This is a genomic window from Luteibacter sp. P4_D7_3 (genome assembly GCF_056401735.1).
The window spans coordinates 1-42,020 of sequence record NZ_JBFUIT010000010.1 but is presented as its reverse complement, the minus strand read 5'-3'; the positions used below and the strand labels follow the sequence as shown (position 1 = coordinate 42,020).

Genomic DNA, 42,020 nt, shown 5'->3' with positions numbered 1-42,020 from the left:
CGCCACGATGGAGCCAGGGCGCGAGCACGTGCGACATATTTCCTCACTTTGTTGGACCTTGCCGCCCATCGGATTGCTTTGCACGCGTAAGCGCGGCCTTCGTAACGCACTCATCATGATCGGCCTGGTGTTTCCGGTGCTGGTGATCGACCGTAACCGGATATTCGCAGCACTGTTTTCTTTCGCCCTGGTCATCCTGTTCCGTCGCGACGTACGCCGTCCGTTGCCATGGAAGTCGGTCGGCATCATCGGCATTCTCGGGGCGACCGTGTTCTCGGTGCTGGGTGCGGTGCGTTCGGGCTCGCTGGACAATGTGAAACTGCCCTTCAGTGCGCTGTACCGCGCTTCGCCGCAGGGCGTCAAGTGGCTGGCGCTTTACGTCAGCGCCGGCCCTTACAACTTTGCATCGATGGTGACCAAGGGCTATACGGACGCGGCCATCCTGATCGGGCAGCTCATTCCGCTCAGCGGACCCACCACAGTGGCAGCGGCGTCTATTCCTTTCGATGCGTCCAACATCAACGTGGGTACGGAGTTCCTGCCGTTTCTCCTGGCCTACGGACCCTGGGGCGCCGTCGCTTCGATGCTGCTGCTCTACGCCCTGCTGCTGTGGAGCGTGCGCCGGTTACGCGCCTCGGTGTCGCTGTTCTCGCTGCTGATCTTCCTGCGCATCGCCTATGTCTGCCTGATGTCGCCTTTCGCACCGCAGGCCTTCATCTGGACCAATGCCGCCTTCGTCATCCTCTGCCTGCTCATGCAGCTGTTCGCTGCCTTGCTGCCGACGCGGCGTGACAGCGGCACCCTCCCACTTCCCCACGAGCCCTACGCATGGAACAAGACGAGATCTATCTGATCGACCTATGGCACATCTTCCTTCGGGAGTGGCGCTGGTTCGTCGCCGTGCTCGTTATCGTGCTCGGGCTCACCTTTGCCTGGGTACACACGGCACGCAGCCAATGGGAGGCCACCGTCTGGATACAGGTGGGCCAGATCGGTTCCGCACCGCCCGGCCAGGAGATGAAGGTCGAGTCGTTCCAGCGCGTGATCTCGCGGTTGCAGACCGCTGCCTTCCGGGACGCCGTGGTTGCCAGCCTCGGTCTTCCGTTGGGGTCGCCCGAGGTGAACCTGTATGACAGGAGTTTGAAGGTCGATCCCGATGGCTATGCCAACCTCTTGAAGGTCAGCGTCCGCGCGTATTCGGCGCAGCAGGCGAGCGACCTTGCCAAGGCAACACTCGGCCAGTTGCAGGCCATCCACGCGCGCATCCGCGCCTTGCCGCTGAAGCTGGCCAACGATCGCCTCGATGAGCTCGACAGCAACCTGCATATCGCACTCGCCGACCGCGACCGCCTGGCGAGCGCTACCGCGTCCGCCGATCATGCCGCGGCAGCGCTCGCCGGGGTCCTGCTGGCAAGCAAAAACGAAGATATCCGCGCGCTGCAGCAGGCGCGCAGCGAGCTCGTCGTGCGCCTGGCGCCGAACTACACCTTCGACACCTCCACGCCATGGCCCATCTATGTGCCCGCAGGCCGTGCCTTCCCCAACAGCGTCCTCGGCATCGGTATAGGTGTCGTGTTTGGCCTGTTCCTGGCCGGCGTGGCCGCCATCGGCCGAAATGCGCTACGGCGTCGTTCAACCAAAGCACGTGCTCCCGGCACTCACTGACCCGACACACCGGAAGATGAACGACTATGAGTGCCCAATCGACACCTGAACCGATCGACGACGCGCGTCTGCTCGACACGCAACGGGCGTTCGACAGTGTCGCCGCCGACTACGACGGTCCGCGCGGCAACAATGCACTCATCCAGCGCATGCGCCAGACACTCTGGGATACCGTCGTGGGCGAACTGGGACGAGGCTCGCACCTGCTCGACATCGGCTGCGGCACGGGTATCGATGCGTCCGAATTCGCGAGGCGTGGCTACGAGGTGATGGCGACAGACTGGTCGCCATCGATGGTCGCACGCACATCGGCCCGTGCAGGCGACCCCTCATTGGGCGGCCGTCTCACCGCCAGGCACCTCGGTGTCCAGGAGCTCGGCCGTCTCGATGGCACGTTCGACGGCAGCTTCGACGGCATCTATTCCAACTTCGGACCGCTCAACTGCGCACCCGATCTGCACGACGTGGCCGCGCAGTGCGCGCGCCTCCTGCGTCCGGGCGGTGTCATGGTCTTCTCGGTGATGGGTCGCATCTGTCCCTGGGAAGCGGCGCACTACGCCCTGCGCGGCCGTTTCCGCAGGGCGGCGGTGCGTGGAGCGCGTGGCGCGACGGCGGTGGGAATGAACCGCCATACCATCTGGACGAAGTATTACCTGCCGCGCGAGTTCTACCGTCCTTTTGCCGACCATTTCCGGCTTGCCGGATACAGCGCGCTCAGCCTGTTCATGCCGCCGCCGTACATGGTCGAGCGCTACGAGCGCCGCCCGGCGTGGTATGAACGTCTTGGCCGGATCGATGATCGCTTCGGCAAGCTGCCGCTGCTGCGCGACATGGGCGATCACTTCCTGATCGTGATGCACCGGCACTAACCCCATGACCGCGTCACTGATTTCCACGCGAACGGTCCTCGAGGGTGGCCTGACCACGCTGCCGCGCGGCGTGTCGCGAGCGCCGCTGCATCTGCGCGATGGTCGTGTGGTCGCGTCGTCTGCCGACGATGTGTTTCGTGTCGACGTACGTGGGCACCGGATATTCCCTGGGCTGATTAACTCGCACGAACATCTGCAGGTCAATGCCGTACCGGCCCTGCGCGGCGCCGGGCCCTTTCCGAACAGCTACGCGTGGATCGCAGCCTTCCAGAGCCACTTTCAGAACGACGATGTCATCGCCGCGCTGCAGGTACCGAAGTCCGTCCGGTTCCGCCACGGCGCACTGAAGAACCTGCTCGCCGGCACCACCTTTGTCGTTCACCACGACCCCTGGCATCCCGTGCTCGACGCGGACGACTTCCCCGTCTCGCTGCTTCGCGACCATGGATGGAGCTATACGCTGGATGGTCCGGACTTCGGTCCGTCTGTGCGTGAAAGCTACGTTGCCACGCCTGCCGGGCGACCGTGGATGATTCATCTGGCCGAAGGTACGGATAGCGTTGCCGCCTCCGAACTCGCGCGCCTGGACGCGCTCGGTTGTCTCGGTGGCAATACCGTGCTTGTCCACGGCGTGGGCTTGGATGATGCTGACATAGAACGGGTTATTGCCCGCGACGCTGCCGTGGTCTGGTGCCCTGGCAGCAACAGGGCGCTTCTCGGCGGTACGCTCGATCCGCGTCGACTGTACGGGGCCGGCCGCCTTGCGCTGGGTACTGACTCGCGTTTGAGCGGGCGGCGCGACCTGCTCGACGAGCTGAGTGACGCCGCGGCGCGCGGTGACCTCTCGCACACGGCCCTGCTTTCCCTTGTCACGACCGACGCGGCTCGCATCTTCCGGCTAGGACTGCGAGGCAGTCTCGAGATCGGTGCGCCAGCGGACCTGGTCGTCGTACGTGATCGCGAAGGCCTTGCTGCGGACAGCCTGATCGGCCTGGCGCGCAGCGACATTCGCGCGGTCGTCCGCGACGGCGTGCCGCGCATCGCCGATCCGGATTTCGCCGCCTGGTTCGCCGCCGCCGGCGTCGAGGTCTTACCTGTGTATCTGGACGGTCGTCCGAAGCTGATCGCACGCGCCTTGTTCGATCCGGCCGTGGTCGTTCTCGAGGCCGGACTCGACGCGCACCTTTCCGATGACAAACGCGAGCCAGACCTCGCTGTGGAGGCCCGGTGTCACTGACTTCACCCCTGCCCGTACTGGATCCGCTCGAGGCGTATGCATTGTGGTCGTCGAGTTATCCGGCGCACGCGCACAATCCGGTCATGATGGCCGAGGAGCGCGCCATGCTGGCTTTGATGCCCGATAGACTGCGTGGCCGTCACGTGCTCGACGCCGGGTGCGGAAGCGGCCGGTATCTGATTCACGCGCTCCGCCGTGGCGCATCCAGGGCCATCGGCGTGGACCTTTCCCCTGCCATGCTCCAACGAGCGCGTGAGGCGCTGGGCAACGCTCTCGACGATGCAAACGTCGACCTGCGCGAAGGCGACCTCACCGCCCTGCCGGTGCCTGGCTCGACGGCCGACCTCACGGTATGCGGCCTGACCATCGGACACCTGGAGCAACTCGCGCCCGCGCTGGCCGAACTGCGCCGCGCCACGCGTCCCGGCGGACGCATCCTGTGCAGTGACGTGCATCCCATCGGCCATGCGCTGGGCTGGCAACGTGATTTCCGCGCAGGCGGCCAGCGTTACGCCGTGCGTCATACACGGCACCTGTACAGCCACTGGCACACGGCCTGCTCGACGCTCGGCCTGGCGATCGAGCGCGTGGTGGAGCCGATGCTCGATCCCGCCGACATCCCTGCCGGTGCGCACTTCGATCCGATGGCCCTCGAAGTCCCGGTGGCCCTTGTCTTCCAGTTGAGGCGTATTGCATGAACCTTCTCGACACATCGACGCCCGRCGCGGACGGGTCGCCACGGACCTTGCTGATCAACCCGACGATCACATCGCGCTCTAGTGCACGATTTCCCCTTTCACTCCTGAATCTTGCCGCAGCGCTGGACCGAAGCGGGCACAGCCGGATCGTGGACGGTAACGTCGACCGGGACCTGGTTAGCGCTACGCTGGCCGCGATCGCCAGCGACCGCTTCGACGCCGTTGGCGTCAGTGTGATGGGCGGGCCGCAGATCGCGCCGGCCATCGCGGTTTCCCGCGCGATTCGCGAGCACCATCCCCGGTTACCGATCATCTGGGGCGGCTACTTCCCGACACTCAATACGGAAACGGCGCTTTCCGCGCCCTATGTCGACTATGCCATTCGCGGGCAGGCCGAAGAGAGCCTGCCGGAACTGGTCGCAGCGCTGGCGCGTCCCGGTCCGCCTGCCATAGCGCACATAGGCAACCTCTCGTGGAAGCGCGAGGGAGCGCCCGTGCACAACCCCAGCCGGCGTTTCTCGATGGTCGACAACGGTATGGTGCTGCCGTACGAAAAGCTGGGCGACCCGCGTCGCTACCTCGCACGTACCTTCCTTGGTGAACGTACCGTATCGCACCAGGCCGCCATCGGTTGTCGCTTCCGCTGCACGTTCTGCGGAGTCAACGCGATGTTTGGCGGCATGACCGCCTTGCCGACGGCCAAGCGGCTCGAGCGCGAACTTAGCTACCTCAAGTACGAGCTCGGCGCGGACTCCATTCTCTTCTTCGACAACAACTTCTTCGATCGCGAAGTGGAGATGATTCCGTTGCTCGAGGTGATGGCGAAGCTGGAAATGCCGTGGTGGTGCTTTGCGCGCACCGACGCGCTGCTGAACCTCTCGGAGAGCACCTGGGAGCTGGTGCGCAAGAGTCGCCTGCGCATGGCCTACCTGGGCGCCGAGTCGCCGAACGGCGCCATGCTCAAGGAGATCCGCAAGGGAACGCGGCCCGACCAGACGCTGGAAGTTATCGATCTGTGCCGTCGCAACGGCGTGATTCCCGAGCTGTCGTTCATGGTGGCGCCACCGCAGAACACCGTGGAGGAGACGGAGCAGACATTCGAGTTCATCCGCGAGGTGAAGCGGATCAATCCTGCGTCGGAGATCGTGATTTACATCTACACGCCGCTGCCGGAAAGCAGCAAGCACGAGAAGGACCGAGGCAAGCGCGCATCCACGCCACTGCTGGACCTGGATGGCAAGCCACTGGTCTTTCCGTCGTCGCCTGAAGAGTGGACGGAGAAACGCTGGGTCGACTATGCCTGCCACGCCGACGCCCCCTGGCTGACGGATGACCTGCGTCGACGCATCAAGGATTTCGTGACCGTGCTGCGCTCCCGCTATCCCACCGTGCAGGACCTGCATTCGCCGTCATGGGCCAAGCGGGGGCTGAGCACGATGGCCTCATGGCGCTACCACCGTCGCCAGTACGACAGGCCTTGGGAGCTGAACCTCGCGAACCGGCTGGTGCGTCTGCGCATTCCGCAGGTTTCAGGTGCCTAAGCGAGCAACATCCGTGCACGTTACCCAGATCAATTTTCTCCGTGCCCCCGCGGGCTGCTCGCCAGACGAGTTGTTCGAACGATGGCCATCGCTGGTCGACATCCCGGAAGCGGCCGCCGCTTCGGGAACGCGTGTTTCAGTGATCCAGGTCGCCGCGCGCCAGTGCCTGGTTACCCGGCATGGCATTGACTACCACTTCGTCGACCCGGGCGGCACGCGCTCATCGGCGGCGCGCGGACGTTTCTTTGCGGATCTGGTGGCCGATATCGGTAGCGATGTCGTTCACGTGCACAGTCTCGGTTTCGCCGCGGACGCTTTTGCGGTGGCCCGGCGCCTGCCGCGCGTGCCCATCCTGATCCAGGATCACGCGGACCGCCCGCCACGTTGGTGGCGACGGGCGCAGTGGCGCGCATGGTACGCGGCGGCTTCCGGTATCGCTTTCACCTCACCGGGGCTTGCGGGTCCGTTTACGCGCGCCGGGCTATTCGCACAACGGACACGGCTGTTCGCCATTCCGGAATCGAGCAGCCGGTTCCATCCGGGCGATCGTACGGCCGCGCGAGCCGAGACGGGCATGGCGGGCGATCCCTGCGTGATATCGGTGGGGCACCTCAGTCATGGCAAGGATCCGCTGGCCGTGCTGGATGGCGTCGCGCGCGCTTCGCAGCGGCTTCCCGGTATACAGCTCTACCTTGCCTTCGGACGTGCTCCGCTGCTGGACGAGGTGCGCCACCGAATCGATAGCGACCCGCGCCTGCACGGCCGCGTACACCTGCTAGGTCCTCAGCCGCACGCACGGATCGAGATGCTGATGCGTAGTGCAGACCTCTTCGTCTCGGGAAGCCTGGGCGAAAGTTGTGGTTTCGCTTTGCTCGAGGCATTGGCCTGTGGAGTGACCCCGGTGGTCACGGATATCCCGTCGTTTCGCTCGCTGACGGGTAATGTGGTCGGCGAGCTGTGGCCGTGCGGAGACAGCGGGCGCCTGGCCGACGCATTGGTTCGTGCAGCGGGTATTCGTCCCTCGCGCGCGGACGTGCGCGCCTTTTTCGACGCTACGCTTTCGTTCGCCGCCGTCGGTCGCCAATGGGCGGAGGCCTATGCAAGGCTGCTCGCCGATCGCCGGGAGGGCCGGTCATGAAGATCGCCATCGTTGTTCCCGGGGGCATGGATCGCACGGGAGAATATCGAGTCATTCCCGTCTTCCTGGCCCTGGTGGTGCGGCTCGCTCGCCGTCACGACGTGCATGTGTTCGTCCTGCATCAGGAGCCGCTGCCGGCTACCTGGTCCTTGATGGGTGCCACTGTGCATAACATTGGCGATGGGTGGCCCCGCCTGCGGGCCATAGCGGCTATTCGTGCGGAGCATCGCCGTTCGCCGTTCGCCCTGGTCCACGCCATTTTTTCCGGATCGTGCAGTCTTATCGCGGTGACGGCGGCAAAGCTGTTGCGCATCGCGAGCCTCGTGCACATCGCTGGCGGTGAACTCGTCGCGCTTCATGCCATCGGCTATGGCGGCCGTCGCCGATGGAAGGGGCGTCTTCGCGAGGCCGTCATGCTTCGGGCCACCGATGCCGTGACCGCTGCAAGCGCTCCGATCGTCGATGCTCTGGCGGCACTGGGTGTCCCGGCGCGACGCATTCCGCTAGGCGTCGACACAGCCGCGTGGCCGCCGCTCGCTCCCCGCCTTCGCGTCGCTCCTAAAGCCCGACTGATTCACGTCGCCAGCCTCAATCTGGTCAAAGACCAGGCGACGTTGCTCCGCGCACTGGCGGCAGTGCGTGACGCCGGCGTCGACTTCGAGATCCAGATCGTCGGCGTCGACACGCTTGAAGGAAAGATGGCCGTCCTGGTTCATCAGTTGGGCCTCGAGGATCGCGTGCGCTTCCTGGGCTTCCGCACGCAGCGCGAACTGCGTCCCCTCGTCGCGGCGTCCGATCTTCTGGTCATGTCTTCGATTCATGAGGCCGGGCCGCTCGTGCTTCTCGAGGCAGCGGTGACCGGTGTGCCCACGGTCGGTACGGCCGTGGGCCACATCGCGGAGTGGTCGCCACTAGCGACGCTCGCCGTCCAGGTTGGCGATTGGGTGGGTCTTGCCGCAGCCATCCAGCGCGTCCTGGGCGACGAGGCATTGCGTTGCAGGCTGGCCGCAGCCGCGCAGCGGATGGCACTCGCCGAGGACGCCGACTACACCGCGCGAACCTTTGACTGCCTATATCACGAGCTGCTGGCGCGGCGCGGCGACGCCGCCTAGGCGGAGGGGCCCTAGGCGAGAGGTGCCGCGGGCTCGAGCGCCGCTCGTACGACGTACAGCGTATCCATGCGCGGCACCGGGCGCGTCAGCCACGTGAGAATGCGCCGACGATGACCTTGGGTGACCCAGCTCTGGCCCTGTAGCCACAGCTGTGTGCGCACCATGTCAGCGCGTTCCTGGACGCTTTCGGCCGACGGACGCAGGCGGTTGCGGAGGCATCGCGCCACCTCGCCGACGTTGCGCGACCACTCGACGCCGGGCAGCGCGCGCAGCCACAGGTCCGAGCAGGACACATCGGTCAGCGTCCACCGCCGCGACATGGCACGGAGCAGAGGGGGGCATTCGCGCTGCAGACGAGCGAGGATCGGCGGCGGTACCGCGTGGGCGTAGTAGCGTGCGACAAGGTTGAGCGGTGGCAGGGCCCACCAGGCAGATCCGACTTGCGCGTCGGCCCATAGGGCCTGCCAGTCGCTTTCCACCATGCGCGTCGAAAGGAGGGAGATATCGTTCAGGTGCATCAGTCGGAGGCTGCGGCCGCATATGTTGCCGGCAGCGTGCAGCAACAGGTGGCTCATCAACGCGCCGTTCGACGGATACGCGTTGAGGCCGGGCCGTGGATGGCTGGGGTAGATACGCGAGGTGATGTCGACCGTGGAGACGGGGAGCCGTTCCTGGATGCGCGTATGCAGTTCGATAGTGACCGGCGTGTCGCGATGCTCGCCAAGCCCTGAAACAGCATGGCTGTCGATAGGCTTGAACACGCGGTGCTTCCATTGCACGAACGATTCCTCGTAGCCCAGTTCGCAGAGAAGGGCCGTCACGGAGCCGACATCATCTTCGCGGACGAGCAGGTCGATATCGGCCATGGGACGATCGCCCGGCGCATAAATCCCGAGCGCGTGTAGCGCGGAACCCTTGAGCGGAACGATCGCGACGCCTACATCGCGCGCACCCTGGTCGATGCGATCGAGCAGCGTGGCAATACGTCGATACCTTTTTTCTACGTGGTCCCGCTGGGTGGCGAGAAAGAGTCGCCACGCGGGCTTCTGCCAGGTCGACAGGCGACTGAGCAGGGGCGAGACCCCATGGGCCACGGCCACGGCCGAAGCCAGTCGCCATTCGAGATCGGTCCACGCCGGTAGCTGGGTGCCCGGACGGGCCAGCGCGAGTTCCGCGGCGAGCGATTCGGTCGTGCGACGAAGGCCGCTGCGTACGAGCTTCAGCGAGGGCATCATGACGGTACCTACAGTAGGGGCAGGGCGATGGTCTGCATCGCCATGAACGGCGAGGGCGTCGGCTGTTCGCTACGATGTTCGGATTCGTTCGCAAACAGTTGGTTCCAGCGGCTTTCGAGCAAGGCATGCGCCTCGCTTCGCTCGACAGGCGAGAGGGTGTCGCGCGCCTGACGCAGGTTGACCTGCTGGTGGAGCAGGTCGCGCATGCTTCGGTAGAAGTCGGAATCGTAGGCCCCGCGGAACATCATGGCGAGGTCGTTGCTGTCGCGCCAATGGGTCTTCCGGCCGAGTTGCGCCTTCACTTCTTCATAGAACTTCGTACCTGGCAGCGGATAGGACACGCTGACACCGATATCGTCCGGAGCAGCCTCGGCGACCAGATCGCGGGTGGCGAGCAGATCGGTCAGCTGCTCGCCGAGGTATCCCAGCTGGATGAAGAACCCCACGCGCACGCCGTGCTCGCCGAAGCGTTGGCGCGCTGCGATCAGCTCGGCAACCGTGGTGCCTTTGTTCATTCGATCGAGCACGCGTTGACTCCCGCTTTCTGCACCGATCCAGGCTTCGGCGCAACCGGCGTCGGCCAGCGCGGCGACCATGCGCTCGCTGCCCAGGTCGGCGCGGGTCTGAATGGTGAAGGGCACGGAGCCGTCGCTCTCGTGGAGGTGCTCGGCGAAGGCGGTCACCCAATCGACATGGAAGCCGAAGATGTCGTCGGCCATCCAGATGTGATCTGGCCGGAACGTGTGCTTGAGGTATGTCATCTCCGCGGCGACGTCTTCCGCGTTGCGCTGCTTGTAGTGATTGCCCCATATGGGCTTGGCGCACCAGTTGCAGCGGAACGGGCAACCGCGTGACGCGGCCATGTTAAGGCTGAAGTAGCCGTGCCGTTCCTGCCACAACGACCGGTAGCGTTCGATGTCGACCAGGTCCCACGCGGGGCGCCCGACCACGCGCGGGTCCGGCGGGACGGCGCCCAGGCGGACCAGCTCGGTCTTTCCATCGACGAGCGTGGCCACGCCGGAAAGGCCGGCGGTCCAGCTGATGGGATCGATGTCCGGCGTGCGTTGCAGCCGGTCGACCAGGGCCGCCAGCGCGGCGATGCCTTCGCCAACCAGGACCGCATCGGCTCCTGCGGCGAGAAAGGCCTCTGGCTGGTCCGACGCGTCGGAGCCGGCGACGATGACCCGCGCGCCGTAGGCACGGGCCTCGGCGATCATCTGGCACGCCGCGTCGCGCATCCGACTGAGGCACATCTTGGTCAGGTAATTGAAGTTATCTTCATAGATGACGACGAGATCGGGACGCGCGGCATGCAAGGCGCCGGCGTACTCTTCGACGCCGCCGGCGAGCATGGCATCGAATAACGCCAGTTCGTGGCCCATCTCGCGAAGCAGGGCCGCCACCTGGATCGTGGCGAGGGGTGGATAGGGTTTGCCGCGTTCCCACTGCTTCGGATCGTATCGAAGGAAGTAGGAGTGGCCGACCTGAATCTTGAGCATGTCGGGGGAACCTCGATCATCGCATTGGTCCGTGAGTGCCCCCGGGCACCCAGACGGTTGCCTTGATGGCAGCATCACCGCGTCACCGTTTCCTTACGCAACCTTTCCGCCGGTGCCGTGCACCCATGGGCATCACCTGCCGGGATGCCGCATGGCCCAGAACACCCTTACGGGCATTGGCGACATTGGCGCCGATCCCTTCTTCGAGCGCTCGCCTTATCCCTTCGCCATGGTCAAGACCATCCTCGGGGCGCAGTTCAGCTTCGACAGCACCCATCCGGCGCTGCTCGAGCTGGTGGAGGCGGCGTACGGTGGTCTGGCGGGCCCCCGGTCCGGAACGCTACTGCCGGCATTCCGTGTCGAGCTGCGCCTGTTGCCGCGACATCGCGCGGCGGTGTGCGACGAGCCGCCGCGCGTACTCACGCAATCGGGGGCGGGCGTGATCTGCGGCATCATGGATGCATCCAACTACGTGATCGTCGACCACACGCGCCATCAGGCTCTGGTGGTGGTGTCGGAAGACATGCTCGACCGGCCGTATCACGTGCGTTACGAACTCATCGAATTCGCCGTCTTCGTGCTCGCCGCACGCGGCATGGACCTCGTTCCGCTGCACGGCGCCTGCCTGGGTCTCGATGGCCGCGGCGTTCTCCTTCTCGGCGCCAGTGGGGCCGGGAAGTCAACACTCGCCCTTCATGGGTTGCTCGAGGGAATGGACTTCGTCGCCGAGGATGCGATCTTCGTCGACCCGCGCAACATGGAAGCGCGCGGCGTCGGTAATTTCCTGCACGTGCGCGAGGATGCCTTGCGCTTCATCGACGAGGGTCCGATGCGCCGATGGATCGAGGGTTCGCCGACCATACGGCGGCGCAGCGGCGTGGAGAAATTCGAAGCCGACCTTCGTCATGGTGCTGGCAACGTCGCAACGGCACCGCTGGCATTGATGGGCGCGGTGTTCATATCCGCTGAGGTGGTCGACGCCGCCGCCGACATGCTCCTGCCGCTGGAGCACCATGAGATTGCACCCCTGCTGCTGGCTGACCAGTCCTATGCGTCCACCCAGGCCGGATGGCACCGCTTTGTCCACCAGCTGGCAGACATGGAGGTGCACGTGCTCCGGCGTAGCCGTCACCCGAGCGCTTCGGTCGATGCCTTGCGGCGGTTGCTGACCTCAAACCACGTCGCGAGCGCATGACGATGAAGGACGCGATGGCGGCCGCGGGCTTGCCTGCTCTCCTGCGATCACTCGTCGCGAACCTGCCAACGCCGGACCGCTGGAAAGTCTGCATTTACGTGGCTCTCTCGCTGGGTGCGGCGCTCGCCGGTGCGCTTGCCGCCGTGTTGCTGGTGCCATTGGTGCAGCCGGACGCACGGCTGCCGTTCGCGGGCCGCTGGTTCCACGCGTCCATGAGCGTGGGCTGGCGGACGGTGGCCTTCACCGGTGTCACGCTCGCGTTCGCCGTGTTGCGCTGGCGGGCGTCCTGCCTCGGCGCGCGTCTTGCCGGCCGCTACGGCATGCGCCTGCGCCGCCAGGTGCATGCGCGCCTGATCGCTGCCGACATCCGCCCTCTCGCCGCTGCCAGTTCAGCGGAAATCGCCAATGTCCTTACCTACAATGTCGAGATCGTCGTGACGGGTTTCAGCGCCTTGCAGCAGTTGCTCGTCGCCGGGATCACCGCCACGGTCAGCCTCTCGCTGGCTTTCTGGGTGTCGCCCCCGCTGCTGCTGGTCGCGCCGCCGCTGGCTGTCCTTGCGCTGCTTGCATCGCGTTTTTACACGCGCGAACAGATCGAGGTGGGCCGCCGCTACGTGACGGACCTGACGCGGCTGTTCTGGTACAGCGAGGATTTTCCCCGTCGGCTTCGCCACGTCCGTTCGTTCGGCCGCGAGGACGTCGAGCGCGACGGCTACGGCGAGGTATCCGAAGACCTGTCGCGAGGCTACGCGCGTCAACTGGAACTGGTCGCCTCGGGCCGGCTGATCCTCGAGGTACTGGCGGTCGGCGGTATCGCCGTACTGTTCGTCCTCGCGCAGCGCTGGCAGGGCATCGACCAGGGCGCGTTGATCGCGGTATGCCTTCTGCTCGGCCGGCTGTTGCCCTACCTGGTGTCGACACGGCAGAGCATCCAGCAGATGCGCTCGGCCGCGCCCGCCTTTGAACTGTGGCAGCGCTACATGCATCTGCCGACGTCCGATGCGCCAACTTCGGCGAGCGCATGGCCGAAAATCCCGGATGCCGGGGTCCATTTCCGGCGCGTGCATGTCACGCCACCGGTACGCGGCGTCGAGCTCGGTGAGCTGGTCATGCGGCCCGGCGAGCTCGTGCTCATCCAGGGCGATTCCGGCATCGGCAAGAGCAGCCTCGTCGATGTTCTCGCCGGCATGACGCGACCCGTGGTCTTCGACGCGCGTATCGACGGGCAGGCCATGGATTACGACACCTGGCGCGCTTACGTCCGTCACGGTGCCTACGTCAGCCAGAGCGTGCGTCCGTGGCAGGCTACCATCCGTGACTGCCTGCGCTGGGCAGCACCCTCGGCGACCGATGGGCAATTGTGCGAGGCGCTGCGCGATGTCGGCCTCGACAAGCGCCTGGATACCGCCTTGCACGATGCGTCCAGTCGGCTGTCCGGCGGTGAGCTGCAACGCCTGCTGCTGGCCCAGGTGATCCTGCACGAGCCCGCAGTCGCCGTGCTCGATGAGGCCACCGGGGCGCTGGACGCCGCCTCGGAACTAGCAGTGCTCTCGGCGATGAAGCGTCGCCTGCCACGAAGCCTGCTGATCGTCGTGTCCCATCGGGAAGGCGTTTCCGTCCTGGCCGACCGTTGCGTGACCGTCGGCCCCACCTTTCGGTCTATTGTTCCTTCACGCGCCGGAGCCTAACGTCGGCGTCGTCCACCGGGGGGAAGGCCATGCGCGTCACCACGAAATCCATCGCGATGCTGGCCGGGCTCGTCTTCGCCCTCGCCTGCGGTCACTTACAGGGGCCCGGGCAACCGTCATTCGACGGTGTCGCCGCTTCGCATCGCGGCGACTTCTGGAGTACGGACCCCTGCGGTCCGCATCGTCCCATGGTCGCCATCTGCCGCATGCTGCGCCCCGTTCGCGGCTGAACCGCCAACTGAGCTAGGCTAGCCGCGGGACACAGGGGATTCCTATGCGCTGCCTGCTCGCCGTTGCGACCGTACTGATCCTGGGCGCCGCACCGGCCCGGGCCGGACGGGTGGTTATCGAGGTCGTGGATACGAACGGGCATCCCGTGGCGGATGCGGTGGTGAGCCTTGCACCCATGCCTGGCACCACGTCACGCACGATCCCAGCGGCCACCCGCTACGTCGACCAGAAGGACGAAACCTTCCTCCCCTACGTCACCGCGCTGCACGCCGGTGACAGTGTGATCTTCCGCAACAGTGACAACACGCGGCACCACGTCTACTCGTTTTCGGACATGGTCAAGTTCGAATACATGCTCGGCCCCGGTGAAAGTTCGCCCGCGCTGCTGATGAAGAACCCCGGCAACGCCGCGGTCGGCTGCAACATCCACGACCAGATGCTCACTTACCTCTATGTGACGAAGGATCCCGAGATGGCGACGACCGACGCACAGGGCAGGGCGAGCATCGATGGGGTCAATGACGGGCAGTACCGCGCCCATGCCTGGCATCCGCAACTGCGCCCCGGGGTGACCTTGCCGATCCAGGGCGTCACCGTGAGCGAGGCCGCTCCGGCCACCGTCCGTTTCAACCTCGCCCTGCTGCCCGATCCGCGCGGCGCGATGGATCGCGAACACATCGGATACTGAGCGGACCATGCGGGTCCTCGGCTTCCGCACCCGGCTGGCGATGTTCTTCGTCGCCACGCTGATCCTGGTCCAGGGCCTCACCGCCGTACTGGCCTACGATGTCGCGCGACGACAGCTGGTCAAGGAAGGTGGCCGCCAGCTGAGCGCGAATGCCGGCGCCTTCGTGGCGCAGATGAACGATCTGTCGGCCAGCGTCGCCAACGGCGTGCAGATCATGTCGCTAGACTACGGCCTGCGCTCGGCCATCGGCGCGCGGGACAAGGAAACCATTCTTTCCGTCCTGCGAAACCACGGCCGTCGTGTCGGCGCATCGCGCACGCAGCTGCTCGATCTCGATGGCAAAGTCCAGGCCGATACGATGGCCGGCGCCGATGACGGCCAGCCGTTCGCGTTCCCCGATCTGCTGGGCCGGGCCTTTAACGAGCGCACGGCCGCCGTTGCCGTTATCGACGGCAAGGCCTTCTGGGTGGTCGTTGTTCCGATTTACGCGCCCCAACCGGTCGGCCTGGTGGTCGCCAGCATTCCGGTCGACGACGCCTTGATCGCGCATATGCAACAGCTTTCCGCCTTGCCTCGCGACATCGAGCTCGCCACGCCGAGCGGTTCCGGCCATTACGCGGTGATCGCGCGTGGTAGCAGCCAGTCCGAGCTCACGGTGAGTTTCTCCGCCAGCGACCGGTCGCTGCCTACTCAACCCACCGCATTAACCATCGGCGGTCGCGACTACCTCGTGCTCGCGCAGTTACTTCGCCAGCCGAAAGGCAGTGGCGCAGTCTATGCGGTACTCGGCTACTCGCTCGACGACGCGTTGCGTCCCTATAAGGCCGTCTGGAATGCGTGGCTGCTCCTGCTCGCGCTCGGCCTTGCCGCCGGTTTGCTCGTTTCCTGGCTGGTGGCCCGAGGTGTTTCGCGCCCGGTCGAGGCCCTGGCTGCCGCGGCGCGGCGCATCGCCGGTGGCGACTACCGGGATGCGCCCGAGGTGCGTCGCCGCGACGAGATCGGCGAACTAGCAACCGCCTTCCGCACCATGGGCGACGCGGTACGCGAACGCGAACTGCGCATTCGCCACCAGGCCATGCACGACGGTGTCACCGGGCTACCGAACCGGGCGGCGGCCGAGGAGGCGATCGATCAGGACCTCGCCACCGCAGCGGGCCAGCAGGGTGCACTGTTGATCGTCGGCGTCACACGGCTGCCGGACATCATCAAGACGGTCGGCCACGCGCTGGCCGATCGCCTCATGCGCGATGCCGGTGCGCGCGTGGGCCAGGCCACGGGTACGCATTACGTCGCACGTGCCACGGATACGCAGTTCGCGGTGTGGCTTCGCGGCGCCGACCGCGCTGAAGCGATCTCGGTGGCGTTCCGGGTGATGGATGCCCTCGGCCAGCCCTATCAGGAGGCCGAGGTCAACATGGATATGGGGCCTGCGGTAGGTATCGCGCTGGCGCCCAGTCATGGGGAGCGTGCGGCTGCCCTGTTGCGTCGGGCCGAGGTCGCGGAATTCTCCGCGGTGGGATCGGCACGAGGCGTGGACGTGTACGACCCGAAAGCCGATCCGCATCGCCCGGAGCGGCTCTCGCTCATGAGCGAACTGCGCGCGGCCATCGACAGCGATGCGCTGGAGCTTTACTACCAGCCGAAGCGCCGTCTGGCCGATGGCCGCATTGACGGTGCGGAGGCGCTGGTGCGCTGGCCGCGGCCAGGGCGTGGCATGGTTCCGCCCGAGCAGTTCGTCGGCATAGCCGAGGAAACCGGCAATATCGGCCGGCTGACCCGATGGGTGCTGGCGCGCGGTATCGCCCAGGCCGCGGAGCTGGCCCGCGCAGGGCAAGCCATGCGCATTTCGATCAACCTCTCGGCACGCGACATCGGCGACATCGAGCTGCCTGACCGCGTGGCCCATCTTCTGAGCGTCCACCGCCTGCCCGCCACCTCGCTCACCCTCGAGGTGACCGAAAGCGCGGTGATCGGCGAGCCGGAGGCCTCACTTCAAGTCCTTCGTCGCCTGGCCGATATGGGTATCGACATGGCGATCGATGATTTCGGCGTCGGCCAGACCTCATTCGCCTACCTTCGCCGCCTGCCCGTCAGGGAACTGAAGATCGACAAGATGTTCGTCCAACACCTCGCCACCGATGAAACCGACCGCGTGATCGTCCGATCGCTGGTCGAGCTCGGCCATCGCCTGGGCTACCGGGTGACCGCCGAAGGCGTCGAGGACGAAGCCACCGTCGCCTTCCTCGGCAGCATAGGTTGCGATCATGCCCAGGGGTTCCACGTCGACCGGCCGATGACGTTCGCGGCCCTGGTCGCGCGCCACGGTGCGCAAGGCGTGGGATCCGCGTGAGTCGGTTCCGCCACGCCGTTGCCGCCATCGCTGTCTGCCTCGCGACGCCCTTCGCCAGCGCGCAGGACGTGAAGGTGCATGCGTATGCGGACCTGCGCCTGACCGACGCCGCCAACGATCCGAGCTTCGTCAACGGCGGACCGGGACGCCTGCGTTATGGCAGCGGTGACACGCAGGCACGCTTCGGCGCGGCGGCCCTCGTTGTCACCGCGCAGTTCACCCCGGCCCTGTTCGCCCTGGCCGACATGCAGCTCCAGCAGACCGACCATGCGAGTCCCCAGCTGACGGAGGCCTTCCTGCGCTATCGCCCCGTGTCGCTTTCGGCGTGGCGGGCGTCGATCAAGGGCGGGCTGTACTTCATCCCCATTTCGCTCGAGAACGAGGGCATCGGCTGGACCAGTCCATGGACGATCACTCCCTCGGCGATCAACAGCTGGGTCGGCGAGGAACTGCGTGGTCTCGGTGTCGAAGGCCGCGAAGCATGGCGCGGCGAAAGCGGCACGCTCGCCTTTGGTGGCGGCCTGTTCCGGCACAACGACGTCGCCGGAAATATCCTCGTGATGCGCGGCTGGTCCCTGAGCGACCTTGTATACGGTGTGGGCGGCCGTTTGCGCGAGCCCTCTGACGACGGCACCCGCGAGCAGTACGCACCGTTCCAGAGCATCGGTGGTCGCACCGGCTGGTATGCAGACACTGGCTGGAAGAGCACGAACGGTCTCTACGTGCGCGTGCTGCGCTACGACAACGGGGCCGATCCCCGCGCCTACCGGCTCTACGCGGACGGCGACAAGCTTTTCGCCTGGCGCACGCGCTTCTGGTCGGCGGGCGCCAGTTACGTCACGGGGCCGGTGACCTGGATTGCGCAGGGCTTGGATGGAGACACCGAGGTTCAGCCGCACCAACGGACCCTGCTGACCCATTTCCAGTCGGCCTTCCTGCTGGCAGGCTGGAATCGCGGTGCCTGGCGTCCGACCCTTCGCGTGGAGCGCTTTCGTACGTGGCCGTCCGGCGAGCGCGGACGCGCCCTCACCGCCGCCTTGAACTGGCGGCCGAGCGACTGGCTTCGTCTCACCGGCGAATGGCTGCATGTCGACGCCACGCGCGATGACCGCGCAGACGCGGGATTCTCACCTCACGAACGAGGCAACCAGTTGCAGTTGCTCGCCCGGGTGCTTTATTGACATGAACGAGGGCGACGGCTTGRACCAGGACGTCTGGGAGCGAAAATACCATCTCGCCCTTGAGCGGATGGAGCGCGACGAGCACGACTTCCGGCGGCTTGAAGAGGGGTTGCGGAGGCTTGTGCTGCGTCTCACTGCGCTAGCGCGTGGGCAAAGCGCGCAAGCCGACCGCCTCCTCGACCAGCTCGGTGACGGCCTGGGTGTCGCCTCCGATCCGGACGCTCTCGATACCCTGCTCGATGCCCTGGCCGAGGCAGTGACCGCACTGGAGCCGCGGCCGGCTCCGACGCCGCACCACATGACCGAGGCGCTTGAGCCCGTCTTGCTCGCCGCCGCCGTCGATACGGTGCAGGAGGCGATGGAGGCCTTGCGACAAGTGCTGTTCCACGTCGTGCTCATGCCCGCACTCGCGGGGCGTGTCGACGCACTGCACGCTTCGCTGGGGCAGGCCCGCGACACGGCGGCTATCTCGGCGGCGGCCCGCGGCATCGCCGATCTGGTCAACCTGCAGCGTAACGCGCTGCGCCAGGACATCGCCCAGCTGCAGGAACTTCTGGCCGATGTCAGCGGAAGGCTCGGTGACATGACTCGTTATCTCGTGGCCGAGACCGAGAACACAGACGTGGGCGATGAACAGGGTCGGGACCTGGACGCGACGGTGCGCGAGGAAATGCGGTTGCTCGTCGAACAGACGCAGGGTGCCACCGATCTCGAAGCCTTGCAGGCGCAGGTCAACGCGCGCCTTTCCATGATCGACGAACATTTTCGTGTCTTCCGCGCGCGCGAGGACGAGCGCCTGGCGACGTATCGCGATCGTGCGGAACGCATGAAGGATCGCGTCGAAGAACTCGAAATCCAGGCGACGTCGCTGCAGGACTCACTGCGCCGCGAGCATGAGCTGGCGCTCACGGATCCACTGACCGGCCTGCCCAATCGTCTGTCGTACGAGCGGCGCATGGCCGAGATCGAGCGGGATGTCCGCGATAACGGTGGCGTCGCTTGCGTGGGCGCGTTCGACATCGATCACTTCAAGGTGATCAACGACAGCTTCGGGCATGCGGCGGGCGATGCCGTATTGCGTATCGTCGCCCAGACCCTCACTCGCGAACTGCCGGAGCCGGCCTTCGTCGCCCGATACGGTGGCGAGGAGTTCGTCGTGGTGTTCGCCGGCGTCCCGGCCGAGGAAGCTATCGCTGCCGCCACGGCGCTGTGCGAAACGGTTGCTGCACTTGCCTTCCACGCCAGCCAGAAGCCCGTGACCGTCACCATGTCCGGCGGCATCACACGCTTCCTCGTCGATGACACCGCCGCTACCGTTTTCGATCGCGCCGACCGCGCCCTCTATGCCGCCAAACGCGCAGGACGCAATCGCTGCCTGCTGCTCTGAGCGGGGCTGGCTCGCCTTCGGCATTGCGTTATGCGCTCGCGTCGCGTGGCCCCGAGGGTGATACCCGCCGGCTCTTGCGACGCAGCGCAACCGCGAGCCCAAAGGCGAGCCCGCCAGGAAGAAACCCCGTGACCCACCAAACAAAAGGTTCTTCGCGGAATGCCGGGGACGCCGAAGACGGTGAGTCGCAGAGCCTTCGGCGTGTAGACGTGGCGGCGCAGAGCCTTCGGTGCCCACCCTCGCTGCTCAGACACGTCCTCCGCGTTTCGTACCGGAAAGGCCGCTGCGCGGACCATGTTCTTATTGGCCTACGGCCGCTCCACTTGTGCGGAACTCGCCTCGAGGGTGGGCACCGAAGACTCTCCCGGAACCTGAGGTTCGTGTGGGTCGAGCCGACAAAGCAGCGCCGCTTCGGATGCTGGCTCGTCGGCATCGCCAAACGGTCGACCCCAGCGCGCTGAGATCGTCCGCGAGTCAGCGCAGCGGCGAGGAAAACGCTCGCCGCGCCGGAAATGACGTATCTGCACGACCGCCGTAACGGTCCGCTTGGGCGGCCACWCCCACTCCAACGGCTCTCCTTCCACYCAACCGTATCGTCGTGAGAGACCTTGGTGTCCACCCTCGAGGCGAGTTCCGCACAAGTGGAGCGGCCGTAGGCCAGWTAGRTACAYGGGCCGCGTSAGCGGCCTTCCTTTTCGAACGCGGAGGACGTGTCTGAGCMGCGAGGGTGGGCACCAAGGTCTCCCCGCGARMCGCCCAAGTGTAGAGAGYGATGGCGGAGCCGAGCCACCCGCGAAGCCGAAGGCGAGCCATGCGCGAGGTGCGAGGTGCGAGGTGCGAAAGAACGCCCCGACCTAAACCCGCGCGCCCGGGCCCCGGTAATCCGCGAAGAACCAAACAAGAGCCCGGCACGAAGCCGGGCTCTTGTGCGCTGATTCCGGAGCGGATCAGTCGCGACGAGCGAGCAGCATGCCCACTAGGATGCCGACGCCAAAGCCGCTCAGGATCGCGCCAAGGGGGCGGTGGGCGATCACGTCGCGGGCGGTGTCGACGGCCTCGCCAGCCTTGGCCTGGACGCGCCCGGCCGTCTCACGGATGGCGCCTTCGGCTTCGAGGCCGTGGTCGCCGCCCAGGGCGCCTGCTGCGCGCTGCACACGGCCGCCGATGGTATTCGCCGCGCCACGGATCTGGTCTTCGTTCATGGTCCCGCTCCTCCGTTGATTGAAGAGGTGAAGGTGCCGACCGGGAAGTGCACGGCGCGGCAAGACGCCGTCAATCCGATGCTTTCACCGGTTCCATGCGGCAACGCGTCATAATGGTGCACCTCGCGTCGAAGAAGGGGGCTCCACGCCCATGGAAGCCACGACAGACCACCGGCCCGATGCTGGCGCAGCGGCCCATCCCGAGGCCGTGATCGAGCGCGCCGACGTGCGCTTCACCGTGCTGACGCCTCGGCTCATCCGCCTGGAATGGAGTGCCGTCAGCACCTTCCGCGACAGTCGCACCCAGATCGTGGTGCACCGGGCGTTGGACGTGCCCCGATTCCGGATTGCCGAAGACGACCAGGCGATCGAGATCGACACCGGCGCGCTGCAGGTGCGCTACCTGAAGGGCGGCGGGCGCTTCACCTCGGGCAACCTTTCGATTCTGGTTCGTCGGGCCGAAGGCGACCTGACCTGGAAGCCGGGCGATCTCCAGAAAGACAATCTTGGCGGCACTTACCGCACCCTTGACCGGTACGACGGGGACACCTGGCAGGACGGCAGCAAGCTGCCGATCGAAGAGGGGCTGATCGCGCGGGACGGCTGGCATGTTGTCGACGACACCGCCGGTTTCGGCATCGATGACGAAGGCTGGGTGCTCGAGCGCCCGGCCGGCGAGCGTCAGGATCTGTATTTCTTCGGTTACGGCCACGACTACCGTGCCGCGCTGGGCGACTTCGCCGCCATCGCCGGTCCCCAGCCGATTCCGCCGCGGTTCGTCTTCGGGTACTGGTGGTCGCGATACTGGAACTACACCGACGAGGAACTGCGTACGCTCGGCGCACGTTTCGAGAAGGAGCGTATCCCGCTCGACGTGCTGGTGCTCGACATGGACTGGCACACCACGCCGGGCCTGTCGCTGCGGCCGGGACACGAGCACAAGGATGTCTTCGGCGAACAGTCCGGCTGGACCGGCTACACCTTCAATCGCAGCCTGTTTCCCGATCCGAAGGCCTTCATGCGCTGGGCACACGGGCAGCATCTTCGGGTGACCCTGAACCTGCATCCCGCATCGGGTGTCCTGCCGCATGAAGAGCAGTATGAAGCCATGGCGAAGGCGCTCTCGTGGGATACCTCGACACAGGCGGCGATTCCTTTCGAAGGCACGTCGCAGCCGTATATGCGCGCCTTGTTCGACACGGTGCTGCACCCGCTCGAAAAGGTCGGCGTCGATTTCTGGTGGCTCGACTGGCAGCAGTGGCCGGAGTCGAAGGCGCACCCTGGCCTGTCGAACACCTGGTGGCTCAACCACACCTTCTTCACCGAGATGCAGCGGGACGGCGATCGGCGCGGGCTGATTTACCACCGATGGGGCGGCCTCGGTAACCACCGTTATCCGATCGGCTTCTCCGGTGACAGCGTGATTTCCTGGGGCTCGCTGGCGTTCCAGCCGCACTTCACCGCCATGGCGTCGAATGTCCTCTATGGCTACTGGAGCCACGACATCGGCGGGCATACCTTCCACAAACATATCCCGCGGCCGGAGCGACACCTCGCGCCGGAGCTCTACGCCCGGTGGATGCAACTGGGCGTGTTCAGTCCGGTGCTGCGCACCCACTCGGCGAAAGAAGCCAGCCTGCACAAGGAGCCGTGGCACTTCGGGCCGCCTTACGGCGACGCGATCTTCGCCGCGATCCGTCTGCGCTACCAGCTTGCGCCCTACATTTATGGGGCCGCACGCCACGCCTACGACACCGGTTTGTCGATCGTGCGCCCGATGTACTACCACTGGCCCGAGCACGAAGAGGCGTACAACCATCCGGCGCAATACATGTTCGGTAACGACATTCTTGTCGCTCCGGTCACGACGCCCGTCGGCGAGGACGGCGCCGCACCGTTTCCCGTGTGGCTTCCGCCCGGCCTCTGGTACAGCCGTGATGGCGCCGAGTCGTTCGAAGGTGGGCAGATGATCGAGCGGCACTACACGCTCGAGGAGATTCCCATCTTCGTGCGTCCGGGAAGCGTGGTGCCGCTCTACCCCGAGGGCATGCGTAACCTCGCCAGCGTGCCGGATGCCCTTATCCTGCAGGTTTTCCCGGGTGACGAAGGCGCCACCGAACTGTACGACGACGACGGCGAAAGCCAGGGCTACCAGCGCGGCGAGTTCGCACGTACCAGCGTGCGCAGCCGTCGTGGCGATCGTGCGCAGCGCGTGCACATCGACGCCATGCGCGGTCATTACAAAGGACGCCCCGGAGCCCGCTCGTACATCGTCGAGCTGCTGGATGCCGGTATCCCGGAAAGCATCGAAGTCAATGGCATGGCATTGCCGTACAGCGAGCCGCCCGCGCCGCAGACCTGGCTGTTCGACACCGCATCGCTTTGCATTCGCATCGATCTGGGTTCGGTATCGCTGGACGAACCCCAGGACATCGTTGCGCGTTTCACGCCGGAACATTCGATGCCGGCCGGGCTGTTGCACCGCATGCGGCGCGCTGGCATCGCCGTGGATTACCTGAAGCAGGTATGGGGCGACATCTCGGCACTGCCCGATGACGTCGACCTCGCAGGGCAGGCGGCACGCGTGCTGGCCTATGCGGTGGAAGAGGGCGACGACGAAGGTCGTGCCGGTCGCTTCATGGCGGCGGTGCTCGCCTTCGAAGCACGCTTCCGTGGCCTGCCGGCCAGCGTGGATGCCACGCCGATCGACGAGTCCTACAAGCGTACGTTCGCCAACTTGCTAGGGCGCTGACCGTTGCGCCGGCTGCTCGGTGTCCTGCTCGTCCTGCTTGCTTTCGCGGCGCACGGGCAGGCTGCGGTGCGGGTGGGCTCGAAGGCGGACAACGAAGGTGCGGTGCTCGGCCAGATCCTGCTCCAGGTGCTTCGCCATGACGGCGTGCCGGTGATCGACCGGACCCAGCTCGGCCCTACGTCCATCGTGCGTCGCGCCCTGCTCAATGGCGATCTGGATGTCTATCCGGAGTACACCGGCAACGCCGCGTTCTTTTTTCACCGTGAGAACGATCCCGCCTTTCGCGATGCGCGGAAGGCCTATGCGCTTGCCGCCTCGCTCGACCTCGCCGCCAACCGCCTGGTCTGGCTGGCGCCCGCGCCCGCCGACAACCACTGGGCCATCGGCGTTCGTGGCGACGTCGCACGCGCGAAGAAACTCGCCACGCTCGATGATTTCGCGCGCTGGGTGAACGGCGGCGGCGACGTCCTCCTGGCCGGCTCTGCCGAATTCGTCGAGAGCGATGCGGCGCTTCCCGCCTTCCAGGCCGCGTACGGATTCACCCTGCGCGGCGACCAGCTCCTCGTGCTCGCTGGCGGGGATACGTCGGCGACGATCAAGGCGGCCGCCGAGGGCATCTCGGGCGTCAACGCAAGCATGGTCTATTCGACCGATGGCGCGATCGCTATCACCGGCCTGGCCGTCCTTGCCGATCCGCGCCACGTGGAAATCGTCTACCAGCCCGCCCCTGTCGTTCGTGAGGAGGTGTTGCAGCGCTATCCATCCATGCGCAGTTCGCTGGAAGCCGCCTTTCGACCGTTGACGGTGGACGTGCTGCGCAAACTCAATGCGCGCACGCAAATCGATGGTGACGATCCGGCGGTGGTCGCCCGGGACTACCTGCGCGACGCGGGTCTGGTGCGATGACCCCGCGCGCGCTGCCTGTTGTCCTACTGGCCTGCATCGGCTTCGTCGCCGCGCTCGCCTTTCCGTTTCTCTATGTCACGCCAAACCGACTGCTTAGCGGCGAGCCGCACAGTCCGCACGTCGTCGCCTTGGCCCTCACGTGGGTCTTGCTCGCCGCGGTGGGCGCGACCTCCGTGAGAGGGAGCCGGGTGGCGGTCGCACTCCTTGCGTGGGCACTGATCGCCGGCCTGCCGCTCCTGGCCAGCATCGATGCGCGTACCTTGCTGCTCGCGGCGGCGCCCAGTGCGCGTGTTCCCCTGGGTGCGGGCTTCTGGTTGATGTGGCTCTCGGCGAGCCTCCTTCTGCTCGACCGGCTGCGCGCGATACGCATGGCCGGGCGGGTCGTTGCCTGGATCGCGCTACTCGTGGCATTCGTCGTCATGGGAAGCGCCGGCGCGTTCGATACGCTGGCGCTGGTCCGCGAATTCCATGCCCAGCGCGGACCCTTCATGGACGCGCTGCTCACCCACCTGACGCTTGCCGCGACGACCCTGGTGCTTGCGCTGGTCATCGGCGCGCCCCTGGGCTGGTGGGCCTGGCGCACGCGCCGAACGGATGGTGCTGTCGTCGGCATGCTCGCCTTCCTCCAGACGGTGCCGTCGCTCGCCCTGTTCGCCTTGCTGATCGGCCCCTTTGCCTGGTTGGCTCGCGCATGGCCCGCGCTCGGTGCGCTCGGTTTCGGTGGAACGGGCGCCGCCCCTGCCGTCTTCGCGCTGGTGCTCTATGCCCTGCTGCCGGTCGTTCGATACACCATCGCCGGCCTCGGCGCGGTACCCGCGGATGCGCGCGAAGCGGCGCGTGGACTCGGCATGAGTCGGCTGCAATTGCTATCGCGCGTGCAGCTGCCGCTGGGTTGGCCGGTGCTGCTGGCGGGCCTGCGCATTGTCGCCGTACAGGCGATCGGACTGGCGGCAGTCGCCACCCTGATCGGTGCAGGCGGCCTGGGCCGCTTTGTCTTCCTCGGTATCGGCCAGGGGGCTAACGACATGGTGATGTTGGGTACGCTGGCGATCATCGCGTTGGCGCTGGCCGTCGATCTCCTATTCCAGGCCATGCTCGCTTTTACGGAACGACGCCCATGATCGAGTTCGAGCACGTCTCCAAACGCTTCGGTGAGCACGTCGTCATCGACGACCTGTCGCTTCGCGTGGACGACGGTGAGTTCTTCGTCCTCGTCGGACCGTCAGGTTCGGGCAAGTCGACGCTACTGCGCACCGTGAATCGCCTGGTCCCTATCGACGCGGGAAGCGTGCGCATCGATGGCGTGGATGTCGCGACTCAGGCGGTCGAGCCGCTGCGCCGTGGCATCGGCTATGCCATCCAGTCCGTCGGGTTGTTTCCGCATCGGACCGTCGGCGAGAACATCGCGACGGTCCCGCGTCTGCTTGGCTGGTCGGACGGCGACACCCGTGCGCGGGTCGCGGAACTGCTGGTCCTGCTCAAACTGGACGAGCCGGGCATCGCCGATCGCTATCCCGATACGCTTTCCGGTGGCCAACAGCAACGCGTCGGCGTCGCGCGTGCACTCGCCGCGCGACCACGCATCGTCTTGATGGACGAACCGTTCGGCGCACTCGATCCCGTGACGCGCGAGTCGCTCCAGGCCAGTCTCAAGGCGATCCAGCGCGATACCGCCACGACCATCCTCTTCGTGACCCACGACATGGACGAAGCCTTCGGTCTCGGTCACCGCGTGGCCCTGATGCTCGACGGCAAGGTGGCCCAGGTCGGTACGCCCCTGGAACTCATTCGTCATCCGGTGAACGAACGCGTGCGCGAATTCGTCGGTGGGTCGCGCGCGCGACTGCGCGAACTGGCGGTGCGCCAGGTACGCGACAGCATGCGCAAGGGTGAGGTCGCCGATGGCGATGCGATCGATGGTGGGGCCTCGTTACAGGATGCGCTGGGGGCGATGCTGACGCAGGGCCGCGACCGCTTGCCCGTCTTCGACGACGGGCAGCTTGCCGGTGCGATCCTGCTCGCCGACCTTGTGGCCTCGCGCGAATGAAGGCGATCATCGCCCCGCTATTGCTGGTCGTCCTGCTCCTGGCACTGCCGCACAGTGCGTCATGGTTTCACGCGTGGATGCCCACGCTTTCGCATCCCCTCTATACGCGCACCTCGTTTCTCATGCTGACGCTCTCGCATTTCTGGCTGGTCGTCCTGGCGACACTCGTTGCCGTCGCCGTCGGCCTCACACTGGGCGTGCTGGCCACCCGTCCGAACGGGCGGTCGTTGCTGCCGACGGTGCGCGCGGTCGCCGTGATCGGGCAGACGTTCCCGCCGGTCGCGGTGCTCGCGATCGCCGTGCCCTTGCTGGGTTTCGGTGCGGCGCCGACGTTACTGGCGCTGACGCTCTACGGGGTGCTGCCGGTGCTCGGGCAGACGGTGGCGGGGCTCGGCAGTGTGGCGCCTGCGGCGCTGCATGCGGCGGACGGCATGGGCTACGGACGCTGGCGACGATTGTGGGATGTGGAGCTGCCGCTGGCTGCCGGCCCGATCATGGCCGGCGTGCGCCTGTCGGCCATCGTCGGCGTCGGCACGGCCACCATTGGCTCGGCCGTCGGTGYGACGACACTGGGATCGCCCATCGTGGAAGGGCTGGTAGGGAATAACACCGCTTATGTGGTGCAGGGGGCGTTGCTGGTGGGGGCGTTGGCGTTGTCGATCGACGGGGTGTTGGGGTTGGTTGAGCGGCGCGTTCGGAGGAATCGCCGCTGAAGCGGCTCCCACACAAAGCGGCCTGCTGCCCTGAAAGCAGCCTGGTGCCCTGTGGGAGCCGATTCATCGGCGATGCTCGTACCCGATTAACGGGCGCGCCAGCCCCTTACCAGATCTTCACGCGCTGCTTGGGGTCCAGATACAGCTTCTGCCCCGCTTTCGGCTGGAACGCGTCGTACCACGGATCGAGGTTACGCACGGTCTGCGCGCGGAATTCTCCCGGTGCGTGACCGTCGCCGATCACCTGTGCGCGCAGGGCCGCGTCACGTGTTTTCGTCCGCCACGACTGGGCGAAGGCGAGGAAGAACCGTTGGTCGCCACTGAGTCCGTCGATCACGGGCGCCGGTTTGCCGTGCAGGCTCTCCTTGTAAGCCGCATAGGCGATCGTGAGGCCCGAAAGATCGGCGATATTCTCGCCAAGCGTCTGCTGGCCGTTGATGTGCAGGCCGGGTAGCGGCTCGTACTGGTTGAACTGCTCGACGAGACGCTGGCCGGCGTCCTTGAAGTGTTTCTGATCCGCATCGGTCCACCAGTTGGCGAGCCTGCCCTGTGCATCGAACTCGGCACCGGTGTTGTCGAAGCTGTGGCTGATTTCATGGCCGATCACCGCGCCGATCGAGCCATAGTTCGATGCCGCATCCGCCTTCGGATCGAAGAACGGGGCTTCGAGGATCGCCGCCGGGAAGTTCAATGCGTTTTGCAGCGGCAGGTTCACCGCGTTCACCGTCTGTGGCGTCATCCACCACTCATCGCGATCGACCGGTTGGGACAGCTTGGCGACCTGGTGATGGTATTCGGCCAGCCTGGCGCGTTCATGGTTGCCGAGCGCGTCGTCCGGACGAACCTCCAGCTTAGAGTAGTCGCGCCAGGTATCCGGGTAGCCGACGCCGACTTTGATCGTCGCGATTTTTGCCTTGGCTTTCTGCCGGGTCTCCGGCGACATCCAGTCCAGGGTGTCCACGCGCGCATCGAACGCCTTCAGGATGTTCTTCACCATGTCCTGCACCAGGGCGCGGGAAGAGGCGGGAAAGTACTGTTTCACATAGATCTGGCCTACCGCATCGCCGAGATCGGCGTTTACACGACCGATGCCGCGCTTCCAGCGATCGCGCTGCTTCGGCGTGCCGGTGAGGGTCTTGCCGTAGAAGCCGAAGGACAGGTCGTCGTAGGCGTGGGGCAGAAGGCCGTTGGCCTCGGCGTTGATGGTATGGAAGCGTAGCCAGGCCTTCCAGGTATCCAGCGGCTCGTTGGCGACCAGGGCGGCGAACTTCGTCACGGTGGCGGGCTGCCAGACGATGAAGGTGGGTTGGTCATCCAGATGGGCCGCTTTGAAGTAAGCCGTCCAGTCGATGCCCGGTGCCTTGCTCGCGAATGACGTGCGCGGCCAGGGGTTGTTCGCCTTGTGGATGTCCTCGCTCTCGACGATCGAGGCCTGGGCCTGGGCGATCTTCGTTTCCAGCGCAAGGATGGCCTTTGCTTTCGCGGCCGCGTCCGGCGTGCCGGCCAGGGTCAATACGGCTTCGACGTAGGCGGCGTACTTGGCCCGCGTGTCGACCATGTCCTTGTCGGTCTTCAGGTAGTAGTCGCGGTTGGGCATACCGAGGCCGCCCTGCAAAAGGTACGGCATGTTCTTCGACGGATCCTCGAGGCCCTGGGCGACGAACAGGCCCAGGAGGTGTTCGGTGTCGAGGCTGGTCGCATTGATCGGGTCGACATCGGCGCGCAGTTGCGCACCGAGCGCGGCCGACAGCGCACCCTTGTCCTTGATCGCGTCGATCGAAGCCAGCGCCGGTTCCAGCGGTTTCAATCCGGCCTTCTCGATACCGGCTTCATCCATATAGGCCTTGTAGTAGTCGGCAATGAGGCGCTGCTCGCTCCCCGTCGCTGGGTGGCCTTCGCCAGCGGCCTTGATCAGCTCCGCATTGCGCTTCTCGGCCTTCTGGAACACTTCCAGGAACACGCCCGTGCTGGCCCGGTCGGCGGGGATGACGGCGGTCTTCTTCCAGGTGCCGTTGGCGTATCCGTCGAAGTCGTCACCCGGCTGCACCGAGTGGTCGATGCCCTTGAGGTCGACGCCAATGGGTGCACCAGCGGCGGCAACGCTTGTTGAGGCGAGGCCGCAGGCGATGGCGGCGGCGAGGATACGGTTGATCGTGGCCATGGAAGGGAAGTCCTTGCATTCGGGACACCCACGATAGACCCCCGCCGCACCGGATGTGTCCATGACGAATGGGCTAGGCGGTTTCCGGCGCAAGGCTCGCACGCATCTTAATTTTTGCCGGAAAAGTGCACTGGTGGTTGTGCCCTAATGATCGTCCGGCCCCGCAACGGGACCGGCATGGCGGGCCGCGGGTCGCCCGGGCCTGCCTTGACTTCCATTGGCAGCAGATCCCTAGGGAGATCGTTATGAATGCACGTTTCGAACTGACCGGCTCACAGACCGACATCGCCAGCTATCCACTCTGGGCTCAGGACATGGTCTCGTCCTGTGAGGACACGCGGGCACAGATTGTCCGTCATGAGATGTGGTCGGCGATGGTCGCCGCCACCCTCGACCCGGATACCACCCGCAACTTCATGATCGGCGTGTGGCCGGTCATCGAGCGTTTTCCGGGCTACATGTCACAGAGCCTGCTTAAGACGCGTTACGGCCGCAGCCCGGGCGACGACCTCGCCCGCCGCTGGCTGGTGCGCAACATCCGGGTGGAACAAAATCACGCCGAGTACTGGCTGAACTGGGCGGAGAGTGCGGGTGTGTCGCGCGAGGATGTGCTCCGGGCCGAACCGCCCAAGGGCACGCAGGCCCTGGCTCAGTGGTGTGAGGAGGTGAGCCGCGACGATTCGCTGGCCGCGGGTATTGCCGCGACCAACTACGCGGTGGAAGGAGCGACGGGCGATTGGTCACAAATCGTCTATGAAAGCGCGGCCTACGCGGAAAGCCTGCCGAATACGGGCCGTAAAGCCGGGCTGCGTTGGCTTCAGCTTCACGCCGCTTATGACGATACACATCCGTGGGAAGCGCTGGAAATCGTCTGCACCCTGCTGGGCACCAATCCCCCGGCGGATCAGATCGAGCACATAAGGGAGTGCGTCCGTCGCAGCTACGTCAGCATGAGCATCACGCTCGATCGTTGCATGGATGCCACGGCTTCGATTCGCAAGTGGAACGAGGCCGCCGCGTAACTCGCAAGTTGGGCGCCATGTGGCGCACTATCACGATCGGATGAGGATATGAGGGAACGATGCAACGCGTTGAGGCCAGTCACCAAGTACCCCTTTCGCGGCGCCTGCGGCCACTGGCCTATGCGCTCGTCGCGGTCGTTGGCCTCATCCTTGCCCTCACATGGGTAGCGCTCCAGACCCAGGTGACTCTCGCCGGTTTCCTCAACGGCGAGAGTCTTTGGTCCAAGGCGCAGAAGCAGGCCGTCATCGACCTTGACGAATACGCGACGCACGGACGTCCGGCGGACCTTGCCGGTTTTCGGCGAAATTACGCGGTGTTGATGGCCGATCGCTGGGCGCGTGACTCCATCGCCAGTGGCGATTTCGTTCACGCCGAGGTCTACGATGCCTTCGCTCGCGGAGGTGTCATTCCGGAGGCCATTCCAGGAATGGTCTTCATCTTCCACTATTTTTCCGGCATGCCGTACATGCGCGAGGCCGTGACGGAATGGCGTTCCGTGGACGCCAGCCTGAACGATCTCGCCGATACCGCCGACCGGCTCGATCGCGCGTACGCGGCAGGCACGCCGCCCACCGCGATGATCGACGCGGAGCGCAGCCATATCGCGGCGCTCAACAGTTATGTCGAACCCCGTGCCAAGGCGTTCTCGCTCGACATCGCCAACGGCGCGTCGTGGATCGGCCGCGTCCTGTTCTTCACGGTGTTCGGTGTCGCCACGCTCGCATCGCTTTTGTGGCTGCGCATGGCCGGGCGTATCGTCGCCACCATTCGCGGCACCGAGGAGCGGTATAGCCTCCTGTTCGACAGCGCGGCCGACGCCATCTTCATGGTGGACGAGGAGAGCGGGCGCATCCTCGATACCAACCGAAGAGCCGCGAACTGGCTTGGTTGTTCGCGTGCCGAACTCATCGGCATCCAGCTTTCCAGTCTGTTCGTCGAAGGCTCCGACCACGCCGGTACCGGTGTGCTGCGCAATGCCGACGGCAGCACGCGGCCGGTGGAGACACAGAGCAGCCTCGTCGTCTGGGGCTCGCGTCAGGTGTGCCAGGCCATCGTCCGCGATATCTCCGATCGGGTGGCCATGGAGCAAGAGCGCAAGATCGCCGCCGAGGCGCTTGCCAGCATCGCCGAAGGCGTGATCATCGCCGACGCCGATCGCCGCGTGACCACGGCGAATGCGGCGCATGCCAAGCTCACGGGTATTTCGTTGCAGGCGCTGCGCCGCACGCGTTTCGATGCCACGCGCACCTTGCCCGATGGCCGACCACTGCCGGCATCGCTATGGGAAGACATCGCCTCCGGTGACAACTGGCTTGGCGAAGTGGAGAGCCAGCGCGCCGACGGCAGTACCTATCCGGAGCTGATGAGCATCAGCACCATTCGCGATAGCGAAGGGCGCCCTCAGCACTATGTCGCCGTCGTCTCTGACATCACCGCCCGCAAGGCCGATCGCCAGCGCCTGCAGCACATGGCCACGCACGATCCGCTCACCGGCCTGGTCACGCGTGCCGAGTTCGAGCGCCGTTGCGCCGAAGCGATCACCCGCGCGGCTCATGAGCGCGGCGCCATCGCCGTGCTCTTCGTCGACCTCGACGCGTTCAAAGTCATCAACGACAGCTACAGCCACGCCACTGGCGACGCGCTTCTTATGCGTGTGGCCGAGCGCATTCGCGCGCAGCTGACACCGGAGGATGTTGCCGGCCGTATCGGTGGCGACGAGTTCACCGTGTTGCTTGCCGACCTGCGCTCGCGTGAGGAGGCACTCGTGGTCGCCGAGGCCATGCTTGCCGCGCTCGCGCGGCCCTTCGACCTGGGCGATTACGAACTCTTCGTCAGCGCGAGTATCGGCATCGCCGGCTACCCGCTCGACGGCAACGATGCGGTCACCCTCATCGCCAATGCGGACGCGGCCATGTACGTGGCCAAGACCGAAGAGCGCAATGCCTTGCGCTTCTATACGCCGAAGATGCATGCGGATGCGCGGCGTCGCCTCAAGCTCGCTTCCGAACTACGCCAGGCCCTGACCCGTCACGAGTTCCATCTGGTCTACCAGCCTAGCGTGGAGATGAAGAGCGGTCGCATCGTCGCCGTGGAAGCGTTGATCCGCTGGCGTCATCCCGAGCGTGGCAACGTCGGCCCGGACGAGTTCATTCCGCTCGCCGAAAGCCTCGGCCTGATTCGCCAGATCGACCAATGGGTACTCGAGACCGCGTGCGAGCAGCTACGCCTTTGGGATATCGCGCGGCTGCCGTCGCTGCGGCTCGCCGTTAACGTGTCGGCGGGCTCGTTCGGTCATCCGGATTTTCTTGCGGGGGTGAGCCAGGCCGTACTCACCACCGGGATCGCCCCCAAGCGCTTGTTGGTGGAGCTCACCGAAAGCGCGATCCTGCGTCTTGGCGAGGATACCGAGCGCGCCATGCTCGCCCTGCACAAGTTGGGCGTGGGTGTGGCGATCGACGATTTCGGCACCGGCTATTCCTCGCTGGCGTACCTGAAGCTGCCGGCGGTGGCGTACCTGAAGATCGACCGCTCTTTCATTACCGGCCTGCCGACCAACGGCAACGACGTGGCGATCACCGAGGCCATGGTGGCTATCGCGCGCAGCCTTGACCTTCACACGATCGCCGAGGGTATCGAGACCGAGGCCCAGCACGACTTCCTGCTGCGCGCCGGCTGCCAGGAAGGGCAAGGCTTCCTCTACTCACGGCCGCTGCCGCCGGACGAAATCGAGCGCCTGCTGGCGCCGAATTCGAAAACGAGTGGGGGTACCCGGCTGTCCCTCGTGCCCCCGCGGCGGGCGTGATCGGGTTCGCCCATACAAGACCCCGTAGGCCCCTTCGGTCCACGATGAGCATCCCCATATAGGCGGGAAGCTACCCGTGCAAGGATCCATCGTGTCCACCCGCGACCCCATCGTTTTTCTGTTTGACGTCGACAACACCCTGATCGACAACGACCGTTTCAGCGCCGATCTTGCCGCACGCCTGCTGCGTGACTTCGGCGAAGCGGGGCAGGCGCGCTACACCGCGATCGACAAGGAGATCCGCGGCCAGGTCGGTTACGCGGACTATCTCGGCGTGCTGCAGCGCCTGCGTGGCCAGGACAGCAGCCTGGCCTTCATGGAGATGTCGTTCTTCCTGCTGGACTATCCCTTCGATGAGCGGCGCTTTCCGGGCGTCCTCGAGGCGATCGACCATCTGCGCACCCTCGGCCGGCCGGTGATCATGTCCGACGGCGACACGGTGTTCCAGCCGCGCAAGATCCGTCGCGCCGGACTGTGGGATGCCTTCCGCGAGGACGTGCTGATCTACGTGCACAAGGAAGACATGCTCGACGACATGCAGAAGCGCTACCCCGCCGACCATTACGTCATGGTCGACGATAAACCGCGCATTCTTGTCGCGCTGAAGAAACTGCTGGGCGACAAGGTGACCACGGTGTTCGTCAAGCAGGGTCACTATGCTGCCGCAGCCGGCGCCGAACTGCAGGAGACACCGCCGGACATCACGATCGACACCGTCGGTGAGCTGACGACGATGGGTCGCGAGGCCTTCCTGGTCACCGCCTGATCCCGAGGGGGTTTCCGTAGGAGCCTCTTCTTCTGTGTGGGAGCCGGCTATGCCGGCGATGGGGGCGTCGGCTATACCGCTCCGTTGGCTTTTCGCCGCTTAAGCGGCTCCCACATGTATTTACTGCGCCGCGTCGAACGCCCCGCGCACCCACTCGACCGTCTCCCCCTCGAACGCCAGCACATCGAACCGGCATGGCCGCTGCGCATCGTGCGGATGCCATGCCAGCCAGAGATGCGCCGCGCTGATCAGCTTTCGTCGCTTGGCCACCGTGACCGAGCCCAGCGCGCCACCGAACGCAGCGCTGCGCCGGTAGCGCACTTCAACGAAGACGAGGGTCTCGCTGTCACGCATGACGAGGTCGATCTCGCCGTGGCGACAAAGAAAGTTGGCGCGCACCAGGCGCAGGCCGCGCGATTGCAGAAACGACAACGCCGCGCCCTCGAAGCGATCTCCGGTGGCGCGGCGTGCGGTGGTCTTTTTCGTTGTGGTGGTCACGCGGCACTCCCTGGCCGCGCCGGCGGGAATCAGCCGCCGCCGCTTTCCACGTTCGGGGCCGCTGCCGGCGCTTCGAGTTCGAGGCTACCCGCGACCGGGTGGGCCACGCCGTCGGTGAAGCGCGCCCAGATCAGTACGCGTCGCACGCGTCCGAACTCGTCCGCCACCAACTGGCCGGTGGCGCCCGGCAGGTAACTGCCAGGATGGCCGCGCATCCAGTCGATGTAAGGCACGAGGCCCCAGGCGTCCATGCCGAAGGCGAACAGCCGTGCGGCGACACCCTTGGTCGACGGCAGTGCGGACGACAGGTCGGCGCGACGGGGCAGGCCGGGTTGTCCATCGAACAGCCAGGGCGCATCGCAGAATTCCACGCCTTCCAGGTCGCGGTCGGCCGTGGCGTCATCGCCGCCGCTGTAAACGTGCGAGGTCGCGAACACCGGCAAGGTGATCTTCGCCAGGCGCAGTTGCGGCAGGAGCAGGCGCGCCTGTTGCGGCTTCATGCTGATGAAGACGCCGCCGGTGGCGGGGTCCTGGTCGGCCGGGGCGGAAAGCTGCGAGGCGAAATCGATGCTCGCCGAGTCCAGCGTCGCCTGGCTCGTCACGGTGCCACCGCGAGCCTGCCACTCGGCCTTGAAGGCGTTGCCGGCACGGCGGGCGAAATCGTCGGTGGAGACGACGACGAGGGCCGTGCGCATGCCGCGGTCGGCCATGTGGTCGGCCACCTGGGCGCCTTCGGTCTCCGGTAGCAACCCGAACTCGTTCGCGCCGGCCGGCGGAAGGTTCTTGTTGTCGTTAGGGTAGTTCAGGGTGAGCATCGGCGCGGGCAGGGCGCCCTTCGCGAAGATGGCGGTCACGCCGTCACGATTGAGCGGGCCCACGACGAAACGGGCGCCCTCGGCGACCGCCTTGTCGTACGCGGCGACGGCGTGCTGCGCGTCGTTGCCGGCGTCATAGACGACGATTTCCGGGCGCGGCGCGTTGGTGTGCGCCGCTTCGATGTAATTGGTGAAGAAGCCGTCACGGATGGCGGCTCCCGCACCTGCCAACGGCCCCGTGAGGGGCAGCAGCAACGCCACCTTTGTCGGTACCTTGTAGCCTTCGCGCACGCCCTTGTCGCCCGTGACCGTGCCGACGGCCTGGTCGAGCACGGCGGGGGAGCGCGTCACGCTGCCGAGCTGACTCTGCGCTTCGATCACCCACGGCCGCATCGGGTCAGTGGCCGATAGCGCATCGCCGCGTTCGGCCAGGGGCTGGGGTCCCATCCCGATGAGCAGGGTGAGGATTTCCCGACGGTTCTGTTCGCGATCGAGGCCACGCAACTGAGTGTCGAGCTCCACGCGGGTCTGTGCGGCGCTCCACGGGTCGTTCGACGCGGCCTGCGCGCGGGCGCGCAGTTCAGCCAGTCGCTGCTCGATCTGTGGCGATACGCGCGACGAGGGCTTGCCCGTATAGGAAAGCGCGCTCGCCGGGTCGTTGTTCTTCAGGGCGATCTCGGCGCGCAGGGCATCGAAGCGCAGCGCGTCTTCGCCCTCGAGCCGGGAACGGCGGATATCGGCGACGATGGGCGCCGCGCGATCCAGCGCGCCTTCCTGGCGGTACGCTTCGGCGGCGAGAAGGTTGTAGTAGTCGCGGTGTGACGGATCCTGGCCGGCCAGCGCGATATAAGCCTGTGCGGCCTGGTCGAACTGGCCCTTGGTGTAGAGCGCCTGTGCCGCCTGCGTGGCTTCACCCGAAGGGGCGGAGCCGTGTTGGCTCACGCCGCCCTGGGTCACACAGCCGGCAAGACCGGCGCAGAGCAGGAAGCCGAGGGTAGTGGCGCGGATCGGTCGCATGCAGGATTCCTTGGGCAGCACGGCGGCGCCCCTCCGGCGCCGAAACGTCAGGATCATAGCCCATCGCTTCGCGAGGCCGATGTGAGGCGCACTCCGCGATTCATGTGGCGATCAACTGCCGTAGAGCGCCTTGCGCGGTGCACCGGTGATCGCGGCGGCCATCTTCGCCGCCTTGGCCGGGGGCAGTTCCTCCTTGAGGATGGCGAACACGCGCAGGCCTTCGGCCAGTCGTTCCTCCTCGCCCTCCTCGCGCCCGGCCACCATCACGACGAACTCGCCCTTCTGCTGGTTGGGATCGGCCGTGACACGTTCGACCAGGCTGGCCAGGCCCCCGTCGAGGACGGTCTCGAACATCTTGGTGAGTTCGCGGGCGATCACCGCCTCACGATCGGCGCCGAAGGCGGCGGACATGTCTTCGAGGGACTCGACGATGCGATGGGACGACTCATAGAAGATGAGCGTGCGCGATTCGCCGGCCAGTTCATTCAGGCGTGCGCGCCGTGCGCCGGCCTTGGCCGAAAGGAAGCCTTCGAAGATGAAGCGGTCGCTGGGCAGGCCGGCGACAGACAAGGCAGCGACGACCGCGCTGGCGCCCGRCACCGGACTCACCCGTAGTCCCGCCGCGCGAGCGGCGCGAACGAGCCGGAAACCCGGGTCGCTGATCAGGGGGGTGCCGGCGTCCGACACCAGGGCCACGTCGTCACCGCCGCGCATGCGCTCGATGAGGCCGTCCACTGCCGTGCGCTCGTTATGGTCATGCAGGGCGACCAGCGGCGTGTCGATACCGAGGTGTTGCAGCAGGGGGCGCGTGTGCCGGGTGTCCTCGGCGGCGATCACCTTGACCCGGCGCAGTGTCTCGATGGCGCGTGCGCTGATGTCGTCGCGATGACCGATCGGCGTAGCGACCACGTGGAGCATGCCGGGGCGGGAGAGGGACATCGGGAAATCCGGTGGGGGTAGCCGCGCATTGTAAGAGCCGATGCATCGGCAATAAGTACATGTAGGAGCCGATTCATCGGCGAATGGCGAATAAACCCGCTGCGCAGCAGCGCTCCTCCCAGGTTGCTTGCCCCATTTCCCATCGAAGGAGGAGCATCGCCGATGAATCGGATCCTACAGGGGGGAGGGGGCGATTTTTGCCGTATAATTCTAGATGGAGTCGGCCGGACAGTCGCGTCACGCCTTCGGGCGTATCGAGGAAAGTCCGGGCTCCATAGGGCAGGGTGCCAGGTAACGCCTGGGCAGCGTGAGCTGACGGCCAGTGCAACAGAGAGCAGACCGCCGATGGCCCCGCAAGGGGATCAGGTAAGGGTGAAAGGGTGCGGTAAGAGCGCACCGCATGCGGGGCTAACGTCGCATGGCACGGTAAACCCCACCCGGAGCAAGACCAAATAAGGGAACTATGACGCGGCCCGCGTCGTTCCCGGGTAGGTTGCTAGAGCCTGGCGGTGACGCCAGGTCGAGAAGAATGACTGTCACGTCGCAAGACGAACAGAACCCGGCTTACAGGCCGACTCCTTTTCTTCAAGGCATCGCGGCGCCGTCTTACGACGGCGCCGCTTTGTTTTTTGCTGATTGGCCCCTTGCCCCTGTGGGAGCCGATTCATCGGCGATGGGTGCTCGCCTCACCCTGGCCCTGCTGCTGCGGGATCGCCGATGAATCAGCTCCTACAGAAGCTTGTTCCATCGCATGAACGTGAGTTCAGTCACACATTCGATTTCACATTTGCAGGGCCCTTTAAACACCGAGGCGATTCGCAAAAAACCTCAACGATTCAACCACCTTCCGCCCCTTCCTAAGAAACGGCTGGAATTGGTGATGAACGTGAGCTTTCTCCTTGATTCACAAGAAAAATTTCCTTGACAGTCTCAGGACCCGAGACTATCGTGGGCCCCAGTGTGAAATCGTGGGATTTGGTGGGGCGGCCAACGAAGATGTTCCAAGGTGAGACAGCCATCACGATCGACGACAAGGGTCGTCTGACGATCCCGACCTCGTATCGGGATCTGGTGGCCGACGCCTGCGCGAATCGTCTGGTCGTCGCTTACAACCCCTTCGATACCGGTTGCCTCTGGATCTTTCCGTACGCGGAATGGGAACAGGTTCGTGACCAGGTCAACGCGCTGCCCAGCGTCAAGGCCGTTCATCGGGCTTTGCAGATGAAGCTGGTGGGTGCTGCGGCCATCGTCGAGCCTGACGGTGCGGCCCGCATCCTCCTTCCATCGAGTCAACGCTCGGCGGCTGGCATAGAAAAAAAGGCCGTCCTCCTCGGCATGGGCAACAAGTTCGAGCTTTGGAGCGAACAGGCCCACCTCGCCAAGATCCGACAAACGATCGGCGAGGACGAGATCAGCGACGACATGGCGGAACTGCGGTTGTGACGAACTAATTCGAGGTCTTGGTGGAACGGGAGCGGGATGTGGTGATGGCGGGGCGCGATGTGCACATCCCTGTGATGCTCGACGAAGCGGTGGAGGGCCTCGCCTTGCGCGAGAACGGGCGCTACCTGGATGGGACTTTCGGCCGTGGCGGTCACGCCCGGGCGATCCTTTCGCGCCTGTCCGCCGATGGTCGCCTGTTCCTGATGGACCGCGACCCCACGGCGATCGCCGTGGCCGAAGCCGACCTCGCCACCGATCCGCGTGTCGCCCTGCGCCACGAAAACTTCGCCACCATGGGTGACTGGGCGGCGCTCGAAGGCGGCCTCGACGGCATCCTGCTCGACCTCGGTGTGTCCTCGCCCCAACTGGACGATCGCAGTCGCGGCTTCAGCTTCATGGCCGATGCGCCGCTCGACATGCGCATGGACACGTCGCGCGGCATCAGCGCCGCGGACTTCCTGGCCGAAGCCAGCGAGTTCGATATCGCCGACGTGCTCTGGCGCTTCGGCGAAGAGCGCTTCAGCCGTCGCRTCGCCAAGGTCATCGTCGAGCGTCGCGCCACCGCGCCGATTACCCGCACCGCCGAGCTCGCCGATCTCGTCGCCGGCTGCGTCGGCCGCCGCGAGCCCGGCAAGAACCCCGCCACGCGCACCTTCCAGGCGCTGCGTATTCGCGTCAATGCCGAACTCGAATCCGTCGAGCAAGGCCTCGCCGCCGCCCTCGACCTGCTCAAGGTGGGCGGCCGTCTCGCCGTGATCAGCTTCCACTCGCTGGAAGACCGCACGGTGAAGCAGTTCATCCGCTCGCACGAGGGCCGCGTGCAGGGCAATCGCCGCGGGCCGCCGCCCGAGGCGGCGCAGACCCGCCTCAAACCCGTGGGCAAGGCGATTTTCCCGTCCGATGCCGAAGTGGCCGCGAACCCGCGTTCGCGTTCCGCCGTGCTGCGCGTCGCGGAGAAACTCGCATGAAGGTGTTCGGCGCGATCTGCCTCTCGATCCTGCTGCTGGCGGTCCTCGCCAGCGCGATCGGTGTGGTCTGGACGCGCCACGAGAGCCGCGTGCTCTTCGTCGAACTCTCGCGTATGCAGAGCCAGAAAGACGACCTCGGTGTCGAATACGGCCGCCTCGAGCTGGAGCAGGCCACCTACGCTGAACCTGCCCGTATCGATGCAGAAGCCCGCGCCAAGCTCGGCATGATCACGCCGAAGCCGCAGGACATCCAGTTGGTGCGCCGATGAAAGCGCGCTACGGCAAGCCGGTCGTGCCGAGCCGCCGTCGCGGCCAGGGGCCGAGCCCGCGCAAGCGGATGACTGTCGTCGTCGCGCTGCTGTGCGTCTGCGCGACCGGCCTCGTCGTCCGCGCGTTCGACCTGCAGGTGGTGCGCAAGCAGTTCTACCAGGACCAGGGCGACGCCCGCTTCCTGCGTGAAATGCCCATCGCCGTCTCGCGTGGCACCATCTTCGATCGCAATGGCGAGCCCCTGGCCGTGTCGACGCCGGTCGCCTCGATCTGGGCCAATCCGCCTGAAGTGCTCGAAAACGAAGACCGTATTCCCGAGCTGGCCAAGGCGCTTCACGTCGACGCGGACGACCTCAAGCAGAAGATCGCCGCGCGCGCCGACAAGGAATTCATGTACATCGCCCGCCAGCTGCGTCCCGAGGATGCGCAGGCGATCGTCGACCTGAAGATCCCGGGCATTGCCTCCCAGCGCGAGTACCGCCGCTACTACCCATCGGGCGCGGTGAACAGCCATATTCTCGGTTTCACCAATATCGACGACCACGGCCAGGAAGGCCTCGAGTTGGCCTTCGACGATTGGTTGTCCGGCAAGCCCGGCGCGAAGCGCGTCATCCGCGACCGTATGGGACATGTCGTCGAAGACGTGGAACTGGTGCGTGAGCCGCAGCCGGGCCGCGACCTGACGCTGTCGATCGACCGTCGCATCCAGTACCTCGCCTATAGCGCCCTGAAAGATGCGCTGGAAAAGAACAAGGCCGATTCCGGTTCCATCGTCGTGATGGACGTGCACACGGGCGAAGTGCTCGGCATGGCCAACCTGCCGACGTTCAACCCGAACGCCGTGCGTGGCAGCACGCCGAACGATCGCCGCAACCGCGCGCTGACGGACGTCGTCGAGCCGGGTTCGACCATGAAGGCCTTCACCATGGCCGCGGCGCTGACCAGTGGCAAGTACACGCCCACGTCGCCGCTGATCGAGACCTCGCCGGGCACCTGGATGATGGGTGGGCACCCGGTTMGTGACACGCATAACTGGGGCACGCTCACCCCGACCGGCGTGATCACGAAGTCGTCCAACGTCGGCGCGGCCAAGATCGCCATGACGCTCGATACCGACTTCCTCTACAACATGTGGAAGTCGTTCGGCATCGGCAACAGCACGGGCAGCGGCTTCCCTGGCGAAGCGGCCGGTTACCTGCCGGTGAGCCGTACCTGGAAGCCGATCGAAAAGTCGCGCATGGCGTACGGCTACAACCTGAGCGTCACGCCGTTGCAGCTGGCCACCGGCTACACCGCAATCGCCAACGGCGGCGCGCTTCGATCGCCGAGTTTCATCAAGGGCGCCGATAATCCGCCGAGTCAGGTCATCACCCCGGAAGTGGCGCATGAGATCGTGCGGATGCTCGAGACCGTCCTTCAGCCGGGCGGTACCGGTTTCGGGTTCGCGTCGGTGGCCAATTACAGTGTGGCCGGCAAGACGGGTACCTCGCATAAGTTCTCCGTGGGCGGCTACTACGCAAAGAATTACATCTCGCTCTTCGTCGGCATGATCCCGGCCAGTGCGCCGCGCATCGTCACGGTCGTCGTTATCAACGATCCGCAGGGCGGTCACTATTACGGCGGCTCGGTGGCCGGTCCGGCCTTCGCGCAGGTGATGCAGGGCGCCGTGCGCCTGCTCGACATTCCTCCCGACAACGTCGGCCGCTGGTACGTCGGCGGTCCGAGTGTGGGCGGTCTTATCGGCTCTTCGAATGCACCGCCGCCGGCGGCGGACGACAGCGCGGCGGAAGAGGTGGTCCCATGACCATGCCTCTCGCCGAGCTGCTCCTTGGTTTCGCCGACGCCTCCGGTGCCGGCGACATCGTCGTTTCGGGCCTCTCGCTGGATTCCCGCGAGATCGTCGACGGCAACGCCTTCATCGCACTGCGCGGCGGGAAGGGCCACGGCATCGATTTCGCGGCGAAGGCCGTGGAGCAGGGTGCC

At 65.8% G+C, this 42,020-nt stretch carries 35 protein-coding genes and 1 other RNA gene; 29 read left to right on the top strand and 7 right to left on the bottom strand.

The genetic code is table 11. The features are described 5' to 3' along the window. From AC1DSN_RS02450 to AC1DSN_RS02415, 8 genes are all read left to right on the top strand, one after another. A partial coding sequence (locus AC1DSN_RS02450; protein WP_477329463.1) for a hypothetical protein occupies positions 1–853 on the top strand: 853 nt, incomplete at its 5' end. Continuing rightward, positions 829–1,665 (top strand): Wzz/FepE/Etk N-terminal domain-containing protein, encoded by an 837-nt coding sequence (locus AC1DSN_RS02445; RefSeq protein WP_477293726.1) that lies wholly within the window; start codon positions 829–831, stop codon positions 1,663–1,665. The genes AC1DSN_RS02450 and AC1DSN_RS02445, both read left to right, overlap by 25 nt. A gap of 26 nt (positions 1,666–1,691) precedes the next feature. Then, positions 1,692–2,534, top strand: a complete 843-nt coding sequence (locus tag AC1DSN_RS02440; RefSeq protein WP_477293724.1) for a class I SAM-dependent methyltransferase — start codon at positions 1,692–1,694, stop codon at positions 2,532–2,534. 4 nt (positions 2,535–2,538) lie between these two features. Beyond that, positions 2,539–3,771 carry an amidohydrolase family protein gene (locus AC1DSN_RS02435; protein WP_477293722.1) on the top strand — a complete coding sequence of 411 codons (1,233 nt, stop codon included), beginning with the start codon at positions 2,539–2,541 and terminating at the stop codon, positions 3,769–3,771. Continuing rightward, positions 3,768–4,469: a class I SAM-dependent methyltransferase gene (locus AC1DSN_RS02430; RefSeq protein ID WP_477293758.1), complete on the top strand. Its 702-nt coding sequence runs from the start codon at positions 3,768–3,770 to the stop codon at positions 4,467–4,469. Before AC1DSN_RS02435 ends, AC1DSN_RS02430 begins: the two co-directional genes overlap by 4 nt. After that, positions 4,466–6,010, top strand: a complete 1,545-nt coding sequence (locus tag AC1DSN_RS02425; protein WP_477329461.1) for a B12-binding domain-containing radical SAM protein — start codon at positions 4,466–4,468, stop codon at positions 6,008–6,010. The genes AC1DSN_RS02430 and AC1DSN_RS02425 overlap by 4 nt, the downstream gene beginning before the upstream one ends. A 13-nt stretch (positions 6,011–6,023) precedes the next feature. Beyond that, a complete protein-coding gene (locus AC1DSN_RS02420) occupies positions 6,024–7,148 on the top strand; it encodes a glycosyltransferase family 4 protein (protein WP_477293718.1) in 1,125 nt (374 codons plus the stop codon). After that, entirely contained in the window at positions 7,145–8,260 is a 1,116-nt protein-coding gene (locus AC1DSN_RS02415; RefSeq protein ID WP_477293716.1) for a glycosyltransferase family 4 protein, read from the top strand. The genes AC1DSN_RS02420 and AC1DSN_RS02415 overlap by 4 nt, the downstream gene beginning before the upstream one ends. A gap of 11 nt (positions 8,261–8,271) precedes the next feature. Here AC1DSN_RS02415 and AC1DSN_RS02410 read toward each other — a convergent pair whose 3' ends face one another. Further along, positions 8,272–9,495, bottom strand: coding sequence for a nucleotidyltransferase family protein (locus AC1DSN_RS02410; protein ID WP_477329459.1), 1,224 nt, complete (start codon positions 9,493–9,495; stop codon positions 8,272–8,274). A gap of 8 nt (positions 9,496–9,503) precedes the next feature. Further along, positions 9,504–10,994 (bottom strand): B12-binding domain-containing radical SAM protein, encoded by a 1,491-nt coding sequence (locus tag AC1DSN_RS02405; RefSeq protein WP_477293712.1) that lies wholly within the window; start codon positions 10,992–10,994, stop codon positions 9,504–9,506. 151 nt (positions 10,995–11,145) lie between these two features. On the opposite strand from AC1DSN_RS02405, the gene AC1DSN_RS02400 reads away from it, so the two are divergent. The 7 genes from AC1DSN_RS02400 to AC1DSN_RS02370 are packed head-to-tail and all read left to right on the top strand — an operon-like array spanning position 11,146 to position 19,714. Then, positions 11,146–12,189, top strand: a complete 1,044-nt coding sequence (locus tag AC1DSN_RS02400; RefSeq protein ID WP_477329457.1) for a phosphoenolpyruvate carboxykinase (ATP) — start codon at positions 11,146–11,148, stop codon at positions 12,187–12,189. Beyond that, entirely contained in the window at positions 12,186–13,877 is a 1,692-nt protein-coding gene (locus tag AC1DSN_RS02395; RefSeq protein WP_477293708.1) for an ATP-binding cassette domain-containing protein, read from the top strand. Before AC1DSN_RS02400 ends, AC1DSN_RS02395 begins: the two co-directional genes overlap by 4 nt. Positions 13,878–13,906: 29 nt before the next feature. After that, entirely contained in the window at positions 13,907–14,107 is a 201-nt protein-coding gene (locus tag AC1DSN_RS02390; protein ID WP_477293706.1) for a hypothetical protein, read from the top strand. Positions 14,108–14,151: 44 nt separating this feature from the next. Then, a complete protein-coding gene (locus tag AC1DSN_RS02385; RefSeq protein WP_063574157.1) occupies positions 14,152–14,796 on the top strand; it encodes a carboxypeptidase regulatory-like domain-containing protein in 645 nt (214 codons plus the stop codon). A 7-nt stretch (positions 14,797–14,803) separates the two neighbouring features. Further along, positions 14,804–17,146 (top strand): putative bifunctional diguanylate cyclase/phosphodiesterase, encoded by a 2,343-nt coding sequence (locus tag AC1DSN_RS02380; protein WP_477329455.1) that lies wholly within the window; start codon positions 14,804–14,806, stop codon positions 17,144–17,146. After that, a complete protein-coding gene (locus tag AC1DSN_RS02375; protein ID WP_477294582.1) occupies positions 17,143–18,327 on the top strand; it encodes a hypothetical protein in 1,185 nt (394 codons plus the stop codon). The genes AC1DSN_RS02380 and AC1DSN_RS02375 overlap by 4 nt, the downstream gene beginning before the upstream one ends. Before the next feature lies 1 nt (position 18,328). Further along, the gene (locus tag AC1DSN_RS02370; RefSeq protein WP_477329453.1) at positions 18,329–19,714 is read left to right on the top strand and encodes a GGDEF domain-containing protein; all 1,386 of its coding nucleotides are present in this window, start codon (positions 18,329–18,331) and stop codon (positions 19,712–19,714) included. A 947-nt stretch (positions 19,715–20,661) separates the two neighbouring features. Here AC1DSN_RS02370 and AC1DSN_RS02365 read toward each other — a convergent pair. After that, positions 20,662–20,916 (bottom strand): CsbD family protein, encoded by a 255-nt coding sequence (locus AC1DSN_RS02365; protein WP_046968237.1) that lies wholly within the window; start codon positions 20,914–20,916, stop codon positions 20,662–20,664. Between the two features lie 151 nt (positions 20,917–21,067). Between AC1DSN_RS02365 and AC1DSN_RS02360 the strand changes: the two genes are divergently transcribed. The 5 genes from AC1DSN_RS02360 to AC1DSN_RS02340 are packed head-to-tail and all read left to right on the top strand — an operon-like array spanning position 21,068 to position 27,334. Next, the gene (locus tag AC1DSN_RS02360) at positions 21,068–23,668 is read left to right on the top strand and encodes a glycoside hydrolase family 31 protein (RefSeq protein ID WP_477294586.1); all 2,601 of its coding nucleotides are present in this window, start codon (positions 21,068–21,070) and stop codon (positions 23,666–23,668) included. A gap of 3 nt (positions 23,669–23,671) precedes the next feature. After that, positions 23,672–24,574: a glycine betaine ABC transporter substrate-binding protein gene (locus AC1DSN_RS02355; RefSeq protein ID WP_477294588.1), complete on the top strand. Its 903-nt coding sequence runs from the start codon at positions 23,672–23,674 to the stop codon at positions 24,572–24,574. After that, positions 24,571–25,695, top strand: coding sequence for an ABC transporter permease (locus AC1DSN_RS02350; protein WP_477329450.1), 1,125 nt, complete (start codon positions 24,571–24,573; stop codon positions 25,693–25,695). The genes AC1DSN_RS02355 and AC1DSN_RS02350 overlap by 4 nt, the downstream gene beginning before the upstream one ends. Next, positions 25,692–26,621 (top strand): ABC transporter ATP-binding protein, encoded by a 930-nt coding sequence (locus AC1DSN_RS02345; protein ID WP_063573401.1) that lies wholly within the window; start codon positions 25,692–25,694, stop codon positions 26,619–26,621. Before AC1DSN_RS02350 ends, AC1DSN_RS02345 begins: the two co-directional genes overlap by 4 nt. After that, a complete protein-coding gene (locus AC1DSN_RS02340; protein ID WP_477329448.1) occupies positions 26,618–27,334 on the top strand; it encodes an ABC transporter permease in 717 nt (238 codons plus the stop codon). Before AC1DSN_RS02345 ends, AC1DSN_RS02340 begins: the two co-directional genes overlap by 4 nt. A gap of 106 nt (positions 27,335–27,440) precedes the next feature. Here the strand turns inward: AC1DSN_RS02340 and AC1DSN_RS02335 are convergent, their stop codons facing one another. Then, a complete protein-coding gene (locus AC1DSN_RS02335) occupies positions 27,441–29,495 on the bottom strand; it encodes a M13 family metallopeptidase (RefSeq protein WP_477294595.1) in 2,055 nt (684 codons plus the stop codon). Positions 29,496–29,740: 245 nt separating this feature from the next. Here AC1DSN_RS02335 and AC1DSN_RS02330 point away from each other — a divergent pair, with 245 nt between their 5' ends. The 3 genes from AC1DSN_RS02330 (at position 29,741) to AC1DSN_RS02320 (ending at position 34,087) form a co-directional block, all read left to right on the top strand. Further along, positions 29,741–30,517, top strand: a complete 777-nt coding sequence (locus tag AC1DSN_RS02330; protein WP_477294597.1) for a TenA family transcriptional regulator — start codon at positions 29,741–29,743, stop codon at positions 30,515–30,517. Between the two features lie 59 nt (positions 30,518–30,576). Further along, positions 30,577–33,321: a putative bifunctional diguanylate cyclase/phosphodiesterase gene (locus AC1DSN_RS02325; RefSeq protein WP_477329446.1), complete on the top strand. Its 2,745-nt coding sequence runs from the start codon at positions 30,577–30,579 to the stop codon at positions 33,319–33,321. A 91-nt stretch (positions 33,322–33,412) separates the two neighbouring features. Beyond that, positions 33,413–34,087, top strand: a complete 675-nt coding sequence (locus AC1DSN_RS02320; RefSeq protein WP_477329444.1) for an HAD family hydrolase — start codon at positions 33,413–33,415, stop codon at positions 34,085–34,087. 120 nt (positions 34,088–34,207) lie between these two features. On the opposite strand, the gene AC1DSN_RS02315 is transcribed toward AC1DSN_RS02320, so the two are convergent. The 3 genes from AC1DSN_RS02315 to rsmI form a co-directional block, all read right to left on the bottom strand. Next, a complete protein-coding gene (locus AC1DSN_RS02315) occupies positions 34,208–34,585 on the bottom strand; it encodes a YraN family protein (protein WP_477294603.1) in 378 nt (125 codons plus the stop codon). A 29-nt stretch (positions 34,586–34,614) separates the two neighbouring features. Further along, positions 34,615–36,417, bottom strand: coding sequence for a penicillin-binding protein activator (locus AC1DSN_RS02310; protein ID WP_477329442.1), 1,803 nt, complete (start codon positions 36,415–36,417; stop codon positions 34,615–34,617). Between the two features lie 111 nt (positions 36,418–36,528). After that, a complete protein-coding gene (gene rsmI / locus AC1DSN_RS02305) occupies positions 36,529–37,356 on the bottom strand; it encodes a 16S rRNA (cytidine(1402)-2'-O)-methyltransferase (RefSeq protein ID WP_477329440.1) in 828 nt (275 codons plus the stop codon). Positions 37,357–37,572: 216 nt separating this feature from the next. Here rsmI and rnpB point away from each other — a divergent pair. From rnpB to AC1DSN_RS02275, 6 genes are all read left to right on the top strand, one after another. Then, positions 37,573–37,939, top strand: an RNA gene (gene rnpB / locus AC1DSN_RS02300) — RNase P RNA component class A. 413 nt (positions 37,940–38,352) lie between these two features. Beyond that, the gene (mraZ, locus tag AC1DSN_RS02295; RefSeq protein ID WP_159890808.1) at positions 38,353–38,799 is read left to right on the top strand and encodes a division/cell wall cluster transcriptional repressor MraZ; all 447 of its coding nucleotides are present in this window, start codon (positions 38,353–38,355) and stop codon (positions 38,797–38,799) included. Between the two features lie 44 nt (positions 38,800–38,843). Then, entirely contained in the window at positions 38,844–39,767 is a 924-nt protein-coding gene (rsmH, locus tag AC1DSN_RS02290; RefSeq protein WP_477329438.1) for a 16S rRNA (cytosine(1402)-N(4))-methyltransferase RsmH, read from the top strand. After that, entirely contained in the window at positions 39,764–40,036 is a 273-nt protein-coding gene (gene ftsL, locus AC1DSN_RS02285) for a cell division protein FtsL (protein WP_063572840.1), read from the top strand. The genes rsmH and ftsL overlap by 4 nt, the downstream gene beginning before the upstream one ends. Further along, positions 40,033–41,841, top strand: a complete 1,809-nt coding sequence (locus AC1DSN_RS02280; protein ID WP_477329436.1) for a peptidoglycan D,D-transpeptidase FtsI family protein — start codon at positions 40,033–40,035, stop codon at positions 41,839–41,841. Before ftsL ends, AC1DSN_RS02280 begins: the two co-directional genes overlap by 4 nt. Beyond that, positions 41,838–42,020 (top strand): Mur ligase domain-containing protein (locus AC1DSN_RS02275; RefSeq protein WP_477329434.1); only part of this gene is annotated, 183 nt, incomplete at its 3' end. The genes AC1DSN_RS02280 and AC1DSN_RS02275, both read left to right, overlap by 4 nt.

Bases quoted from the DNA above. Each gene is read 5' to 3' on its own strand.
- ftsL (WP_063572840.1), top strand. From the start codon at position 39,764: ATGAAGGTGTTCGGCGCGATCTGCCTCTCGATCCTGCTGCTGGCGGTC.
- AC1DSN_RS02335 (WP_477294595.1), bottom strand. From the start codon at position 29,495: ATGGCCACGATCAACCGTATCCTCGCCGCCGCCATCGCCTGCGGCCTC.
- AC1DSN_RS02445 (WP_477293726.1), top strand. From the start codon at position 829: ATGGAACAAGACGAGATCTATCTGATCGACCTATGGCACATCTTCCTT.
- AC1DSN_RS02360 (WP_477294586.1), top strand. From the start codon at position 21,068: ATGGAAGCCACGACAGACCACCGGCCCGATGCTGGCGCAGCGGCCCAT.
- AC1DSN_RS02400 (WP_477329457.1), top strand. From the start codon at position 11,146: ATGGCCCAGAACACCCTTACGGGCATTGGCGACATTGGCGCCGATCCC.
- AC1DSN_RS02440 (WP_477293724.1), top strand. From the start codon at position 1,692: ATGAGTGCCCAATCGACACCTGAACCGATCGACGACGCGCGTCTGCTC.
- mraZ (WP_159890808.1), top strand. From the start codon at position 38,353: ATGTTCCAAGGTGAGACAGCCATCACGATCGACGACAAGGGTCGTCTG.
- AC1DSN_RS02390 (WP_477293706.1), top strand. From the start codon at position 13,907: ATGCGCGTCACCACGAAATCCATCGCGATGCTGGCCGGGCTCGTCTTC.
- AC1DSN_RS02380 (WP_477329455.1), top strand. From the start codon at position 14,804: ATGCGGGTCCTCGGCTTCCGCACCCGGCTGGCGATGTTCTTCGTCGCC.
- AC1DSN_RS02330 (WP_477294597.1), top strand. From the start codon at position 29,741: ATGAATGCACGTTTCGAACTGACCGGCTCACAGACCGACATCGCCAGC.
- AC1DSN_RS02435 (WP_477293722.1), top strand. From the start codon at position 2,539: ATGACCGCGTCACTGATTTCCACGCGAACGGTCCTCGAGGGTGGCCTG.
- AC1DSN_RS02350 (WP_477329450.1), top strand. From the start codon at position 24,571: ATGACCCCGCGCGCGCTGCCTGTTGTCCTACTGGCCTGCATCGGCTTC.
- AC1DSN_RS02325 (WP_477329446.1), top strand. From the start codon at position 30,577: ATGCAACGCGTTGAGGCCAGTCACCAAGTACCCCTTTCGCGGCGCCTG.
- AC1DSN_RS02385 (WP_063574157.1), top strand. From the start codon at position 14,152: ATGCGCTGCCTGCTCGCCGTTGCGACCGTACTGATCCTGGGCGCCGCA.
- AC1DSN_RS02395 (WP_477293708.1), top strand. From the start codon at position 12,186: ATGACGATGAAGGACGCGATGGCGGCCGCGGGCTTGCCTGCTCTCCTG.
- AC1DSN_RS02405 (WP_477293712.1), bottom strand. From the start codon at position 10,994: ATGCTCAAGATTCAGGTCGGCCACTCCTACTTCCTTCGATACGATCCG.
- AC1DSN_RS02310 (WP_477329442.1), bottom strand. From the start codon at position 36,417: ATGCGACCGATCCGCGCCACTACCCTCGGCTTCCTGCTCTGCGCCGGT.
- AC1DSN_RS02345 (WP_063573401.1), top strand. From the start codon at position 25,692: ATGATCGAGTTCGAGCACGTCTCCAAACGCTTCGGTGAGCACGTCGTC.
- AC1DSN_RS02365 (WP_046968237.1), bottom strand. From the start codon at position 20,916: ATGAACGAAGACCAGATCCGTGGCGCGGCGAATACCATCGGCGGCCGT.
- AC1DSN_RS02410 (WP_477329459.1), bottom strand. From the start codon at position 9,495: ATGATGCCCTCGCTGAAGCTCGTACGCAGCGGCCTTCGTCGCACGACC.
- AC1DSN_RS02415 (WP_477293716.1), top strand. From the start codon at position 7,145: ATGAAGATCGCCATCGTTGTTCCCGGGGGCATGGATCGCACGGGAGAA.